Source organism: Rheinheimera riviphila, assembly GCF_004005945.1.
GTDB lineage: Bacteria > Pseudomonadota > Gammaproteobacteria > Enterobacterales > Alteromonadaceae > Pararheinheimera > Pararheinheimera riviphila.
On record NZ_SACS01000012.1, the window covers coordinates 115,344 to 158,006 of the forward strand.

General features: G+C 48.4%; 39 protein-coding genes (1 of these 39 cut by a window edge). 25 read left to right on the forward strand and 14 right to left on the reverse strand.

All coding sequences use genetic code 11. From position 1 onward, the window contains the following. The 5 genes from hinT to EOE67_RS12315 all read left to right on the forward strand — a co-directional run. A protein-coding gene (hinT, locus tag EOE67_RS12295) for a purine nucleoside phosphoramidase (RefSeq protein ID WP_127699377.1) crosses the window boundary here: on the forward strand, positions 1–181 show its 3' portion. 170 nt of this gene lie to the left of the window's left edge; the window shows 181 of its 351 coding nt (coding positions 171–351); its start codon lies off the left edge, out of view; its stop codon occupies positions 179–181. A gap of 132 nt (positions 182–313) precedes the next feature. Then, positions 314–712, forward strand: a complete 399-nt coding sequence (locus EOE67_RS12300) for an acyl-CoA thioesterase (protein WP_127699378.1) — start codon at positions 314–316, stop codon at positions 710–712. Between the two features lie 109 nt (positions 713–821). After that, positions 822–1,289, forward strand: a complete 468-nt coding sequence (locus tag EOE67_RS12305; RefSeq protein WP_127699379.1) for an Mpo1 family 2-hydroxy fatty acid dioxygenase — start codon at positions 822–824, stop codon at positions 1,287–1,289. 167 nt (positions 1,290–1,456) lie between these two features. After that, entirely contained in the window at positions 1,457–2,542 is a 1,086-nt protein-coding gene (locus EOE67_RS12310) for a sensor histidine kinase (RefSeq protein WP_240652801.1), read from the forward strand. Further along, complete coding sequence (locus EOE67_RS12315) at positions 2,526–3,353, forward strand: LytR/AlgR family response regulator transcription factor (RefSeq protein WP_206099580.1); 828 nt, start codon at positions 2,526–2,528, stop codon at positions 3,351–3,353. The genes EOE67_RS12310 and EOE67_RS12315 overlap by 17 nt, the downstream gene beginning before the upstream one ends. Before the next feature lie 59 nt (positions 3,354–3,412). On the opposite strand, the gene EOE67_RS12320 is transcribed toward EOE67_RS12315, so the two are convergent. After that, positions 3,413–4,423 (reverse strand): ATP-dependent 6-phosphofructokinase, encoded by a 1,011-nt coding sequence (locus EOE67_RS12320; RefSeq protein WP_127699381.1) that lies wholly within the window; start codon positions 4,421–4,423, stop codon positions 3,413–3,415. A gap of 293 nt (positions 4,424–4,716) precedes the next feature. Here EOE67_RS12320 and EOE67_RS12325 point away from each other — a divergent pair, with 293 nt between their 5' ends. After that, positions 4,717–5,667, forward strand: a complete 951-nt coding sequence (locus tag EOE67_RS12325) for a DMT family transporter (RefSeq protein ID WP_127699382.1) — start codon at positions 4,717–4,719, stop codon at positions 5,665–5,667. A 76-nt stretch (positions 5,668–5,743) separates the two neighbouring features. Here the strand turns inward: EOE67_RS12325 and pyk are convergent, their stop codons facing one another. Both pyk and EOE67_RS12335 read right to left on the reverse strand, forming a co-directional pair. Continuing rightward, complete coding sequence (gene pyk / locus EOE67_RS12330; RefSeq protein ID WP_127699383.1) at positions 5,744–7,180, reverse strand: pyruvate kinase; 1,437 nt, start codon at positions 7,178–7,180, stop codon at positions 5,744–5,746. Positions 7,181–7,342: 162 nt separating this feature from the next. Continuing rightward, complete coding sequence (locus EOE67_RS12335) at positions 7,343–8,194, reverse strand: MurR/RpiR family transcriptional regulator (RefSeq protein ID WP_068065486.1); 852 nt, start codon at positions 8,192–8,194, stop codon at positions 7,343–7,345. A gap of 335 nt (positions 8,195–8,529) precedes the next feature. Here EOE67_RS12335 and zwf point away from each other — a divergent pair, with 335 nt between their 5' ends. From zwf to EOE67_RS12370, 7 genes are all read left to right on the forward strand, one after another. Next, positions 8,530–10,002 carry a glucose-6-phosphate dehydrogenase gene (gene zwf / locus EOE67_RS12340; protein ID WP_127699384.1) on the forward strand — a complete coding sequence of 491 codons (1,473 nt, stop codon included), beginning with the start codon at positions 8,530–8,532 and terminating at the stop codon, positions 10,000–10,002. 2 nt (positions 10,003–10,004) lie between these two features. Beyond that, the gene (gene pgl / locus EOE67_RS12345; protein ID WP_127699385.1) at positions 10,005–10,694 is read left to right on the forward strand and encodes a 6-phosphogluconolactonase; all 690 of its coding nucleotides are present in this window, start codon (positions 10,005–10,007) and stop codon (positions 10,692–10,694) included. 8 nt (positions 10,695–10,702) lie between these two features. After that, a complete protein-coding gene (edd, locus tag EOE67_RS12350; protein ID WP_127699386.1) occupies positions 10,703–12,535 on the forward strand; it encodes a phosphogluconate dehydratase in 1,833 nt (610 codons plus the stop codon). Then, entirely contained in the window at positions 12,528–13,490 is a 963-nt protein-coding gene (glk, locus tag EOE67_RS12355) for a glucokinase (RefSeq protein ID WP_127699387.1), read from the forward strand. Before edd ends, glk begins: the two co-directional genes overlap by 8 nt. A 4-nt stretch (positions 13,491–13,494) precedes the next feature. Then, positions 13,495–14,148, forward strand: coding sequence for a bifunctional 4-hydroxy-2-oxoglutarate aldolase/2-dehydro-3-deoxy-phosphogluconate aldolase (locus EOE67_RS12360; RefSeq protein WP_127699388.1), 654 nt, complete (start codon positions 13,495–13,497; stop codon positions 14,146–14,148). Between the two features lie 139 nt (positions 14,149–14,287). Next, complete coding sequence (locus EOE67_RS12365) at positions 14,288–14,845, forward strand: YdcF family protein (protein WP_127699389.1); 558 nt, start codon at positions 14,288–14,290, stop codon at positions 14,843–14,845. Between the two features lie 4 nt (positions 14,846–14,849). Beyond that, the gene (locus tag EOE67_RS12370) at positions 14,850–16,388 is read left to right on the forward strand and encodes a hypothetical protein (protein ID WP_127699390.1); all 1,539 of its coding nucleotides are present in this window, start codon (positions 14,850–14,852) and stop codon (positions 16,386–16,388) included. 7 nt (positions 16,389–16,395) lie between these two features. On the opposite strand, the gene EOE67_RS12375 is transcribed toward EOE67_RS12370, so the two are convergent. Beyond that, positions 16,396–17,871, reverse strand: a complete 1,476-nt coding sequence (locus tag EOE67_RS12375; protein WP_127699391.1) for an aminotransferase-like domain-containing protein — start codon at positions 17,869–17,871, stop codon at positions 16,396–16,398. A gap of 108 nt (positions 17,872–17,979) precedes the next feature. Here EOE67_RS12375 and EOE67_RS12380 point away from each other — a divergent pair, with 108 nt between their 5' ends. Together EOE67_RS12380 and EOE67_RS12385 are read left to right on the forward strand one after the other, a co-directional pair. After that, entirely contained in the window at positions 17,980–18,975 is a 996-nt protein-coding gene (locus EOE67_RS12380) for a DMT family transporter (RefSeq protein WP_164852314.1), read from the forward strand. Between the two features lie 194 nt (positions 18,976–19,169). Continuing rightward, complete coding sequence (locus tag EOE67_RS12385; RefSeq protein WP_068065464.1) at positions 19,170–20,765, forward strand: ABC-F family ATPase; 1,596 nt, start codon at positions 19,170–19,172, stop codon at positions 20,763–20,765. An 87-nt stretch (positions 20,766–20,852) separates the two neighbouring features. Here EOE67_RS12385 and EOE67_RS12390 read toward each other — a convergent pair whose 3' ends face one another. From EOE67_RS12390 to EOE67_RS12400, 3 genes are all read right to left on the reverse strand, one after another. After that, on the reverse strand, positions 20,853–21,197 hold the full coding sequence (locus tag EOE67_RS12390; RefSeq protein WP_127699393.1) for a flagellar biosynthesis regulator FlaF: 345 nt from the start codon (positions 21,195–21,197) through the stop codon (positions 20,853–20,855). A 22-nt stretch (positions 21,198–21,219) separates the two neighbouring features. Then, positions 21,220–22,134, reverse strand: a complete 915-nt coding sequence (locus EOE67_RS12395) for a hypothetical protein (RefSeq protein ID WP_127699394.1) — start codon at positions 22,132–22,134, stop codon at positions 21,220–21,222. A gap of 95 nt (positions 22,135–22,229) precedes the next feature. Next, entirely contained in the window at positions 22,230–22,727 is a 498-nt protein-coding gene (locus tag EOE67_RS12400) for an LURP-one-related/scramblase family protein (protein WP_127699395.1), read from the reverse strand. 194 nt (positions 22,728–22,921) lie between these two features. Here EOE67_RS12400 and EOE67_RS12405 point away from each other — a divergent pair, with 194 nt between their 5' ends. Together EOE67_RS12405 and EOE67_RS12410 are read left to right on the forward strand one after the other, a co-directional pair. Continuing rightward, on the forward strand, positions 22,922–23,389 hold the full coding sequence (locus EOE67_RS12405; RefSeq protein ID WP_127699396.1) for a Dps family protein: 468 nt from the start codon (positions 22,922–22,924) through the stop codon (positions 23,387–23,389). 234 nt (positions 23,390–23,623) lie between these two features. Beyond that, positions 23,624–24,709: a methyl-accepting chemotaxis protein gene (locus tag EOE67_RS12410; RefSeq protein ID WP_164852315.1), complete on the forward strand. Its 1,086-nt coding sequence runs from the start codon at positions 23,624–23,626 to the stop codon at positions 24,707–24,709. Positions 24,710–24,826: 117 nt separating this feature from the next. On the opposite strand, the gene EOE67_RS12415 is transcribed toward EOE67_RS12410, so the two are convergent. Next, on the reverse strand, positions 24,827–27,154 hold the full coding sequence (locus EOE67_RS12415) for a methyl-accepting chemotaxis protein (RefSeq protein ID WP_127699398.1): 2,328 nt from the start codon (positions 27,152–27,154) through the stop codon (positions 24,827–24,829). 195 nt (positions 27,155–27,349) lie between these two features. Between EOE67_RS12415 and EOE67_RS12420 the strand changes: the two genes are divergently transcribed. Together EOE67_RS12420 and EOE67_RS12425 are read left to right on the forward strand one after the other, a co-directional pair. Continuing rightward, positions 27,350–28,213: an MBL fold metallo-hydrolase gene (locus EOE67_RS12420; RefSeq protein WP_240652802.1), complete on the forward strand. Its 864-nt coding sequence runs from the start codon at positions 27,350–27,352 to the stop codon at positions 28,211–28,213. Positions 28,214–28,253: 40 nt separating this feature from the next. Continuing rightward, positions 28,254–28,862 (forward strand): dienelactone hydrolase family protein, encoded by a 609-nt coding sequence (locus EOE67_RS12425; RefSeq protein ID WP_127699400.1) that lies wholly within the window; start codon positions 28,254–28,256, stop codon positions 28,860–28,862. A 20-nt stretch (positions 28,863–28,882) separates the two neighbouring features. Here the strand turns inward: EOE67_RS12425 and EOE67_RS12430 are convergent, their stop codons facing one another. From EOE67_RS12430 to EOE67_RS12445, 4 genes are all read right to left on the reverse strand, one after another. Then, positions 28,883–29,686 (reverse strand): DUF1338 domain-containing protein, encoded by an 804-nt coding sequence (locus EOE67_RS12430; RefSeq protein ID WP_127699401.1) that lies wholly within the window; start codon positions 29,684–29,686, stop codon positions 28,883–28,885. 103 nt (positions 29,687–29,789) lie between these two features. Next, complete coding sequence (gene astD, locus EOE67_RS12435) at positions 29,790–31,259, reverse strand: succinylglutamate-semialdehyde dehydrogenase (RefSeq protein WP_127699402.1); 1,470 nt, start codon at positions 31,257–31,259, stop codon at positions 29,790–29,792. Continuing rightward, a complete protein-coding gene (gene astA / locus EOE67_RS12440; protein ID WP_127699403.1) occupies positions 31,256–32,302 on the reverse strand; it encodes an arginine N-succinyltransferase in 1,047 nt (348 codons plus the stop codon). The genes astD and astA overlap by 4 nt, the downstream gene beginning before the upstream one ends. A gap of 118 nt (positions 32,303–32,420) precedes the next feature. Then, positions 32,421–33,650: an aspartate aminotransferase family protein gene (locus tag EOE67_RS12445; RefSeq protein WP_127699404.1), complete on the reverse strand. Its 1,230-nt coding sequence runs from the start codon at positions 33,648–33,650 to the stop codon at positions 32,421–32,423. Positions 33,651–33,795: 145 nt separating this feature from the next. Here EOE67_RS12445 and EOE67_RS12450 point away from each other — a divergent pair, with 145 nt between their 5' ends. The 3 genes from EOE67_RS12450 to EOE67_RS12460 all read left to right on the forward strand — a co-directional run bounded on the left by EOE67_RS12450 (position 33,796) and on the right by EOE67_RS12460 (position 37,021). Continuing rightward, entirely contained in the window at positions 33,796–34,224 is a 429-nt protein-coding gene (locus EOE67_RS12450; RefSeq protein WP_127699405.1) for an Lrp/AsnC family transcriptional regulator, read from the forward strand. A 270-nt stretch (positions 34,225–34,494) separates the two neighbouring features. Beyond that, positions 34,495–36,189 carry an NAD-dependent malic enzyme gene (locus tag EOE67_RS12455; protein ID WP_127699406.1) on the forward strand — a complete coding sequence of 565 codons (1,695 nt, stop codon included), beginning with the start codon at positions 34,495–34,497 and terminating at the stop codon, positions 36,187–36,189. Positions 36,190–36,352: 163 nt separating this feature from the next. Continuing rightward, entirely contained in the window at positions 36,353–37,021 is a 669-nt protein-coding gene (locus EOE67_RS12460) for a hypothetical protein (protein ID WP_127699407.1), read from the forward strand. Between the two features lie 84 nt (positions 37,022–37,105). On the opposite strand, the gene EOE67_RS12465 is transcribed toward EOE67_RS12460, so the two are convergent. Both EOE67_RS12465 and EOE67_RS12470 read right to left on the reverse strand, forming a co-directional pair. Continuing rightward, the gene (locus EOE67_RS12465; RefSeq protein ID WP_127699408.1) at positions 37,106–37,735 is read right to left on the reverse strand and encodes a hypothetical protein; all 630 of its coding nucleotides are present in this window, start codon (positions 37,733–37,735) and stop codon (positions 37,106–37,108) included. A gap of 120 nt (positions 37,736–37,855) precedes the next feature. Further along, positions 37,856–40,255 carry a collagenase gene (locus tag EOE67_RS12470; protein WP_164852316.1) on the reverse strand — a complete coding sequence of 800 codons (2,400 nt, stop codon included), beginning with the start codon at positions 40,253–40,255 and terminating at the stop codon, positions 37,856–37,858. 277 nt (positions 40,256–40,532) lie between these two features. On the opposite strand from EOE67_RS12470, the gene EOE67_RS12475 reads away from it, so the two are divergent. The 3 genes from EOE67_RS12475 to EOE67_RS12485 all read left to right on the forward strand — a co-directional run bounded on the left by EOE67_RS12475 (position 40,533) and on the right by EOE67_RS12485 (position 42,448). After that, a complete protein-coding gene (locus EOE67_RS12475; protein WP_127699410.1) occupies positions 40,533–41,027 on the forward strand; it encodes a DUF1543 domain-containing protein in 495 nt (164 codons plus the stop codon). 310 nt (positions 41,028–41,337) lie between these two features. Continuing rightward, on the forward strand, positions 41,338–41,532 hold the full coding sequence (locus EOE67_RS12480) for a hypothetical protein (protein ID WP_127699411.1): 195 nt from the start codon (positions 41,338–41,340) through the stop codon (positions 41,530–41,532). A 100-nt stretch (positions 41,533–41,632) separates the two neighbouring features. Beyond that, positions 41,633–42,448: a DUF2971 domain-containing protein gene (locus EOE67_RS12485; protein ID WP_127699412.1), complete on the forward strand. Its 816-nt coding sequence runs from the start codon at positions 41,633–41,635 to the stop codon at positions 42,446–42,448. The last annotated feature ends 215 nt before the right edge of the window (positions 42,449–42,663 follow it).

The window sequence follows — 42,663 nt, forward strand, 5'->3', positions numbered from 1 at the left end:
GCATGAAATGGCGCTTGGCCGAATGTTTACGGTGGCGCGCAAACTGGCAGCGAAAGAGGGGATCAGCGACGATGGTTATCGATTGATCGTCAACTGTAATCGCCACGGCGGGCAAGAGGTGTATCATATTCATATGCATTTGGTCGGTGGTCAGCCATTGGGCGCGATGCTGGCACGTTAACTTCGACGGCGTCACATTTATTTAGACGTTTTTGACGTCGCGAAAAATATTCGCAATCAATGCAGCTGATTTGATTGGCTTTTGTCGCTAAGCCCACTAAAATCCGCGCCTTTTGCGCCACAGGAGTCCGTTATGACCCATGAAGCTTTAGTTGCGATCCGCACCGAATATGCCGTGACCCGGGTCACCAAAACGGTATTTCCGGGACGCACCAATCATCACAACACCCTGTTTGGTGGTGAAGCGCTGGCCTGGATGGATGAAGCGGCATTTATCGCCGCAACCCGGTTTTGCCGCAAACCATTGGTGACTGTGTCATCGGACCGGGTTGATTTTAAAGAATCGATCCCAGCCGGCACCATCGTTGAACTGGTGGCACGAATTGAACATGTCGGCCGCACCAGTATCCGGGTGCTGGTCGATATTTTTGTTGAGGATATGTATAACGACGATCAGCACAAAGCGATTTCCGGCACTTTTACTTTCGTAGCACTGGGGCCAGATCGCAAACCAACACCGGTATTAGGCTAAAAGCCTCTACAAACAACCCTGCAGCTTCAAGGATGCAGGGTAAAGTTGTAGTTTTTGTGGCGGGGCGTTACAGTGGTCTAACCATTAAAAGCCAACTAGAGCTATCCCTATGAAAACAATTGAACAATGGTTTGCTGAATACGCAGTCAGTCACCAAAATCCGACCAACAAAAAAATCCACTTTTTAGCGGTACCGCTGATTTATTTAACGGTGTTCGGCTTGTTATGGCAAATCCCGATGCCATTCAGCGGTTTTGCCGCACAGCAAATTAACTGGCCATTATTGTTGTGTTTGCCGGTGTTAGGTTTTTATTTCAGTTTATCCTTTGTCATTGGTATCGGCATGACGATTTACAGCGCTTTTGTGGTGTTGTTTTTACGCTGGTTTGAATCGGCGGTGAGCATGGATGTGTGGCTGGCGTCATTGTTGTTGTTTATTCTGATGTGGGTGTTGCAGTTTGTTGGCCATCATATCGAAGGCAAAAAACCGTCATTTTTTAAAGATTTACAGTTCCTGCTGATTGGACCGGCCTGGATTTTAGGTTTTATCCTGCGTCGATTTGGCATCCGGTACTAATAAACCCACCAAGCAATGAGGTCGCAACCGTATTGCCGGCCGCAGTTATCGCCTGAATTGACGGCAATAGTTGCGACTAACGGTGAGGTCACTGAGTTTAACGCTGCAGGGCGAAAGCGGTTCTTTGGTATAATCGCTGCGTGTTCAGCCGCAGTTTTTAACGAGAAGTGTCCTTGCAAAGAATTTTTGAAGACCGCAACCGCCAGTTCTGGATCCTGCATACCTTAGGTTGGATGGGTTTTGCTGTGGTTGGCTACCTGGGGTCGTTGTTCCAGGAAATGCGTGAAGCCTACTTGTTTGTGGTGGCGCTGGACGCATATGCCGGCTGGTTGTTGTCCATTCCACTGCGCTATTTATTTCAGCGGATCTGGAGCTGGAGTCCGTGGCAGATGATCCTGTCGATTATGCTGGTGGCTTTTATTGTCGCTTGCGTCTGGACCGTGATCAAAAATTTCAATTATTGGGAAATTTATCGCCATGGCTACCGGCCAGATGAATGGATCCAATACTTCAAACAAACTTCCGTTGGTTTTTACGTGATCCTGAGCTGGAGCGGCCTCTATTTTGGTATTCGCTATTACCAGACCTTACAGCAGGAAAAACAAAAATCGCTGACTGCGTCGAACAAAGCCCATGAAGCGCAACTAAAAATGTTGCGTTATCAGCTCAATCCGCACTTTTTATTTAATACCCTCAACGCCATATCAACGCTAGTGCTGATTAACGAAGCCGATACTGCAAATAAGATGCTGAGCCGCCTTAGCGATTTTCTGCGGTATTCTCTGTATAAAGACCCGATTAAAAAAGTACCGTTGCAGCAGGAAATTTATGCGGCGAATTTGTATCTGGAAATTGAAAAAGTCCGGTTTACCGAACGCTTAACCATTGAACTTGATGTCGCAACGAATACTGAACTGGCGTTAGTGCCAAGCCTGATTTTGCAACCTTTAGTAGAAAATGCCATCAAATACGCGGTTGCGACCCAAACCGCCGGTGGCACCATCAGCATCAAGGCTCGAAAATTTGGCCACGATTTGTTGATTGAAGTCGCCGACAATGGCCCTGGCATGCCAATCGACGATGGTTTACCCAAAGACAGCGGCGGTGTTGGCCTGGTCAATACCCGCGAGCGCTTAGCAGCACTTTATGACAAAGACTTTTCGTTAGTGCTGACTCATAATCAGCCGCAAGGCGTAAAAGTGAATATCCGGATCCCGTTTGAGGTGGAACTGAACGATGAAGAACTTGCTTAAAGTTGTAGTAGTGGATGACGAACCATTAGCACGCAAGGGTATGCTGATGCGACTGGCGGCATTTCCTGAGTTGCAGGTGGTTGGCGAATGCAGCAATGGTGCCGAAGCCATTAGCGCGGTGAAAGAGCTGTCACCTGACGTGGTGTTCCTGGATGTCGAAATGCCGGTGCTGGATGGTTTTGCCGTGCTAAAAACACTGCAACAGCAACAGGTCAAACTGCCTTACATTATTTTTGTCACAGCTTTTGATCAATACGCTTTAAATGCATTTGACGTCAACGCTGTCGATTATGTGTTAAAACCGGTTGAAACCGAGCGTTTGCGCGCCGCAGTATTTAAATTATTAAAAGCCTTTGAAGCCGAAGACGACCATCGTCATAAAGGCCAATTGGCGGAAGCAGTCGCGAAACTGACGGGCGAAGCCGCTGGCAATATTCTGCAACGACTGGATCAGGAAGAGCCAGTGATGAACGACCGTTTCCCTGATGCGATCAGTATCAAAGACAGTGGTGAAATTACCCGGGTGCCGGTTGGCAGCATTGATTGGGTCGACGCCGCCGGTGACTATATGTGTATCCACACTAGCGATGGTCAAACTCATATTCTGCGCCGTACTATGAAAGAACTGGAACAAGAGCTGGACCCACGCTTGTTCGTGCGGGTGCATCGTTCGGCCATCGTCAATGTGAATACCATTGCCAAGCTGCAAATGTTACCCAACGGCGAACATCAGCTGATGTTAACCAATGGCCAGGCAGTGAAGGTTAGCCGCAGCTATAAAGACCGCGTTAAAACGGTGTTTAGTTCTTAAATTTACTGCTTTATACCCAGAACTCAGAATTTTTTCTGAGTTCTGGGTTCTGACAAACTTCAAACTTTTCGCGGACTACTGTCCTGCAACATGCGTTCTTGCCAATCAAGTAAGTATCTATCTGTCTGCTTTTTCTTATCGCCGGTTAAACTCAACGGAAACAACACTGCCTGACCCCCTTGTTCACCGGCCATCATCAGATGCGCATTGCCGAGTAATAATTGCTCCACCGCATAGGCGCCAAGTTTAGTCGCGAGAATACGATCTGAGCCAACCGGGCTGCCGCCACGTTGCAAATGTCCTAACACACAAGCACGACATTCAATGCTTGTGGCTTTTGTCAGCTCCGCTGCCAAGGCTGTCGCGCCAGCAGGATACATAGTTTCAGCAATCACAATAATGTAGCTGCTCCGGCCAAACTGTTGTTGCAGCTGTTGGATATCCCGTTGTAAATCGACAACATCCACATCACCATATTCCGGGCAAATAATTTGCTCGGCGCCGCTGGCAATACCGGCCGCCAGCGCCAGATAGCCGGTATGGCGTCCCATCACTTCAATCAGAAATATCCGCTCAAAGGCATCGGCGGTGTCGCGGATTTTATCGATGGCATCCAATGCGGTATCTAATGCTGTGGCAAAGCCAATGGTAAAATCCGTGCCGTCGACGTCATTGTCGATAGTGCCAGGGATACCGACAATCTGGCCTTGGTAAAATGGCGCTATCGCCTGACAGCCACGAAAACTACCGTCGCCGCCGATCACAATAAGCGCCTCAATGCCATTTTTATGCAGCAATTCTGCGGCTTGTGCCGGTCCATTGGGTTGCTCCAACTGTTTACAACGCGCACTTTTAAGGATGGTGCCACCTTGCTGGATAATATGCAGCACTTGTGCGCGATGCAGCTGTTGGAATTCATTGCTGAAAATGCCATTAAAACCATGCGAAAAGCCAATCACTTCAATACCTTGGACTGCTGCGGTCATGACCACCGCGCGGATTACTGCATTCATCCCAGGCGCGTCACCACCTGAAGTTAACAGGCCAATTTTTCGGATAGGCTGGCTCATAAGATGATCCTTTGTTAGAAATGGACAGTATGTATAAAGCGATGTTCTGACTTCTATGCGATGTCGCACTGAGGGCGGAAGTTTCGCAGTTGATGCCGGGTTCTAGTATCGGTATTTGTCAGCTATATGTTATTGATGCAACGCAAAGAATATAAAAAAGTAAGGCAAAAAAACTGATATATCCGGATACGACCAATAGCCATCAAAATCACACGAAATCCGGCGACAGCAAGGCGAAAAACAGCGAAAATAGCGCGCCTTCAAAGTTCCTCTTTTTTCAACGGAAATTCATTATGCACCAAGCGTCCGGCAAAAGTCTGACTGGTTTTATTCTGGCATTAACCACCGCAGTATTATGGGGCATGTTACCTATTGCATTAAAAGTACTGCTGGTTGAATTGTCCGCCAACACTATTACCTGGGTGCGTTTTCTGGCAGCGGCGTTATTCGTCACCGCGGTGTTGATCCATCATCAGGCATTACCGACACTTCGTGATATCAAGGGCAAAGCGCGCTGGTTATTGCTGATTGCGGTGGCGGGTTTGTTGTCAAATTACATCCTCTATCTGCTGGGTTTAGATTTACTCAGTGCCGAAACAGCGCAGGTTGTGATCCAGCTGGCACCATTTTTAATGATGTTAGGCGGTATTTTTATCTTCCGGGAACGGCTGCTACTATGGCAAAAAATTGGTGCTGCGACTTTAGTGCTGGGACTATTGTTGTTTTTCAACGATCGGCTATTTCTGCTGCTGACCCAAATGGGACACGACAGCATGGGCGTGTTACTGGTGATTATCGCCGCAGTCACCTGGGCTGCTTATGCTTTGGCACAAAAACAGTTGCTGATGCATTTTAACTCGCAGCAAATTATGTGGTTTATTTACGTTGCTGGCGCTTTGTGTTTTATGCCGTTTATTGAACTGGTGCCAGTTACACAATTATCGATGTTGCAATGGGGGTTATTACTGTTTTGTTGCCTCAATACCATCGTTGCTTATGGCGCTTTTGCCGAAGCGTTGGAGCATTGGGAGGCGTCAAAAGTCAGCGCAGTGCTCGCGATCACGCCACTACTCACCATTTTGTTTGCCAATCTGGCGTCCTGGATGTGGCCCGCTGCACCCGCAGCACAAAGCTTAAATGGCTGGTCTATTTTTGGTGCTGTGCTGGTGGTGATTGGTTCGGCCGTAACGGCACTGGCGCCGGTGTTAAAGCAGTGGCGGTTGGATAACCGAACTGTTGCCTGACAATTGCTTAAAAAAAATGCCATCAATTGATGGCATTTTTTATCCGTGAATAACCAGCTTCGCTGAAAAGCTGTGATTATTTAACGGTCACAATTTTACAAGTATTTGAAGCACCAACGGTTTCCATCACATCGCCATGCGTCAGAATGACCAAATCACCGGTATGTAAGCCAGCAGCTTTTTTAACTGCCGCAACGGCTTCATCGGCCAGGTGATCATTGCTGATACCATGGCTATCAAAAAACACCGGGTACACACCACGGTACAACGCCATTTTATTCAGCGTTTTGACATGACGTGACAGGGCATAAATGGCGTGAGATGACGTGATCCGTGACATCAGTTTGGCAGTGTAACCAGATTCGGTCAGCGCGATAATGGCTTTAATACCATCTAAATGATTCGCCGCGTACATCGCAGATAACGCGATGGTTTCGCTGATCTCCGTGAAAGTGACATCCATACGGTGTTTGGAAGACAACACTTTTGGATGTTTCTCAGCACCATCACAAACCCGGACCATCGCTTTGACGGTTTCAGTCGGATATTTACCGGCAGCAGTTTCTGCCGACAGCATCACCGCGTCAGTACCATCCAGCACGGCGTTGGCCACGTCCATCACTTCAGCGCGGGTTGGCATCGGGCTTTCAATCATCGATTCCATCATCTGCGTGGCGGTAATGACCACGCGGTTCAGCTGACGGGAGCGGGCGATAATACGTTTTTGCTGGCCTACTAATTCAGCATCACCAATTTCGACGCCTAAATCACCACGGGCCACCATCACTGCATCTGAAGCCCGGATAATGTCATCTAAAGTTGCATCATCAGCAACAGCTTCGGCGCGTTCTACTTTAGAGACAATTAACGCTTCAGAACCAGCTTCACGGGCCAGATTACGCGCTAAACGTAAATCATCACCAGTGCGTGGGAAAGATACAGCCAGATAATCCACATCAATTTTGGCAGCAAGGGCGATATCGGCGCGGTCTTTGTCGGTTAAAGCCGGTGCTGACAAACCACCGCCTAACCGGTTAATGCCTTTATTATTTGATAACTTACCTGCGACCGATACTTTGGTCAGAATGCGGTTACCTGCAACGGAGTCAACAATCAGCTGGATCCGGCCGTCATCTAATAACAGGACGTCTGCTGGTTTTACATCACCCGGCAGTTCTTTGTAATCGATACCAACTTGAGTTTCATCACCTAAACCTTTGGCAAGCTCGGCGTCCAGCACAAAATCCTGGCCTTCAATCAGCTCAACACTGTTATTCACGAAGGTCGAAACACGGATTTTTGGCCCTTGTAAGTCACCTAAGATAGCAACGTGGGCGTTGGTCGCTGCAGCAGCGGCACGAACCATGGTGGCGCGCTCGATATGGTCCTGAGCACTGCCGTGAGAGAAGTTAAAGCGAAAGACGGTGGCACCAGCCAGGATCAATTTTTCAATCGCGGCCTGGGTATTGGTTGCCGGGCCTAGGGTGGCAACTATTTTCGTTCTTCTTGGCATGTGCTGCTCCTGCCTGTTGAATATTTTTAATATAGACCGCCAGGGTAGTTCTGGCGGTGATGGCACGCAGTGTAATGTAATTTAATTACAGAATATAGCGACAAATTGGAGAAAACTTACAGCTTTGAGCAGCTCTGACCAGTCTAAACTGGTAATCAGGGCTTAAAAGTCTTTTTTCTCGAATCTTGAACCACGTAAACTGTCTTTTACTTTCTTCAGGTTTTCACGGAATTTGGTACCACGACGCAAAGTAAAGCCAGTCGCCAGAATATCAATCAATACCAGCTGCGCCACGCGGGACGCCATTGGCATATACATATCGGTATCTTCCGGCACATCCAGCGACAAAACTAAGGTACATTCTTTGGCCAGCGGGCTGTCGTAAGCGGTAACACCAATCACCGTGGCGTCGTTTTCACGGGCAATGGCGGCGATATCACAGAGATTCTTGGTGCGCCCGGTATGGCTGATACAGACCACCACATCACCTTCGCTACTATTAATAGCGCTCATCCGCTGCATCACGATGTCGTCAAAACACACCACAGGTACATTAAAGCGGAAAAATTTGTTTTGCGCGTCATGCGCCACAGAAGCAGAAGCGCCTAAACCAAAAAACGAAATTTTCTTCGCCTGGGTTAGCACGTCGACAGCGCGATTAATGGTATTGATATCAACGTTTTGGCGCGCCGCATCCAGAGCTGCCATCGTCGATTCAAAAATTTTGGCAGTGTAAGCTTCGGGGCCATCATCTTCTTCGACATGGCGGTTTACATAAGGGGTACCATTGGCCAGGCTTTGCGCCAGATGGAGTTTAAAGTCGGGAAACCCTTTGGTATCCAGGCGACGACAAAACCGGTTGACGGTTGGCTCAGACACATCCGCCATTTTCGCCAGCGCCGCAATACTGCTATGGATCGTGGTTTGTGGATTGGCCAGAATGACATCAGCAACTTTACGTTCCGATTTACTGAAACTATTGACACTATTAACTATTTTTTCCAGCACATTCATCCGATGGTTCCTGCTTAGTCTGGCACGTACGCTGTGGTAGCGCCGGGCACTTCATTAATCTTATAAAGAGTGATCTGCTGCTGTTGAAACTTTAGCTGTAGCCGGTGATTCATTTGGTAATTTATTTTGTTACCCGACCAGTGTAGCAACAACAAAAGTGATAAAGTTACGACGAAAATCATGATACATGGTTAAGACTGCCTTAAGATATAGGCAACGTCAAAACTTTAAGTAAGTTGTAATTTAATTACAACTTATCCGGTTTACAACCGCCAAACACTCGGCTAGTATGCGGCTAAGTGTTGTAAAATTACATCTAATCAAGGGTCAGCTTCATGACAGCAACAGCACATTCTAATAAAGCCTGTGATCTCATTCTATTCGGCACCAAAGGCGATTTAGCGCGCCGCAAACTTCTGCCAGCCTTATACCAGCTGGAAATGGCGGGTTTACTGCATGCCGACAGCCGCATCACCGGCGTGGCCCGCGATGATCTGACGCAGGAAGGTTATCTCGAAGTTGTTGAAACTAACTTACAAAAATTCGTGAAAGAGCCGCTGGATGCCGATGTGCTGGCGCGGCTTAAAACCAAACTGCAATATGTCCAAATCGATTTAACCAAAGAGCAGGATTATCTGAAGCTGACTGATGTCACTGACATCAAAAACCGTATTCCGGTCAGTTACTTCGCGACTGCGCCTTCACTGTTCGGCAATATCTGTAAAGGCTTAGACGCTGCAGGTTTATCGGTGTTGCCGTCACGCGTGGTCTTAGAAAAACCAATTGGCCATTGTCTGGAATCGTCGAAAGTTATTAACGACGAAGTCGCCAAATATTTCAAAGAATCGCAAATCTACCGCATCGACCACTACTTAGGTAAAGAAACAGTGCTGAACTTATTAGCGCTGCGCTTTGCCAATGCCATTTTTGCGTCGAACTGGGATCACAACGCGATTGACCATGTACAGATCTCAGTGGCAGAAGAAGTTGGGGTTGAAGGGCGTTGGGGTTATTACGATGACGCCGGCCAAATGCGCGACATGGTGCAAAACCACTTGTTACAAGTGTTGTCGCTGATTGCGATGGAACCACCAGCCAGCCTTGATGCCGATAGTATCCGTGATGAAAAATTAAAAGTCCTGAAAGCGCTGCGGCCAATCAACCTGCAAAACGTGCAGGAAAAAACTGTGCGTGGCCAATATGCCGCCGGTTTTGTTGGCGGTAAGTCAGTTCCGGGTTATCTGGAAGAAGAAGACGCCCGGCCAAACAGCAAAACTGAAACTTTTGTCGCGATTAAAGTCGATATCGACAACTGGCGCTGGGCTGGCGTGCCGTTTTACCTGCGAACAGGCAAGCGGATGCCAAACAAAGTGTCGGAAGTGGTCATTTGCTTTAAGCCACAACCACACAATATTTTCCATGAAACTTATAAACAGTTGCCTGCCAATAAACTGATCATCCGGTTACAGCCAGATGAAGGCGTGGAAATTCAGATCATGAATAAAATTCCTGGTCTGGGCGAAAACATGCAGTTGCAGCAGAGCAAACTCGATTTAAGTTTTGATGAAACCTTTAAATCGCAGCGTATTGCTGACGCTTATGAGCGGTTGTTGTTAGAAGCGATGTTGGGTAACCAATATCTATTCGTCCGTCGGGATGAAGTCGAACAGGCCTGGAAATGGGTTGACGGTATTCTTGGCGCCTGGAAAGCCAACAACGAGCCGCCAAAATCTTATCAGGCGGGTACCTGGGGCCCGGTTGCTGCTATTTCTCTATTAGCACGTGATGACCGGAACTGGGACGAATAACCATGCAACTTCATCAATATGCCGACAGCAACGAACTCAATCAGGATTTTGCCAATCGATTGATTGCCATTTTAAGGGACGCCATTGCCAAACGTGGTGCCGCTTATTTAGTGGTATCAGGTGGCCGCACGCCACAGGGCTTGTTTTTAAAGTTAAACCAAGCTGATTTAGATTGGTCTAAAGTTACCATCACCCTGGCGGATGACCGGTTTTTGCCAGATAGCGAAGCCGATAGTAACGAGCGTCTGGTCAAAGCCAGTTTGTTACAGCAACAAGCTGGCGCAGCAACTTTTATTAGTTTGTACGCGCCAACAGCGACCGCAGAATTAGCGGTGCCGGAGTTACTGCAACGGGTAAAAAACCTGCCAACTTTTGATGCCGTTATTTTAGGCATGGGTGAAGATGGCCATACTGCGTCATTATTTCCATGCAGCAAGGAAATTTCACAAGGTCTGGCGTTAGAGGCGCCGGACTTACTGGCGGTGAATCCGACCACGGCGCCGTATCAGCGTATTTCCTTTAGTAAACAACGATTACTTAATAGCCGCGCGCTGTTTTTACATCTGGTTGGCGCTTCCAAGCTGACCGTATTAGAACAGGCGCAGGCCAGTCAGGACGAATTGGCGATGCCGATCCGTGCATTTATACACCACACCGTTCCAGAATTGGCGGTGATGTTCGCAGCCAAATAGAGGTCATCATGCATCCGGTTATCCAGCAAGTTACAGACAGGATCATGGCGCGCAGTGAAAAAAGTCGCGCTATTTATCTTCAGAGAATTGAACAAGCCCGTATTCGCGGCCCACATCGTGGCGCTTTAGCCTGCGGTAACCTTGCCCACGGCTTTGCTGCCTGTACCACTTCGGAAAAATCGGACTTACGCAGTCTGACCAAGGCCAATATCGGGATTATTTCAAGCTACAACGATATGTTGTCCGCGCATCAGCCTTATGAGACTTATCCAGCCATTATTAAACAAGCCATTGCCGACATCGGTAGCGTGGCGCAGTTCGCTGGTGGCGTGCCGGCGATGTGTGATGGTGTGACCCAGGGTCAGCCCGGCATGGAACTCAGTTTGTTAAGCCGCGACATTATCGCGATGTCAGCAGCTGTTGGCCTGTCGCACAATATGTTTGATGGCGGCCTGATGCTTGGGATCTGCGATAAAATTGTGCCGGGTTTATTGATGGCGTCGTTAAGTTTTGGTCATCTGCCATTTGTATTTATTCCAGCCGGCCCAATGCCGTCTGGTATTCCGAATAAAGAAAAAGCCCGGGTGCGTCAGCTGTATGCTGAAGGCAAAGTGGGTAAAGAAGAATTACTGGATTCAGAATCGGCTTCTTACCACAGTGCAGGTACCTGTACTTTCTATGGCACTGCCAACTCGAATCAGTTAGTGGTCGAAATGATGGGCCTGCATTTGCCAGGTTCGTCTTTTGTCAATCCTGGCACTGAACTGCGCGATGAATTGACCAAAGCGGCTGCGCGTCAAGTCACGCGGTTAACCGATTTAGGCACTGACTATATGCCGGTTGGCCATATCGTCGACGTCAAAGCCGTGGTCAACGGTATTGTAGGTTTGCTCGCGACCGGCGGTTCTACCAACCACACCATGCATTTGGTGGCGGTAGCTCGTTCTGCTGGTTTTATCGTGAACTGGGACGATTTTGCTGATTTATCCAATGCCACACCGTTATTAACGCGGATTTATCCAAACGGTCAGGCTGATATCAACCACTTCCAGCAAGCGGGTGGTATGGCGTTATTGATCAAAGAACTATTGGACGCTGGTTTATTGCATGAAGATGTCAATACCGTGGCCGGATTTGGTCTGCGTCGTTATACCCAGGTGCCAGTGATGCAAGATGGCAAACTGATGTGGATTGATGGCCCGACAACGTCTTTAGATGATTCAGTACTGTCGACTGTGGCCAAACCCTTTAAAGATCACGGTGGTTTGCAGGTGTTATCCGGCAACGTAGGCCGTGGCGTGATTAAAACATCGGCGCTGCGCCCAGGCACTGAAATTGTCAGAGGCCCAGCGGTGGTGTTCTCCAGTCAACATGAACTGGATGCCGCTTTTAAAGCCGGTGATTTGGATAAAGATTGTATCGTTGTGGTTCGTTTCCAGGGACCAAAAGCCTGTGGCATGCCAGAGCTGCATAAATTAACGCCGCCACTTGGTGTACTGCAAGACCGCGGTTTTCATGTGGCTTTAGTCACTGACGGCCGGATGTCAGGCGCCTCTGGTAAAGTACCAGCCGCTATCCATGTCACCCCGGAAGCGGTTGATGGTGGCGTGATTGCCAAAATTCAGACTGGCGACCTAATGCTGGTTGATGGCGAAACGGGCTTACTGCAAGTGTTTGTTTCTGATGAAGAACTCGCACAACGTACTGCGGCAACCCGCGATATGTCAGAAAGTTATTATGGGATGGGCCGGGAGATTTTCGGTGGTCTGCGTACCGTATTAACCGGTGCCGAGCAGGGCGCTTGTAGCCTGTTTACCACAGAGGAACATCTGCATGGTTAAGCATGCCATTGTCGCTGATATTGGCGGCACTAACGCCCGTTTTAGCCGGGTCAATCTGGAGACTCTAGCGCTTGATCACGTGGTGGTTTACCCATGTGCCGATTTTGCCACTCTGGCTTTGGCGCTCAATTATTACCGCACCGAGCAGCAACTGACGGAGATTGCCCATGTTGCAGTCGCCATTGCCTGTCCGGTGAATGGTGACCTGGTGAAAATGACCAACTTTTTCTGGCAGTTTTCGATCAGTGAAACCAAAGCCGAGCTGGGGCTGGCCGAATTTATTGTGCTGAATGACTTTACCGCAGTCGCCATGTGTTTACCGGCGTTAACCGCTTCGGAAAAAGTGAAGTTTGGTGCAGGTACTGCAGACGCAACCAAACCTATGGCAGTGCTTGGTGCTGGTACCGGTTTGGGAGTTGGCCATTTGATCCCAACAGCGCATGGTTACATTCCACTGCCAGGTGAAGGCGGTCATGTCGGCTGGACGGCGCAAAACGAACAGGAATGGTTTATTCAGCGTTATCTGGCCGCGCACTTTGGTCATGTCTCGCCGGAGCGGTTGTTATCTGGTCCTGGTATAGAAAGTTTGTATCTGGCAATTGCGGCTTATCGTGGCGTGACGACAGAGCCAAAAACTGCGGCTGACATCAGTCAACATGCTTTGGCCAAAACTGACGAACTGTGTAGTGCGGTGATCGCACAATTTTTTGCAAGTTTGGGTGGTTTAGCCGGTGATTTAGCCCTGACCTTAAGCACTTTTGGTGGTGTGTATGTCGGTGGTGGTATTGTTCCTAAATTATTACCTTTGCTCGAAGACAGTGAGTTTCGCAGCCGTTTTGAAGCAAAAGGCCGTTTTACCGACTTTAACCGGCAAATAGCCACTTATGTCGTGACTGCAGAGCAACCTGGTTTATTGGGCTGCGCTGTCTACTTAAAACAAATTCTGGCGAGTTAAACTTATGTCTTTTCAAAATTGGCAATTACAACCTGACATCCTGTTTGCACAAGGCCCGGTCGTGCCGGTGATTGTGATTAAAGATCTCGCCACGGCCGTGCCGCTGGCCAAAGCCTTATTGGCCGGTGGTATTAAAGTCCTGGAAGTCACACTACGGACACCAGTGGCTTTGGACGCAATTAAATTACTGTCGACTGAAGTGCCGGATGCTATTGTTGGCGCCGGTACGGTGACGACCGCCGAACAGCTACAAAAAGTGATTGATGCTGGTGCCAAATTTGCGATTAGCCCAGGGTTAACCCGTGAGTTATTAGCCGCCGGGAAAGAAGCGCCAATTCCGCTGATCCCAGGTATCGCGTCAATTTCTGAATTGATGGAAGGCACGGGCATGGGTTATACCCACTTTAAGTTTTTCCCAGCCGAAGCGGCAGGTGGTGTGAAGACGTTAAAATCAATTCATGGCCCGTTTTCCGATATCCGCTTTTGCCCAACCGGCGGTATCAACGAGAAAAACTTCCTCGAATATTTAGCGCTGCCGAACGTACGTTGTGTTGGCGGCTCCTGGATAGTACCGGATGATGCCATTGCTAATGGTGAATGGGATCGCATTACCCAGCTTTGTGTAGAAGCAGTGGCCAAAGCGAAGACTGTGAATTAATTACACCCGCCTAACATTGCTGCTATAGAGTGGCGAATAAAACTAAAAAGCTCTGCAAAGTCAGAGCTTTTTTTATTTCTGGCTGTTCGGGCTGATCTCGTTAATACTTTTCGTTATGTGTCATTGCTCAGACTAGCTGATGAAACCCGAAGATCATGTTGAAGTAATGACGGCGGTTCAACAATCTGTATTAGCACCTTCAGTTTACATCGCAATTTTTGGCGCTCGCGTGATGCCTGATGGCTCGCCCAGTGGCAGCTTAAGTCGGCGAATTGAAGGGGCTTACCAGTGTTCATTGCGTCAGCAGCAGCAGCCATGCTTTTTTGTCAGCGGTGGCACCTCGGATCTGACAATTCCCACTGAAGCTGCAGTGATGGCGCGGGTGCTGATGGCAAAAGGTGTCGCCAGCAGTCATTTGGTTCAGGATCATCAATCCAGCGATACCTTAGATTCTGTGCTGATTGCTGCCAAAGTGTTGTCGAAACAAATCCCGATTTTAGTCTGCAGCGACAATTACCATGTACTTCGGATCACCATATTGCTGCGGATGGTAGGTTTTAAAGCTAAACCGGTGTGGATTAGCTCCGGCAGAGCTGCAACGGGTAATGCCCGTTGGTGCTATATGTGGTTTCGCGACCTTGTTGCTACGCTCTATGACTCCTTGCTGTTGAGTTATCACCTGTTACGAAAGGAATAACGTGATGAACGACACCAAAAAATTGAACTGGCTGTATTTCTACTACGCAGGTCTGGCCGTGTTGCTATTTGTGTTGGCTGGCGTGAATAGTCATTTCAAAGTGATGCCGGAGCGGGTCAGTATGGCACTGGTGTCGCTTGGTATTGCAGTAGTGCTGTTTGGAATTTTTGAGTCTGTGGCCAAAGTTGCTGTGGGCGAAACGTCAAAACTTGGTAAAACCTTTAGTTTAGGCGGCGCTGCAGCTGGATTTTTTATTGTGTTTCATATGCTTGAGCCATCTTCAGTGATCGATGACGACGCAAAGCCGGTGGTCAATGATGTCGCGGTGTTTGATGTGGTCTTTACCGCGCCGCTGAATAAAGAACCGGCCATTGAACATTTTAGCGATCTCGAATTACGGGTCACCCAGACCGAACCTGCATCGACCTACCAAAACTATCCGTTGCTACCGACCGAAAGTATTGGCCGCAAAATCGGTCAGTACGAGCTCAAAGAGCGCAGTTTGAAACAGATTGGTGATCAGTATCAGGCACTGTTAAAACGCAAAGTACTGGACAGTTTTGTCGGGATGCCCGGTGACATTCCAAAATTTAATATTTGTTTTATCCGCGCCGCGCTTGGCCCAATCAGTGCTAAGTTTGCCTGTGATGGCACTTCTTGTAAGCTGGATGAATTGTCAAAAAACATCAAAGGTTGTGACGCGCCGCAGACGCATATGGACTGGCAGTTGTTTGATCAGGCCTACGCCAGTGCTGTTTTTGCCAGCACCACCGCGATTGGCTGGATCACACCATCGCTGGATACACTCAAAGAAAACTACCAACAACAGCGTAATACCTACGTTGAGTTTACGGTCGCTGCGGAAAGTCTACGGTTGCCCGAAACTGCCGATGCTTATAGCTATCAACTAACGGTCAATGAGCAACCGGTGTTTATTAATGGCTGGACTGAAGCCGAAACGCTCAGCGTGTTTGATCCCAAACAGCCATTTCAACTTAATTTTGGTTTACAGAACTTAGATTTTTCCGGGGCCGATTTTGGTCAGGAAAACCTGCAGCTGACGTTAACTTTTTATGCCGCCGGTGACAAAGTCCGTACCGATATCATCAATCGCAATTACATTGCGCTGCGTACTGTGCAGCCCGTCAGTACCGTAGAAAACGATGTGCATTACCATTGGTCCGGGCAACAATATTTTGGACTAAGTGACGGCTTTGAAGTTTTTATTTGGTCATCGACCAACGCTGAAGAAATTGTGCAGCGGCGCAAAAAATTCTTTGATGAAGCGAAGTTAACTTATCAAGGCGGCAAAGTGGTGGCGGTGGTGCGGCCGCCCCTGAGTCAAAATCAGAATTATGGTCTGGTATTGGGGCTGGTTGACGATGCTGGGCGGATTGATTTCACGTTTCCGAAAGCGACCGCGACAGAGATTGCCAGCTGGCTGCGTACCGAAGTGGCGCCGCTCAAAACCGCGGTCAGGCCGGAGACCAACCGGCAGCATCCGCTGATCAAAGACGTGAATCTTTATCAGATTGGTCACTGAGGGTAATTTAACGATCGCCGACCTGTGAACGTGGCAACTGAAGCTTTTGCGTCGGCTGCTGCGTCACGGCAATCATCGAAAGTGCGGTATCAAGCGCCGCCCATAGTTTTGGATTTAAACATTGCGTGACATTCACCCGCATAAAACTATCAGCATCTGGCTGCAAACTAAAATGGCCGCCTGGTGCCAGAATGATATGTTGCCGTTCCAGCATTGCAGTTAACGCATTGGCGCTGACCCCAGATGGCAGTTTTAACCACAATAGATAACCGGCATCCGGTTGATGCCATAACATGAAACCGCGTTTTTTCAATTGCGGGATCACTTGCTGCATTGCTTCTTGCAGCCGTTTACGCAATTGCTCCAGATGACGACGGTAGGCGCCACCGGTCAGCACCTGATAGACCACCCGTTCTACTGACTGCGATGTAGAAGATCCGGTAATTAGCTTTAAATCAGTCAGACTAGCAATTTGCGCCGGACTGGCGGCGATATAACCGACCCGCAAATCAGCGGAAATGGTTTTTGATAAACTGCCGAGATAAATGCCACGCGCTAAACCAGTCAAACTGGCATAACGAATGGCCGGTTGTTGTTCAAAATCGGCATAAATATCATCTTCAAGCAACAAACATTGATGTTGGTGCAGCAGTTCCAGCACTGCAAAGGCTTTTTGCGGACTGACGCAAGTGCCCACCGGGTTCGACAATACTGAATTGGTCAGATAAGCCTTTGGCTGATGCTCGGTCAATAAGGCGGCTAATACGGGTAGATCCGGGCCATCTTGCTGGCGTGGCAAAGGCAAAATAGTCAGATGGTGCAGTCGCAGCACGGCGAAAAAATTGTAAAAACCGGGGTCGTCAACCAGCACGGCATCACCGGGTTTTAAGTACAGTCGCAGACATAAGTCCAGCGCATGGGTGGCGCTGGAGGTCAGTAACAATTGCTGCGGCTCGGCCTGAATATTCAGTTGCGCCAGTCGCTCGGATAAATAACGGCGCAGCAACACATTGCCTTGCGCCGGACCATAATCGGACAATGACTGTGGTTGCCGTGCTACTTCACGCATTGCTTGTTTAATTGCCGCTCCCGGCAACCACTCCGGTGTCAGCCAACCTGCGCCAGGTTTGATCACCGCGTTGTCGCGCTGCAATGTCTGACGCATTAGCGCCACATCACCCGCTAAGGCACTTTGTCCGGCGTTGGCTTCGGATAACATCGCCACCGGCTGTACTTTTGCCACATAAACACCGCTGCCAGGCCGACTGACCACCAGCGATTCGGCGGCCAGTTTTTCATAAAGCTCGGCCACAGTGAATTTGCTGACTTGCAGTTGTAGTGCTAAGCCTCTGATCGAAGGTAATTTGGTGCCGGCAGGCCAACTGCCATGCGCAATAGCGGCGCGGGCATAACCCAGCAATTGTTTTGACCAGGCTTCATTGCTGCTTTTATCCAGCAACCAGTGTTGAAAGGCGATTGTCATGGCTTTTTTACCTGTACAGTCTGGGCGAATAGCATGCAACTGTCCTGATTGTCTGGAATGATTGTCCTTTATAGTACCTGCTCCAGAGAATGTCCAGCAGGAGCAGCTATGCAATCGGTCAGCACGCAACGGGAGTCAGCTCCCATCTTAATTTCAGCCACTGTCATGACACCGCAATCTTCGGCAGCGCCTGCAGCACCAGCAGCCGCAACGAACAGTGCAGCGCCGATCCCAGCCAAGCAACTGGCGCAAGGCATGTTTTGGGGCGCGCTTGGGGTGTTGATGTTTTCTGGCGGTATTCCGGCAACAAGACTCGCCGTAGCCGAATTGCCAGTGATGTTTGTTGGGGCAGGCCGTGCATTGGCGGCAGCCTTACTCAGTGTGCTGTTGTTATTGGCACTTCGGCAAAAAGTTCCAGCCAGACAACATTGGCCAGCGTTGGCCGTGGTGGCGTTTGGGGCGGTGTTTGCGTATCCAATTTTTTCGGCGATTGCGATGCAAACTGTTGATGCCAGTCATGGCACTTTAGTCAGCAGTATTATGCCGCTATTTACCGCGATATTTGGTGCCTGGCTCAGTAAACAATGGCCAAGAATCGGCTTTTGGCTGTGTGCGCTCGTTGGGGCAGCCGCTGTTATGCTGTATGCAGCAAGTACAGCCAGCGATGCATTAGCCGGTGGCATTGCCAGCGGCGATTGGTGGTTAGTGCTGGCCTGTTTTTGCTGTGGTTTAAGTTACGCTCAAGGCGGCATATTGGCCCGACATATCGGTAGTTGGCAGGTGATTTGTTGGGCATTGGTGTTTTCGTTGCCGTTGTTGCTGCCACTGTGTTGGTATTTTCAGCCCAGCAATTATGATGTCAGTCTCAACAGCTGGCTCGGTTTTGGTTATCTGGCAGTGTTCAGCATGTTTTTGGGATTTTTCGCCTGGTACAAAGGGCTGTCAACCGGCGGCGTAGCGCAAGTCAGTCAGCTGCAATTACTGACGCCTTTTTTGGCTTTCTGCTGGGCGGCGTTATGGCTTGGTGAATCGATCAGCCTCGCACAGTGGCTGATGGCCAGTGTGGTGGTGCTGACCATTGCGATTGGCCGGAAACTGGCATGACAATTTGATGAATTTTGCCACAACAAAGCTGCGACAATAGGGTATTACATTGTGATCTGGCGCTAAAAAGCGTATAGTGGCGCGCCTTTTTAAGGGCGTATCCCGGATTGGTGCTGCACAGGCAGTGACGCAATCCGGGCCATTATTTTCTGTTGCAGATTGATTCTGCGGCAACTCAGCCAGGCGATGAACACGTGATAGCAACCGCAAATATTACTATGCAATTTGGCGCTAAGCCGCTGTTTGAAAACATCTCGATTAAATTTGGTTCTGGCAATCGTTATGGCCTGATCGGTGCCAACGGTTGTGGTAAATCCACTTTTATGAAGATTTTAAGCCGCGAACTGGACCCAAGTGCCGGTATTGTGATGGTTGAGCCTAATATGCGCGTGGCGAAATTACATCAGGATCAGTTTGCTTTTGAACAGTTCAGCGTAATTGATACCGTCATTATGGGCCACGCTGAGTTATGGCGGGTGAAAGCCGAACGGGATCGCATTTACTCCAGTGCCGAAATGAGCGAAGAAGACGGCATGCTGGTCGCCGATTTAGAAGTTGCTTTTGGTGAAATGGACGGTTACACCGCTGAATCCCGTGCTGGTGAGTTACTGATCGGTGTTGGTATTCCGGTAGAACAACATTTTGGCTTGATGTCATCGGTTGCGCCGGGCTGGAAACTGCGGGTGTTATTAGCGCAGGTGTTGTTCGCCAATCCTGAAATCATGTTATTGGACGAACCAACGAACAACTTGGACATCCATACCATTCACTGGCTTGAAGATGTGTTGTCTGAGCGTAACTGCACCATGATTATCATTTCGCACGACCGCCACTTCTTAAACTCAGTTTGTACCCACATGGCTGACTTAGACTACGGCGAATTACGCGTGTACCCAGGCACTTACGATGATTACATGTTCGCCGCTACACAAGCGCGTGAACGTCTGTTATCAGACAACGCCAAGAAAAAAGCCCAAATCGCTGAACTGCAAACCTTCGTCAGTCGTTTCTCTGCTAACGCGTCTAAAGCACGTCAGGCGACTTCTCGTGCCAAACAAATTGATAAAATTCAATTGGATGAAGTAAAAGCGTCCAGCCGGGTCAACCCATTTATTCGTTTTGAACAGCAAAAGCAGCTGTACCGGATGGCATTAGAAGTTGAAGGTCTGAATAAGAGTTTTGGTGCATTGCACTTGCTAAAAGACTTAAGCCTGAATATCGAAGTTGGCGAAAAAGTAGCGATCCTTGGTACCAACGGTATCGGTAAATCGACCTTGTTAAAGTGTCTGGTTGGCGAATTAAAAGCTGAATCTGGCATGGTGAAATGGTCGGAAAACTGTAACATCGGTTATTACGCTCAGGATCACGAATATGAATTCGCTGAAGAGATGACGGTATTCGACTGGATGGCGCAGCATAAGCAGCCTTCAGATGACGAGCAGGCAGTACGTGGCATTTTAGGCCGCTTGTTGTTTTCTCAAGATGACATCAAGAAAAAAGTCAAAGTGTTGTCAGGTGGTGAAAAAGGCCGGATGTTATTTGGTAAGTTAATGCTGCAACGGCCAAATATTCTGGTGATGGATGAACCAACCAACCACCTGGATATGGAATCGATTGAATCGTTAAACATGGCGCTGGAAATGTACAAAGGCACCTTGTTATTCGTCAGCCATGACCGCGAGTTCGTGTCATCGCTGGCCACCCGGATCATTGAAATCACCGATAAAGATACCCGTAACTTCGTCGGTACCTATGACGATTACCTGGCGCAGACGTTAGCTCAAGGCTAATACATAGCAGCTATGTTGTTGAATGCTTAATACCAAAAAACCAGTCCGTTACCGTGACTGGTTTTTTTTCGCCTGAAATTAAAGCCGCTAGTCAGCGAGACCTTCCGCCAGCTGATAGTTAATTGCCAGCACTAAATCAACATCTAAATCACTCAGTGGCAACTGCAGCTGCTCTAACACCAGCTGCGCCAGTTCCAAAATTTGCTGACGTAAATCGGTTGGGAAGGGATGTTGTTCGTCCAGCAGCAAAGCGCGGATGGTTACCCAGAGTTCACGTTGATCGGCGACAGCTTGTAACAGCACAAACACATCATCTTGCGCCACCGCTTGTTCCAGCTGATAACAGCGCTGCAGCAACAACTGCCGCTCCAGCGCTTTGGTGCTGCTGACCATCAAACGGGTTTGTTGATAAGCAGCAATGGCGTTTTTCATTGGCGTTGGTTAAGCAATAGTTCTAACGCAACAGCGCCAGCAACGGATTTGACGCGCCACTATTACTGTTGTTGTTCGGCGACAACCCACCGAACTGCGATTTTAATAACTGCGAAGTTTCCCGGGCTTTTTCCAGTGCTTGACTGCGTTGTTGTTCGCGCTCGGCTGAGACTTCAACACCGCCATTTTTCGCCGCATCCAGCCGTTTCACAGCTTTGGCCACCGCGGTACTGGTTTCCAGTTTTTGATCAACATTGGCTTCGACTTTTTTCAGTCGGGCAGCGGTGTCGCGGGTATTTTTCTCGGCGTTGGCCAGACTGCCAGCCTGACTTTCATTGCCTTGCAGCAGCGCTTTGGCATCGGCGGCTGATCCGAGTTTTTCTGGCAGTCCAAGTGCTTTTGCTGACTTACTGCTTTGAATGTCCAGTTGACCACCACGGGTATTAGTCGCAGTGGTGAGGGCTTTGTCATCAGTCAGCAGGTTGGTTTTTTGGGCGTCGGACTTTTGGCCGCCAGATGTTTGAGCCGCAGATTTTTGATCACCAGTTCTAACAGACGCCTGTTCCTGGCTTTTGATAATGCCTTCGCGCAATTTTGAATAATCAGCCTGCAGCTTTTCGCGATCTTTACTAGCTAAGTTGTCATCGGACAATTTGGTGGCAATGTCGCGGACTTGCTTCAGCGATTCATCAATCTTAGTATTGGCGGTCGCGGCCGATGTCACGGCAGATTTGGCATTGGATAAGCTTTGTTGCACCGCGGTATAACGTTCGGTTTCGGCACTAACCGCTGGCTTGGGTTTTGTTGGTGCGGCAGGAATAGCCGCTGTAGAGTTTGAACCTAAGGTTGCCAAATTCGTTGGTGCCACTGGCGCTTGATAAGACGTCGGCGAAACCGGGCTATTGGAGACTGAATTAGTGGAAACTGGCGCAACCATGGTCTGAAGTCCAAGCCATACATTAGATAAAGCTAAGTGTACGCATAAACCAGCAGCTACGCACTGAAAAGCGGCAAAAAATTGCCGCTATATCATTAATCATCCAGGTTCGAATTGCGGCCAGAATGCTGGATCCGATCAATCACGATCACCGACGCCAACAGCTGAGCGGTTAACGATGGCTCAAAAATTTCTACACCATAAGTATCTGACCAGCTGAACCAAGCCTTTGATATCGCAGCCAGTGGTGTGCCATTGCGACTAATTTTATACTCGTGTTGCCACAGATTACCGTTAATTTCGAGCTCACCAGCCGGGCCGGTGATGGTAAAACGGCTGGTCCAGAACGGCCAAAAACATTTACGGATCAACCACTCGCTGCCATCGGCACACAACAGTTTGCAGGCCGGCAACAGCGTCAGATATTTACGTTTAATCTTTAGCAGCTCGTTACCACGTTGGTCATATAACGTCTGGCTGCTGGAAATGCTAAAGAATTTTCCTTTGGCGGTGATCACCACCTGGCCGGTTTCATCTTCAATTTCGAAACTATCCGTCAGACTGAATATTTTTTGTTTAATCAGGTATTTCATCCTTGCTCCTTTGTACGACCCGCAGGTGATGTGTTTTGGCACCTTAGCTATTTACGGTATTGAATTTATAGCAAAAAGAAAGGGGATGCCAGAGGTTGATTTGTTCCTGTTGCGCCACCACAACTTGTGATAACTGATATTTATTCGCTATGTTTCTTGTAGCTTTGACTACTCACAACCTGACAGGTGATTTGATGAAAATTAATATTGGTATTGAAGAAAGCGACCGTAAAGACATTACCGCTGGCTTGTCGGCGCTGTTGGCCGACACTTACACTTTATATTTGAAAACCCATAATTATCATTGGAATGTCACAGGCCCGATGTTTCAGGGTTTACATACCTTATTTGAAACTCAGTACACTGAGCTGGCACTTGCGGTGGATTTAATCGCCGAGCGGATCCGTGCTTTAGGGGAATTTGCACCGGGTTCTTACAAAGAATTTGCCAAATTGACCAGCATTAAAGAAGCCGAAGGGCACTCAACTGCTGATGAAATGATTAAAGATTTGGTCAAAGGCCAGGAAGCGATTGCCAAAACCGCTCGTTCTATCGTGCCGGTCGCTGATAAAGCTTCGGACGAACCGACTTTAGATTTATTGACGCAACGGATGCAAATTCATGAAAAAAATGCCTGGATGTTGCGTAGCCTGATTAGTTAAGCCCGAGTTAGTAAAACAAGAGTTAGCGAATCCAGCATCTGAAAAAGCCAAAAAATAAGCCAATAAAGTCACTGCACCGGCAAAGCTGCAGTGACTTTATTGTTGATAAAACATCAAAGTCAGTGTTCACCAAAATAATTTCAGAAAATTCCGCCATAAACACCGGTAACCCCTTTCATTCGGTATTCAGCATCGCTTAGGATGGAGCAACAGTTAGATGTTCCAGGGGGAGTTATGTTTTTTAACGGTGCGCTAAAAAAAGAAAATGAAGAACTAAGACAACAACTTAAAGACTCACAACAACAGCTCCATGCCAATAAACAACAACATCAGCACGAAGTTGCGGAAATGCATCAGCACCAACAGCTGCTGACATTAGAGTTACAGACCGCGCAGCAACTCAATACCGTGCAACAGCAAGGTGCTGAAACGCTGACCATGATCCAGGATACGGTAAACGAACTGGCCGGCAACCTGATTGATGAGCGCACGGCGCTGGCGAAACTGGAAGATATTTTCGGTCAAACCCAATCTGCGATCCGCACGCTGGAAACCCGCGCTGTTCACATCACCGAACACGCCAATCAAAGCGCCGATACGGCAAATGTGCTGGATGGCACCGCGAGTTCGATTACCCAGTTAATTTCCAGTATTCAGGAAATTTCCGATCAAACGAACTTGCTGGCGCTGAACGCGGCGATTGAAGCAGCGCGTGCCGGGGAAGCAGGACGTGGTTTTGCAGTGGTCGCCGATGAAGTACGACAACTCGCTAAAAAAGCCAACGAAGCCAGTAAACAAATTGAAAGTTTGATCCGAAAAGTGATTGAACAAACCAATAATATCAAAGCAATGGTGTCGCAAAGCCAGCAAAGCGCGGCCGATGTGGCGCTATCATCAAAACAGATTGATACCGTGGTCAGCCAGGTGATTGATCGCTCAGAAGCGATGAAAAAGCTGATCCGCAGCACGACGACGCTGACTTATCTGAATGGCTTAAAGCTGGATTACGCCAGTTTTAAAGCGCTGGTTTATCAGGCGTTATCGTCGGAACAGCCGTTACCAGCTTCTCATGCTGAGAAAAAGTACAATAACTGGTGCACCAGCAGTGGTTACGGTTATAAGCATTATGGCCAGCTGCAAAGTTTCCGCAGCATCGAGCAACCACACCGTGGTGTGCATGAAGCGGCAAAAGCGGCCTTCGCAGCACGTCAGAATCAGGACAGTGCCGGTTTTAACCGGGCTTTGAATCAACTGGAACAAAGTAGTCAACAAGTGGTGCAGGCGATCGCCAGATTGCAGCAAGACGTATTAAGCGCCTGAAATCTTAGCTTGACGCGTAAAAAGCCTGAGTCATCAAACTCAGGCTTTTTTGTTTGTGTTGATCGGTCGCTGTTTATTCCACTTCCAATAACATCTTTAGCAGTGCATTGATTTCCATTATAAGGCGTCGCTTAATTTGAGCAGTTTGGCACTTTGCTGCAGTTGACTGCTGAGTTGTTGCTGTTGATAGGCCTGGGTGGCAAGTTCGGTCATCGCTAAATCAGTAGCGCTGGCGCTGTGGTTAATATCATCCAGAGCGGCGCTGATCTCGCTGCTGCGCAGTACTTCGGCATCACTGAGCCTGGCAATCATCGCACTGGCATCAACAATCAGCGCGATGGCGTCGCGGGTTTGTGTCAGCGCTTGTTCGGTATGCAATGCTTTGTCCAGACAATCGCGGGCCGTTTGCTGCTCTTGCTCCAGCCCGGCGGTGGTGTTTTTCACCGAGAGACTTAAACGGTCTAGCATCAACTGGATTTCCTTGGTCGCAAGCTCAGTACCGGCCGAAAGCCGACGCACTTCGTCTGCCACCACCGCAAAACCGCGGCCATGCTCGCCGGCGCGGGCGGCTTCGATGGCGGCATTCAATGCCAGCAAATTGGTTTGTTCTGCCACGCCCCGGATCGTATCCAGCACCTGGACGATATCGTTGGCGGCCAGCTGCAACGATCCCATGCTGTGCGTGGAATGCTCGACCTGTGTGGCCAGATGGCGAATAAAATCAGTCAGTTGTAACACTTGCTGTTGACCAGCGGCCGATCCGGTATTGGCGACGGTCGCAGCGCTCGCCGCTTGTTGTAATTGCAGCTGCATCTGTTGCTGCGCCTGCTGGCTCTGTACCGCCACCTGTTGTAACTGCAGCAAGGCACTTTTTTGCTGATGGACATCATCTTTACACTGCTGGCTAATCAACAGCTGCGCGCCGGACTGCTGATGATTACTGGCACTGGCCGCCAGCATTTGTTGCAGTAGCGCCGACAACTTACCAAATAACTGATTTAAGCCGCTGGCCATGGCTTTGATTTCAAATTCACCTTGCTCAGCGAAATGCAACGACAAGTCATGATTGCTGGCCGCGGTAGCGAGTTGGCCGGACAAATTGGCCATTGGTGCCGCAATAGCCCGGCCAAACCGATAAGCGAAACCTAAAGCACAGAGGCTCAGCAGCAGCACTGTGAATACACTAAACCAAAGAATATTGCTACCAAGTTCAGCCAACGCGGCATAAGCTTCACTTTTGTCTTGTTGAGTGATCAGAGCATAGGTATCGCCGCCAATCTGCACAGGTTGGTAATTGAGTAGCACCGGAATGCCTCGATAATCAACCGTTTCAGTATGTCCGGACTTACCTTGTAAGGCGGCGTTTACTTCGGCACTTTGCAGTTTGAGTTTGCCCGACAAGCCATAGTGATCGGCAACGGCGCCGATATCCGGGTATTTGCCATAAAATTCGTTGCTGTTACTCAGTTGTGGCCGTAAAGCGCTGACCAGCAAATGGTTATTGCCAACCAGGTAACTTTCACCGCTGTGGCCAAGCCCAATGTCGGCCCAGCGTTGTTGATTGGTGGTTAAATCCGTCAGCGCCTGCACCGGTAGTTGCAGCACTAAAGCACCAATCGGCAGATCGGATCCCGATAACGAATTAAACACCGGCGCCACCATAAACAGCACTTGTTGTTCAAAATAGCCGGCAAAGGCGGTTGGCTTAGAGACCAGCCATTGTTGTTGTGGTTTAGCCAGCACCTGTTTCACCGTAGCTGCCAGAGCAGTACTGGCAAATGCACCATCTTTTAACGAAGTGGCAAAAACCGGACTTTTCGCCACTGAATACACCACATTCAGGCCTTTGGCTTCCACCAGATACAGCTCTTGTAGCTGGTACCTTTGGGTGACTTCCAGAAAACTCTGATGATACTTTTTATGCTGCTGGCCATACACCGAGCCATCAGCGCGATCGGTTAATGCGCTGAGTTTGTCCGGCGTATGCTCGTTGGTTTGCAAGTAATAATGTTGTAATAACAAGGTTTCCTGACTGGCGCTTTTTAGCCATTTATCAAACGGCAGCTGCAGAGTAGGATTAATACTGTTGGCATAAGATTGATATTTTTGTTGATACCATTGCAACATGCCGGCTTTCAGCGCTTGTTCGCCCGGGTTTGCCACTTCGTAGCGATAAGAAGAAAAGGGACGTTCCATTGCATAAAGCGCATCCTGGGTGGTGCGGTTTTTAGCAAGACTCAGTAATAAATCACGTTGGCTGTTGATAAATAAGGTTAAAGCTTGTTCACGGCCTTTGGCCACTGCGGTAAATTGTTGTTCGACGGCGGTTAATAACGCTTGTTGTGCTTTGTCTTGCGCCAGATAGGCTGTGACGCTCACGGCGCTGACGACACCTAACAACATAGCTGCGGCCATGGTCAACATTAACTTTTGTGCAATCTTCATACAACCTCAAAGGACAACAGTTTAAAGACCGGCGCAGCTTAGTAAGTTCCCATGACAAATTTATTACAAGGCGGCAGTTTAGATGTCCATTTAAATTAAAGTCACACTGGTAATAACTAATCGACATATGCTTAGCTCTTTTGGTTCTTTATAAGCTTTGCTATAGTTTGAAAAATTGTGCAGGCAGGGTGAATGATGACACCGGTAATTCAGGAATTTTTTGATTCAGATTCAAACACCTACAGCTATGTGGTGTATTGCCAGCAAACAAAAAAGGCGGCGGTGATTGATCCGGTGTTGAATTTTGATGCCGCGGCTTGCCGGACCGCCACGCATGGCATCAAGCAAATCATCAATTATCTAACGCAGCAGCAGCTAACGTTAACCTGGATTTTGGAAACTCATGTTCATGCCGATCATTTATCCGCAGCGCCATTTTTAAAACAGCAACTCGGTGGCAGCACGGCGATTGGCCGTCAGATCACCCAGGTGCAACAGGTTTTCGCCGAAGTGTTTCATGCTGAACCGGAGTTTTGCCGGGATGGCAGCCAGTTTGACCTGTTGCTGAATGATCACGAACAGTTGGCGTTGGGTGAACTAACGATTGAGGTGCTACATACGCCGGGTCATACGCCGGCTTGTGTGTCGTATTTGATTGGTGATGCGGTGTTTGTTGGTGATACTTTGTTTATGCCGGATTACGGCAGTGCCCGTTGTGATTTCCCGGGCGGCAGCGCTGAAGTTTTATACCAGTCCGCACAGCGACTATTTCAGTTACCCAAAGAAACCCGGATGTTCCTCTGTCACGATTACAAAGCAGCAGGGCGCAATGAATTCTGTTTTCAAACGACCATTGGCGCGCAAATTTCTGCCAATATCCATTTGCATCAGGGCGTGAGTCAGGCCGAATTTGTGCAGATGCGCGAGCAACGGGATGCTACGTTATCGATGCCAAAACTGATGTTGCCAGCGGTGCAGGTCAATATGCGGGCCGGACAATTTCCGCCAGTTGAAGATAATGGCGTGCAATATCTGAAGTTGCCGTTAAACCGGTTTTGATCATGCTGTAAGTGGCTGAAAGTTTGAGGGGTAGAGGTCAATGAAGTTATTTGTCGCTACCGACATTTTTGGGGATACGCCGGAACTGCAGGTCTGGCTGGCGCCGATAGTACAGGCGAGTGGTGGCATGCTGGAACTGGTATCGCCTTATAAAACGCCATTAGCTAAAGAATTGGTAGCCCCAGCAGCAGGTGCTGCAGACGAGTTAGTTTATCAGCAGTTTTTAGCGCAGGGTGGTCTCAGCGCTTATGTCGAAAAACTGCAACAGCGCTTGCAATTACAGCAAGAGCCTTTTGTCGCCATCGGCTTTAGTGCCGGCGCTGCTGCTTTATGGCAATTGGCAGCCTCACCACAACCCGGGTTACAGCAGCTGTTTGCGTTTTATGGCGGGCAAATCCGGCATCACGCTGAGTTAACACCGCTGGTCAGCACAACATTGATTTGGACGCAAGAAACCCATTTTGATGTGGCGCAACTTCACCAACAACTACACCAACAACTAGCGCAGCGGCCACTGGTATCCAGTGTGCTGACGCACTTCGAACATGGGTTTATCAATCCGTATTCCAAAGGTTTTAACCACAAAGCAGCCAGCGATTATCAACACTGGCTGATTGCAAAGATGAGCTGTGTAGTTAAAGTTACTTAACGAGATCCTTAGCAGGCAGCTTAACGAGAATTCGTACTTTCGAAAATTTTATCCGCCGAAGCTGCAACAAAACCCCGATACAAACTGCCATCAGCCGTTGGGAAACGACGGGCGAACTCGTAGAAACAGCTTGGGATCAGCGCTGTACCATCAGTAAATTCGACCGGTGCTTCGTCGGCTAAAGTAGACGATTGTTTTAGCAATACATCCTTGCTGCCTTTAATTTCGCCGCCTGAAGTATTCAGCGCAAAACCGGCTTTTTTTAGCACTTGATTGACTGAATCTAAAGTTTCGAAATTGCTTAAAGCATTCACCGATACGGTGAAGTGATTGGCGCGAAAGCCCCAGACCGCAGTCCAGGCAGCATATTCACTTTCAGTCAACAGCGTTTGATAAGTCGCCTGATCAATATCCCAGTGCCGGCCTGAGTACAGGAAATTATCCGCGGTGGTCACGCTAGGATCCAGCTGTGCCACTAAATCGGTGATAATTTTTTGCAGTTCAGGCGAGCACTTTTCCAGCAATAATTCCGAAATAAACACTTTAGGAACATTGGCATCCGGGTGTTCATAATGTTTGGCGTATAGTTTTTTCGACTCAAAGTGATATTCACCACCTTCGACATAACCCAAAGCCAGAAAATGCGCGGCCAGTTTGTCCAGGCCAATTTGCGGCAGATTAAAAGTCCGCAGTGCGATATGGTCGTTCACCACATCGTCCTGTTGCGACGAGCCGAGCAGCGCATGAATTTTTTCTGCCGATGGGGTGACAGTCAGGTAGTTTTCCCACAGTTTGGCAAAAAGTTCGTTGACGTTGGTATGCATGATCAATCCTATATAAAACAGCTAGATGTAATAGAAAATTGGTAAAAACAAATACTTCTGGCGGCTGAGCACTTCTGGATCAGAGCACTCAGCCCCCTACAAATTAAATCGTCAGACCCGGATTCAGCGTTGCCGGCAGCGAAATCGCATCAGCTTCTACGGAAGCCACCGGATAGGCGCAATAATCGGCAGCATAATATGCGCTGGCGCGGTGGTTACCACTTTTCCCGATGCCGCCAAAAGGTGCAGCGCTGGATGCGCCGGTAATTGGCTTGTTCCAGTTGACGATACCGGCACGAATACGGGCAAAGAAGTACTGATAATCGCTGGCGTCATCGGCCAATAAACCGGCTGACAAGCCATACGCTGTGTTATTAGCTTCAGCAATCGCCGCATCAAAATCGGTGTAGCGATAGACTTTAAGTAATGGCCCAAAGTGTTCTTCATCCGGTAAAGGCGCAGCGTCAGTGACATCAATAATACCAGGCGTGACAAAACCAGTACCCGGCTGAATATGGGTCAGTTCCAGCAACGAAATACCACCAGCAGCCTGAATATCAGCCTGGGCTTTGACCATGCCCAGCGCGGCTTTTTCGCTAATCATTGCACCATAAAATGGCTGCTCAGTGGCAAAAGGCTCGGCAACCCGGATATTACGGCTGGCCTGGATCAGCTTCGCTAAAATAGCATCGCCATTGGCAGAACTTTCCAGAAACAAGCGGCGGGCACAGGTACAACGTTGGCCACTGCTTAAAAATGCCGATTGAATAATGTCGTGTACCGCAGCGTCAATATTGCCGACGTTTTTCACGAGCAGGGGGTTATTACCGCCCATTTCCAGCGCCAGGATTTTGCCAGGCTGACCGGCAAATTGCTGATGCAAAAAGTGACCGGTATTGGAGCTGCCAGTAAAGAATAAGCCGTCAATACCAGGATGACTGGCCAGTGCTTTGCCAGTCGCCACTTCGCCTTGCAGCAAACTGATAACACCAGCCGGAATACCAGCCTGTTGCCATAGTTTCACTGTAAATTCAGCAACTTTTGGTGTCAGTTCCGACGGCTTAAACAGTACCGCGTTACCAGCAATAATGGCTGGAACGATGTGGCCGTTTGGTAAATGCCCCGGAAAATTGTAAGGACCAAACACCGCCACCACACCGTGCGGTTTATGCCGGATATAAGCTTTAGCACCTGGCATCGGGTTTTCGACGGTGCCGGTACGCTCGGCGTGAGCTTTGATCGAAATCGCAATTTTGCCGGTCATTGCTGCCACTTCAGTGCGGCTTTCCCACAACGCTTTACCGGTTTCTTCGGCAATCAATACTGCCATCGCCTCAGCATGTTCTTTTAACTGATCAGCAAAAGCTTGTACCACGTTAATCCGTTCCGACAATGGCCATTGTGACCAGTCGATAAAAGCTTTGCGTGCAGCCTGAATGGCGGCATCCACTTGCAGGGCGTCGGCACTGTGGCCTTGCCACACGATGGCGCCATTGGCAGGGTTAATTGAGTTAAATGGCGCACCAGCACCGGCTTGCCATTGCCCTTGAATGAATTGCGTTGCCTGACTCATTTGGCACCCTTATCTAAATTTAAATAACGAACAAAATCACCATCAGCAACTTTTAACGCGTCCGCTGCAGCAGGGCTGATTAATAACGCATTACGCTCGCTGTCAAAACGGCAATCATCAGTAAAAGTAGCGCGGAAATTCAGCGTTTCGCAGTTACACACTGCCAGCTGATTCACACCTTTGCGGACAGCGGTGTCAGCCTCAATCACCACTTTCACCCGATGACTCTGCCGGACCGACTTAATTTGTTTCAGCTGTGCTTCAACCGTAGGGCCAGCATCAAATAAATCAACATAACCACGATGTATAAAACCTTCGTTTTCCAGCAGTTTCAGCGCTGGTTTGGTGTTTTCATGCACTTCGCCAATTACTTGCTGCGCAGAAGCAGGGAGCAAGCTGACGTAAATTGGATGACGTGGCATCAAATCAGCGATAAAGCCTTTATTGCCCACACCAATCATATGGTCGGCAGTAGGGAAGTCGATGCTGAAAAAATAGGTTTGCAACCATTGCCAGAATGGCGGCAGGGCGTTGTCGTCGGCGACACCACGCATTTCGGCGATCACCAATTTGGCAAAACGCTTTGGCTGCTCGGCCATAAACAAAAACCGCACCTTGGATAAAAACCGGCCATTTAAGCCATTGCGAAACGGCTCGCGCAAAAATAAGGTACAGATTTCAGAAACGCCGGTGTAATCGTTACACATGGTCAGCACTTCGACCGGATTAAATACATTCAGCTCGTTCGAGTGATGAACCACGGTACTTTGGTGAAAATGGTAGAGCGGGGTACTTAACCCAACCGAAGCTTCAATTCCGGAAGTCCCCAGAATTTCACCGCTTTCGGTATCTTCCAGCACAAACAGATAACCCTGGTTACCAGGTTTATCGGTCTCGACGGCAAAGCTGTGCTCGGAATGGGCAATTTTTTGTTTGAGTTTTTGCTCATTTACCGGCAACGAGGTAAAACCAGCGCCTGATTCGGCGGCGATTTGCATCAGGGCCGGGTAGTCCGACTGTTGGATCGGGCGGATCAATAACATCTGGTATCTTCCAAATAAACACAAAACAGGAAACAAAAATGCTGATGGCTTCACTGCCACCAGCATTGTCAAAAGGTAGCGATGTAGCTGCTACCCTTGCTCGTATTAACAGCAGCGATTAACCGGCGTTTTTCGCAGCAGCAGTTGCTGCAACCAGCTTGGCAATCGCCGCTTCAAACCGTTCTAAACCGGCTTTGATATCCGCTTCCGGGATAATTAACGATGGTGCAAAACGCACCACGTTATAACCGGCCATCAGCACCAATAAACCTTGCTCAGCGGCAGCCAGCATAAAATCACGGGATTTTCCGGCGTAATCAGCGCTTAACGCTGCGCCTAACAATAAACCTTTACCGCGAATTTCACTGAATACCTGGTATTTAGCATTGATAGCGTTTAAGCCGTCACGGAACAGTTGTTCGCGTACTTTGACGCCATTTAATACTTCCGGCGTGTTGACCGTATCAAAGGCAGCTAAACCAACGGCGCAGGCCAGCGGGTTGCCGCCGTACGTGCTACCGTGAGTGCCGACCACTAAATGTTTGGCAATATCGTTGGTGGTCAGCATGGCGCCAATCGGGAAACCGCCGCCTAAAGCTTTGGCAGTAGTCAGTACATCAGGAACTACACCTAAACCCATGTAAGCGTATAAATCACCGGTACGGCCAACCCCAGATTGCACTTCATCAAAGACTAATAACGCATTGTGTTGGTTACACAGCGCGCGCACACCCTGAATAAATTCAACCGTCGGGCTAATGATGCCGCCTTCGCCTTGCAGCGGCTCTAACACCACGGCGCAGGTTTTGTCGGAGATCAGTGCTTTTAAGCTGTCGAGGTTGTTGTATTCAGCATGGTCAATATCGGCAGGTTTTGGACCAAAACCGTCTGAATATGCAGGCTGACCACCCACAGATACCGTAAACAGCGTACGGCCGTGGAAACCTTGTTTAAAGGCGATGATTTGGGTTTTTTCCGGACCGTAGTTATTTAACGCGACGCGGCGCACTAACTTCAGTGCCGCTTCGTTGGCTTCGGCGCCTGAGTTGGCGAAATAGACTTTGTCAGCGAAGGTGTTGTCGACTAAACGTTTTGCCAACATTAAGGCTGGTTCGTTGGTCATGGTGTTGGATAAATGCCAAAGTTTATTGGCTTGTTCGGTTAAAGCTTTCACTAATGCCGGGTGGCAGTGGCCAAGGCAGTTTACCGCGATGCCGCCGGCGAAATCGATAAACTCACGGCCTTGTTGATCCCACAATCTGGAACCTTCACCGCGAACCGGCACTATTGGCGACGGGGCGTAATTTGGGACCATCACTTCATCGAATAAACTTCTGCTGACTTGCATGTGCAACCTCTGGATTAACAAGATAACCGGCGACGCGGTTTTTAAGGGATTTCCTCTATTATATTGGGCAACTCCCACAAAATGCAGTAGCATTATTAGCAATATATGTTTTTGTTTTAGCAGAATGACGTGAGTAACAAGCAAAATGCTAAGTAAAGAAGACGAACGTTTACTTTCTATGCTGCGCGCCAATGCCCGCACCAGCATTTCCGATCTCGCCAGAATGCTTAATTTGTCGCGATCGACGGTGCAAACACGCATCGACCGGTTGGAGCAAACCGGCGTTATCAAAGGCTATGTAGTTGAATATGGTCAAAAATTTGTCAGTACTTTGGTGTCGGCACATGTATCGATCAAAGTGAAACAAAAACTGACTACCAAAACCAATGTCGAATTAAAGCAAATCCCGCAAATCAGCGAGCTGTATGCCATTAGCGGCGAATACGATTTAATTGCCGTGGTCCAGGCGCAAAGCACCGAGCAGCTCAGTCATTTGCTGGATGATATTGGCAATTTAGACGGAGTCGAGCGCACGACTTCTGCGGTGGTGCTGGAAACCAAATTTAAGCGGTGACCGTAAAACAACCACCAAAGTACTTGTCTTTGGTCGGGCGCTACTCGCCGCGTCAGCGGCAGTACGCCGGACTTTATGACGGACTAGCCTGCGGCTGAGTCGCGCCCTGCGGTCGATTGCAGCACCAAAAGCTGTAATAAAACCACATAACAAGGCTTTTGTTGCGAAATTGTGGCTAGTCCAACCAGTTGCATGAAATTTTACTACCATCAGCAACACAGGTAAAATCCACACACTTCTGTGCCATTTGGCCGATTTTTCAGGAATTTTATGCGTCAGTCAGAGCAAAATACCCCTTTGTATACTCATTACGCCGGTCCGGCGTTGCTGGAAACTCCGTTATTAAATAAAGGCAGCGCATTCAGTCGCGAAGAGCGGGCGGCCTTTAACCTGACAGGGTTGTTACCACCGCGTTATGAAACGATTGAAGAACAAGCAGCCCGTGCTTATATGCAGTATTCGTCGTTTGAAGAGCCAATCAATAAACATATTTATTTGCGGGTGGTACAGGACAACAACGAAACGTTGTTTCACCGCTTATTACAAAACCATTTAGAAGAAATGCTGCCGATTATCTACACCCCAACGGTTGGCGACGCCTGTGAGCGGTTCTCTGATATTTACCGCAGCGCCCGTGGTTTATTTATTTCCTACAGTGACCGTGACCAGCTCGATGATGTGTTACGCAGCGCCACTAAGAAAAAAGTTAAAGTGATTGTCGTCACGGACGGCGAGCGGGTACTTGGCTTGGGTGACCAGGGTATTGGCGGTATGGGCATTTCCATCGGAAAACTGTCGTTATACACCGCCTGTGGCGGCATCAGCCCAGCTTATACCTTGCCGGTCTGCCTGGATGTTGGTACCAACAATGAAAAACTGCTCAACGACCCATACTACATGGGCAATCGCCATCGTCGGATCAGCGGTGATGACTACTACGAATTTGTTGATCAGTTTATTAAAGCGGTGAAACGCCGTTGGCCGGAGGCGATGGTGCAATTTGAAGATTTCGCGCAGCCGAACGCCATGCCGCTATTAAAACGCTATCGAGACCAAATCTGCTGTTTTAATGATGATATTCAAGGCACTGCCGCGGTGACAGTCGGCACTTTACTGGCAGCCTGTCGCAGTAAAGGCGAGAAGCTTTCTAACCAGAAAGTGGTGTTTGTTGGCGCTGGTTCCGCCGGTTGTGGTATTGCTGAACAGGTGATCAGCCAGATGGTGTCAGAAGGTTTAACCGACGCCCAGGCGCGTAGCCAGGTGTTTATGGTCGACCGTTTTGGTTTGTTGACCGAAGGCATGGCCGATTTACGTGATTTCCAGCAGGTATTGGTGCAGCACAAAAACAGCATTGCCGACTGGTCATTTAGCGGCGATTACGCCTCGTTGCGTGATGTAATGAACTGCGCCAAGCCCGATATTTTAATTGGTGTGTCTGGTGTCGCGGGGCTATTCACCGAAGCTGTGATCAAAGCGATGAAGAAAAACTGTAAGCTTCCAATCATCATGCCGCTCAGTAACCCGATTAAACAAATTGAAGCAAGGCCGGAAAAAATTATCGAATGGACCGATGGCCAGGTGATTATCGCCACCGGCAGCCCATTTAAACCGATTGAGTACAAAGGTAAAACCTATCCGGTAGCCCAATGTAACAACAGTTATATTTTCCCTGGTATCGGTTTGGGCGTGTTGGCAGTCAAAGCGCAGCGCATCAGCGATGATATGTTGCGGGTGGCCAGTGAAACGCTGGCTGCAGCATCGCCACTTGCCAATACCGGCGAAGGCGGCATTTTGCCACCGCTGACCCAACTTGCTGAACTTTCAAAGAAAATCGCCTTTGAAGTGGCCAAAGTTGCGATGCGTCAGGGTTATGCGCTGGAATTGGATGATGCGGCACTGCTGCGTAAAATTGATGCAAACTTCTGGAAACCGGAATACCGGCACTATAAACGCGTCAGCGGTTAAGCCGCTGTAGCCATTGAACTATCGTTGCTGATCTGTCATTCAGCAGCGGGTTTCACCTGAAACCCGCTGCTGAAAATTTTCGACATATTTTTCCGAATTGGTACAACTTTTTTCTGCTCGTGATCGACTATTTGCCTGAACCCACATTTTCAGGAGCATGGTCATGATGTTAAAAATCACCCCGCAATTTAAAAAAAATCTTGGTCTTAGTCTGGTGTTAGTCCTCGTAACCACCGCTTGTAGCCAGGCTGTCAGTTCACAAGCCGCGACGCCGTCAACACCATTAACAACCTCAGCACCAGTGACTACAACAACTTCAGCCAGTAACGACTATCAACTGCAAATTCTAAAAAACTGTGAATTCGTCAAACAACGTGCACTTAGCAGTGAAGAAATTGCGTTGTATCAACAACTTAAAAGTGCCGAGCAAAATATGACGGCATTGCAGGCGCCGCTGGACCTGATGGAGCAGCAGCTTGAATCTCAGACGAAGTTATTAGAGTCGATGTCGGCGCAAATTGAACAACAAGCACAACACGGCGAACCTGATCCGGTGTTACTGGAAACGCAGGCCGAATTGAGCCAGCAAATCAGTGCCATTGTGGATAGTTTTGAACCTGATATTGCAGCCGTTTCGGCCAATGGCGAGCAGATTGGTGTTATTGCCGATCAATTTACTGCTTTGCTTGCTAAAGACACGCCGGCCGGTAGCTACGATCAAATGCGGGTGATCAGCCCCGGTGAACAGACAACGAAGGACTGTAACAATGGCATGTTTTTCCACAAGTCATTTTCGGTCAAGTCGTTGAAGGCGATGAAAGCTGCGGATTAAGTGCTGCAGATCCATACTGAAGTGGTCAGTGGTCAAGGGGTCAGAGTTATTAACTCTGACCCCTTAAATTTGAAATAAAATCAATCAATTGGCTACAGCTTTCACCTCTGATTTCTGTTGCTGCCGACGCTGCGCGCCCAGTAACAACAATCCACCAATCATCAGCGCCACTGCTGGGGTAGCAGGCACTGCCGATGGCTTGGCAATGACGTCAAAACTGGCATCCAGCCATTCTGGTTGCAGTAAATCACCGCTGAAGGTTAATAAACCAAAGTAAGATGGATCAAGATTTAAGCTAAATTGTCCGGCCGCCAACGCGGTGAACTCAATTTTCGCTAAGGTGAAACCGCCTAACTGCAGCGCTGCAAGCACTGCCTGATCGGCCGCCCAGTCGGCGTAATCTTCCAGCGCCAGACTACCATTTACAGCATCATGCGCACTGTATTGGTAAGAGCCAAAGCCATCGTCAAACGAATTGCCATGACCCCAGTTTACCAGCGCCAAAGCTGAATTCTGATATTGCATGGCCAGAAAAAAGCCACTAATCAGGCTACTGGCGTCGCTCAACTTCAAGAAGGCGGTCACTTTTCCACCAACTTGATACTGTTGTTTGTCTGTTTCAATGGTGATTAACGCTGCTTGTGCCTGGCCGGCACAAAGTAACGAGGCAGCTGCCAGCACTAAAGGTAAAAATGCTTTTTTAAGAATATTCATCAAGTTACTTCCTAAATTGGTATTGTTCCGGAGTGACTGCGCAACACGCTTTTACTGCGCAGTCACAAGATTTAAATCGCATTTTTTCTGCGTTATCTACTGCTCTATTTACCGCTCTAGTTATTGAGCAATAGCGCAACGCGGTAAATCGCAAAGCTTCATCATGGCCTGTACGTCCGCCTGATTGACCTTGGTATCAAGGTTGAAATCGAGTGCACTGGTGAGGCCGGTGTTGCTGCGTAAACGCTGATTGAAGATGTCCACATCCCGCTTGTCGACCGCATTGTTCTTATCCAGATCGGCAGGGCGGAACTGTGCGGCACAGGTGCCGGCACCCGCTACCACGCAATCTAACCACTGGTTAAAGTCACTGTCGAAACGGGTGTTCCAGCTCGCTAAAATGTCCTGATAAGCGACAAACTCTGGTAACGGTGGTGGTAGATCGTCATTCGACTGACCGCAAGTCCAGACCCAGTAGCCTGAACCCCAGGCGCTGTCGTCATATAACCAGCTCCAGTTATTGGCGATCGCAACCGGTTTTTCCTGCCAGCCCCAGGCGAAACTGCAAGGCGCTGCCGAAATCTGATACTTGGCCGCACGTAAAGTTGGCAACAACGGCTCGTTAATTTCCGCGCGCTTGCGTTCAAACATGTAACGCACCGCTAAATAACCCCAGTGATAGGTGCGGGCAGTGTTGCTGTTGGCATAGGTGGTTTGGAACAGGTTGCTTAAGTCGTAAGTTTTGTTGGGTGCTGCGGCCAGCGCGTTCGGATTGGTGTTTGGCTGAGATAAGTATTCAGCCAAACCTTCTCCCCACCACACCAGATTGTCTGGCTGATCACTGAAGCTGCCCCATTGGTTGTAACGGCCATCGAGATAGTGAATGTATTCGTGCTCCAGGTTCCAGACCACAAAAGACGGTTGCAGCCAGGTGGCCTGGTAGGCAATAAACCGCGCCTGATTGTCCGGATCGGACGGCGTGCCTTCTAAATACATCCCGCCGTTATTGGTATTGATGCCAAAAAAGTCACCGGCGAAATTCTGATAGTCGGTCGACGATTTGAAAATCACCACTTCTAAATCTTCGTTATTGTCATTGGCGACCGGCGCTGTAGTGGAGAAGGTTTGATGAAAATGCGCTTCTTTGCTGCTGAGCGAAGTACAGATTTGAGTCAGGTTCTGCGCCGATATCGGCGCCTGGAAGCGGACTTTTAAAGTATCGCTACAGACGTGATGGCCCGACAAAATGGTACTTTCTAAATCAAAACTACAGGCGCTGCCATATAAAGCACAGTTGGCGCTGTCGTAGCTTTTCACCATGCTTTGCGCATTGACCCAGCCTTGTGAGCCGCTGCCGCCAAAGCTATAGGTGCTTAAAATATGTTGCAGCGCCGGACGAACCGAAGCTGCGATAGCGCCGCCCATTTTCAGCATCCGGCCTAGTTCGCTGATTGCATCATTCCATTGATATTCACGGGTATGGCCGACCAGCCATAAACCATCGGCCTGCACAAAATCACGCAGGCGGGTGACAATTTCTGGCTGCTCGGTAAGTAGCAGTTGCAGCTCTGCGCCACCATTGTTGACGAGATTAAAATAATGCGTCAGCAACTGGGTCATGCCACTTTCTTCATAACCGACGCCCCAGTCATTGTTGCGATTCACCGTATTGGCATAACCCTGGATCGCCTGGCTAAACCTGGCTAAATAACGCAGTGCCGGTGTTCTGGAGCTGTTGACCAAAATCAGCATTTCGTAGCGCAGCATGTAATTGCGAGATGCTGCGCCGTTAGAATTGGTGCCGTTAAAAGTAACGAAATGATCACCACCAAAGTAATCATCAAAAGCGACAATCAACTGGTTTTGATATTGCGTCTGAAACACCCGGTTCGAACCAGCAGAAATTTCTGCCCAGTGCATAGCGCGTAAGTAAGTGACTAATTTTTCAATGACGGCTGCGCCAGAAGCGTCGGAACCATCGAATCCAGCCATACGGTCAACAATAGCATTGACGATGGTCAGGATTTTAGCGTCTGTGAAATGCTCTGTACCGACAAAACCTGCGTTATAAAGTCCATATAAACAGCTGCTTAACTGCGCATTGCTGACAGCTTCAACTAAAGCAGAGCCGTGCAGGCCAAGCAGTTGGGAAGGGGAAGTGCAGGCGGCTGCAGCCTGCGCGCTTTGTTGGTTTTTCGAAAGTCTCGGGCTTTGGGCGACAGCTTGATACTGCTTACTGGCGTCCAGCGTCCACTGCGCGTCCAGTTCAAGACCATGCTGCAATACATCAATGTTGGCCTGAACTTTTTCGAATTCTAGCGGTGATAAAGTACGAGGTGGTCGTACGGCCTGACTAAGTTGTGCCGGCTTGTCGCTGGCTTGCTGATGTTGATTCGCATGAATTTGTAACTTGGCAAAATCTTCGGTTAATTGCCCCGGATGGGAGATGTTCACATCCTGTCCGGCATAAGCATAACTACTGCTAAGCATCAGTAGCAGCAGTGATTTTTTGGCATTCATCTGGTACATTCCTTCCTGTGATCTGAGTTTTTATTGTTGGTCGTGTTCGGACTTTTAGGTGTTGCTGTACCTGCGCAGGTTTATCTAAAGTAACACAAGGGATATTGTATACAATATAATCGACATGGTTTATTTTTGTCTTAACGATGAATTTTTAATTACATTTACATCTAACTGAAATCTGTACAGAGTCTGCTATAGCTGAGATCGAGTGCCAGAACGGGCTTGATGAAAATTCTGCAAGACATTGAAAATTAACGAAATAGGGAAGTCGACTGTGTTATTTGTGGTGATGCTGGGTGGAAAACATCCAAAAGCTAAAATTGAAGTGCATGACGTGGTATTTGCCTGCGGCGATTCGCTGGATCAAATTTATCCGCAGCTGCGCCAGCAATGGTTTGGCGCACCGGTTGGTATGCATATTGATTCGTGGCTGATGATCGATGGCGTAGCGGAATACCAAGTCCGTTTTACTGACGTCGCTCCAGGCCCAAACGAGCCCAGGTTATATTTCATCAATTTAGGCGGTTACCATCCAGGTCAATTCGGTGAAGATCATCTGTATTTGTTAGTCGTCGCCAACGACAAAATCAGCGCCAAACAACAAGGCAAAGCCATCGCTAACAACCAATGGCAACAACCACACACCGACAATTTACTCGACGTCGATGACTGCATTCCAATTGAGCAAGTCGATGGCCGTTACATCAAACTAATCGCAGGACCGCATCATGGAATGCAATTGCAGAGTGATTATATTGTGTTGGGTTAGCTGTAAACGCCAAAAATGCTATCAGTCCGTTTTAACGAAAAACGGGCTGCTGGTTTGAGCAGAATAGGTTGATTGAGGCTTGGGTGTGTTTGACGGGTGTATTACATAATGTTTTATTTAACATAATATACATTATGGGGTGTCATGTTCAAGTAATTAATCAGGGCGCTGCACTGAACCTTCGGACGTTATCAACTCGCCAACTGTCGCTTTTGTTAAAGATTCTAAGCTGCTACGATAATTAAGACAATTAAGTCACTACGTCCATTCTATGGGTGTTTGGTAGCGTCGAATTAACCGGAGTCGTGAAATGGGACAATTAGACAGGGATTGGTATAAAGAGCATCATCAGAAAAAGTTAGGTATTAGAACGCTTGATAATGACCCGCGTGAAATCGATCTGCCTGAACAAACCCCAAACCAACTAAAGTTCACGTTGTTGCATTTTCTCATCCTCTCGGCGTGCTTACTCGGTCTGATGATTTGGTATTTCGTTTCAAAATAGATCGCCTCTGGCCATCAACTGATAGAATCCTCCACAATATTACGTAAATGCCAGATAGATTCAAAACGCACGACCCAGAATAAAATTAAGGTTATTAGCAATGGAAAACAATGCCATCGTTTATCATTATTGCTCTACCGAAACTTTTCTTAAAATAATTCAATCTAAAACATTGCATTTGTCCGAGCTGGCTCATACCAATGACCCGCAAGAGGTGTCTCTCGCTAAACCAATAATTATAAATTTACGTGAGGAGCACCCAGACATACTGAATGATGTAATAGATCCATTCGCAGAAGACCGCTCATATTTTTCACTTTCTTTTTCATGCAATTCCGATTTACTAAGTCAGTGGCGGGCATATTCATCAAACGGCACAGGATTTATGATAGGAATTGACCCCGAAATCCTAAAAGCTATAAATCGAGAAATGGTACACAGCGAAGAATTAACCTTCGAAAATGTTTTTTATGACACCGACGCCTACCGAAACCATCTGAAACAGCAAGTATTCTCGTACGGCAACACTAAGGCTAGATCTAATAATTCACTTTATTTAGGAAAATTAAATTCATTCGCTTTCCAACGGTACTTGATTAAGCAATGCGGCCTATTGAAAGACTCATTTTATAAAGAAGAGAAGGAGTTACGGGTATTTAGAGTAATTAAAAAACCTGAAATTCTTTCTGAATCCCTAAGTGAGTTCCATAGAATTGTGAAATATCACTACAGCAAAGGAAAAATAATTCCATTTATCGAGCTGGTATTGTTGGATAGTCAAAGCATGTCAAATTGTTTGAAATCAGTAATGCATGGCCCTAACAATGCAACCTCAGAAATTGATGTGAAAAATTTACTACTAGCAAACGGTTTTAATAATGTTCTGATTGAGAGATCAAAAGGCTCGTATCGATAATGGATGGTCTGTAACTCCATGCAGTGGCAAAAGTTACGGTATCCAAAGCGGCAATGCCGCCGCCAGAAAACAAAGCTTCCCCTGCCTCTGAGTCTGTAAAAAAATCTGTGTAAGTGGCATTCTACCTAACTCCTTGGAAGGGATAAAGAATGCCAATTACAGACCAATTACTGGATCAGCTGTTAGCTGACTGCAAATCTCCTGAAGATCTGATG

Coding starts and splice junctions, on each gene's coding strand:
- EOE67_RS12300 (WP_127699378.1), top strand. CDS start 314: ATGACCCATGAAGCTTTAGTTGCGATCCGCACCGAATATGCCGTGACC.
- EOE67_RS12305 (WP_127699379.1), top strand. CDS start 822: ATGAAAACAATTGAACAATGGTTTGCTGAATACGCAGTCAGTCACCAA.
- EOE67_RS12315 (WP_206099580.1), top strand. CDS start 2,526: ATGAAGAACTTGCTTAAAGTTGTAGTAGTGGATGACGAACCATTAGCA.
- EOE67_RS12320 (WP_127699381.1), bottom strand. CDS start 4,423: ATGAGCCAGCCTATCCGAAAAATTGGCCTGTTAACTTCAGGTGGTGAC.
- EOE67_RS12325 (WP_127699382.1), top strand. CDS start 4,717: ATGCACCAAGCGTCCGGCAAAAGTCTGACTGGTTTTATTCTGGCATTA.
- pyk (WP_127699383.1), bottom strand. CDS start 7,180: ATGCCAAGAAGAACGAAAATAGTTGCCACCCTAGGCCCGGCAACCAAT.
- EOE67_RS12335 (WP_068065486.1), bottom strand. CDS start 8,194: ATGAATGTGCTGGAAAAAATAGTTAATAGTGTCAATAGTTTCAGTAAA.
- zwf (WP_127699384.1), top strand. CDS start 8,530: ATGACAGCAACAGCACATTCTAATAAAGCCTGTGATCTCATTCTATTC.
- pgl (WP_127699385.1), top strand. CDS start 10,005: ATGCAACTTCATCAATATGCCGACAGCAACGAACTCAATCAGGATTTT.
- edd (WP_127699386.1), top strand. CDS start 10,703: ATGCATCCGGTTATCCAGCAAGTTACAGACAGGATCATGGCGCGCAGT.
- glk (WP_127699387.1), top strand. CDS start 12,528: ATGGTTAAGCATGCCATTGTCGCTGATATTGGCGGCACTAACGCCCGT.
- EOE67_RS12360 (WP_127699388.1), top strand. CDS start 13,495: ATGTCTTTTCAAAATTGGCAATTACAACCTGACATCCTGTTTGCACAA.
- EOE67_RS12365 (WP_127699389.1), top strand. CDS start 14,288: ATGAAACCCGAAGATCATGTTGAAGTAATGACGGCGGTTCAACAATCT.
- EOE67_RS12370 (WP_127699390.1), top strand. CDS start 14,850: ATGAACGACACCAAAAAATTGAACTGGCTGTATTTCTACTACGCAGGT.
- EOE67_RS12375 (WP_127699391.1), bottom strand. CDS start 17,871: ATGACAATCGCCTTTCAACACTGGTTGCTGGATAAAAGCAGCAATGAA.
- EOE67_RS12380 (WP_164852314.1), top strand. CDS start 17,980: ATGCAATCGGTCAGCACGCAACGGGAGTCAGCTCCCATCTTAATTTCA.
- EOE67_RS12390 (WP_127699393.1), bottom strand. CDS start 21,197: ATGAAAAACGCCATTGCTGCTTATCAACAAACCCGTTTGATGGTCAGC.
- EOE67_RS12395 (WP_127699394.1), bottom strand. CDS start 22,134: ATGGTTGCGCCAGTTTCCACTAATTCAGTCTCCAATAGCCCGGTTTCG.
- EOE67_RS12400 (WP_127699395.1), bottom strand. CDS start 22,727: ATGAAATACCTGATTAAACAAAAAATATTCAGTCTGACGGATAGTTTC.
- EOE67_RS12405 (WP_127699396.1), top strand. CDS start 22,922: ATGAAAATTAATATTGGTATTGAAGAAAGCGACCGTAAAGACATTACC.
- EOE67_RS12410 (WP_164852315.1), top strand. CDS start 23,624: ATGTTTTTTAACGGTGCGCTAAAAAAAGAAAATGAAGAACTAAGACAA.
- EOE67_RS12415 (WP_127699398.1), bottom strand. CDS start 27,154: ATGAAGATTGCACAAAAGTTAATGTTGACCATGGCCGCAGCTATGTTG.
- EOE67_RS12420 (WP_240652802.1), top strand. CDS start 27,350: ATGACACCGGTAATTCAGGAATTTTTTGATTCAGATTCAAACACCTAC.
- EOE67_RS12425 (WP_127699400.1), top strand. CDS start 28,254: ATGAAGTTATTTGTCGCTACCGACATTTTTGGGGATACGCCGGAACTG.
- EOE67_RS12430 (WP_127699401.1), bottom strand. CDS start 29,686: ATGCATACCAACGTCAACGAACTTTTTGCCAAACTGTGGGAAAACTAC.
- astD (WP_127699402.1), bottom strand. CDS start 31,259: ATGAGTCAGGCAACGCAATTCATTCAAGGGCAATGGCAAGCCGGTGCT.
- astA (WP_127699403.1), bottom strand. CDS start 32,302: ATGTTATTGATCCGCCCGATCCAACAGTCGGACTACCCGGCCCTGATG.
- EOE67_RS12445 (WP_127699404.1), bottom strand. CDS start 33,650: ATGCAAGTCAGCAGAAGTTTATTCGATGAAGTGATGGTCCCAAATTAC.
- EOE67_RS12450 (WP_127699405.1), top strand. CDS start 33,796: ATGCTAAGTAAAGAAGACGAACGTTTACTTTCTATGCTGCGCGCCAAT.
- EOE67_RS12455 (WP_127699406.1), top strand. CDS start 34,495: ATGCGTCAGTCAGAGCAAAATACCCCTTTGTATACTCATTACGCCGGT.
- EOE67_RS12460 (WP_127699407.1), top strand. CDS start 36,353: ATGATGTTAAAAATCACCCCGCAATTTAAAAAAAATCTTGGTCTTAGT.
- EOE67_RS12465 (WP_127699408.1), bottom strand. CDS start 37,735: ATGAATATTCTTAAAAAAGCATTTTTACCTTTAGTGCTGGCAGCTGCC.
- EOE67_RS12470 (WP_164852316.1), bottom strand. CDS start 40,255: ATGAATGCCAAAAAATCACTGCTGCTACTGATGCTTAGCAGTAGTTAT.
- EOE67_RS12480 (WP_127699411.1), top strand. CDS start 41,338: ATGGGACAATTAGACAGGGATTGGTATAAAGAGCATCATCAGAAAAAG.
- EOE67_RS12485 (WP_127699412.1), top strand. CDS start 41,633: ATGGAAAACAATGCCATCGTTTATCATTATTGCTCTACCGAAACTTTT.